Below are 57671 nucleotides of genomic sequence, written 5' to 3'. Positions count from 1 at the left end.
AACCGCAACCTGCCAAGGAGCAAGTTGAGGCCGGTGTTATTGGTTTGAAATTGCATGAGGACTGGGGAACAACGCCAGCCGCTATTGATACTTGCTTGTCGGTTGCCGATGAGATGGATATTCAAGTTGCGATTCACTCAGATACGTTGAACGAATCCGGCTTTGTCGAAACAACACTGGCCGCCTTCAAGGGGCGGACAATTCACACCTTTCACACCGAAGGTGCTGGCGGCGGCCATGCCCCGGATATTATTAAAGCGATAAGTTCGCCGAACGTATTGCCTTCTTCAACCAACCCGACTCGACCCTTTACCGTCAATACGCTAGATGAGCATCTGGATATGCTGATGGTTTGCCATCATCTGGATCCGGCTATTGCGGAGGATGTGGCTTTTGCTGAATCACGGATTCGTCGAGAAACCATTGCTGCGGAAGATATTTTGCACGATACGGGGGCTTTTTCGATGATGTCTTCGGACTCGCAAGCGATGGGGCGGGTTGGTGAGGTGATTATTCGAACTTGGCAGACGGCACATAAAATGAAATTACAGCGTGGCGCGCTGGCGCAAGATGCGCAACGTGGTGAAGGCGACGCCGATAATTTTCGTATCAAACGGTACATTGCCAAATATACGATTAACCCCGCAATAACCCATGGTATCGCACATAAAGTTGGTTCAATTGAGCCCGGTAAATTTGCTGACTTAGTCTTGTGGCGACCGGCTTTTTTTGGCGTCAAGCCCAGTCTGATTTTGAAGGGCGGTATGATTGCTGCGGCGGCAATGGGGGACCCGAATGCTTCGATTCCAACGCCACAGCCAGTTCATTATCGCCCTATGTTTGGCAGTTTTGGCAAAGCTGTTCAATCATCATTGACCTTTATTTCTGAAGCCGCGCTGCACAATCCGGCTGTACAGGGGTTACAGTTGCAAAAACCATTAATTGCCGTCAAAAACTGTCGTAATATCAGCAAAAAAGACATGGTATTAAATGATGCAACACCGCATGTTTCCGTTGATCCGGAGACTTATCAGGTACTTGCCGATGGTGATTTACTGATCTGCGAACCCGCGACAGAGCTGCCGATGGCGCAGCGTTATTTTTTGTTTTAGTAAGGAAAGCCATGTTATCGGTAACAACCAAGCTGGTGGCCGCACAACCTGAGATGACGGTTGATGATGTCGCAACGTTATCCTACGATTTACGTCAAAAAAGCCGAATCAGAGTGACCTTGGAATCAGGCTCAGAAGCCGCTTTTTACCTGAAACGCGGCACCATATTGCGGGGTGGGGATTTTTTGCAGGCAGAGTCGGGTGAGGTGATCGCGGTTGTTGCTGCGGATCAGGCTGTGATGCGCGTCACGGCAAAAACCCCACAAGCACTCGCTCAGGCTGCGTATCACTTGGGTAACCGACATGTGCCACTGGAAATTGGTTCGGGCTGGCTGAAGCTGGAGCAAGATAGCGTTTTGCAGGATATGCTGATTGGTTTGGGTGTTCAGGTCGAATTGATGCAGGCGCCGTTTGAACCCGAGTCCGGTGCCTATTCTGGTGGTGTTCATCACCATCATGATGATGGGCATCACCATTCTCATGGCCACCATTCCCATTCGTAATGTCTGCTTCGCTTTCACGACTGTTACAGCTTGCCAGTCCCATGCTGCCGGTTGGTGCATATAGCTATTCTCAAGGACTGGAGTGGGCGATTGAAACGGCGGTGGTGAAAGATGTCCGTTCTGCTTCAACATGGATAGAAGATGTCTTATCAGTTTATTACGCCAACTTTGAGTTACCGGTGTTACTCAGGTTATATCAAGCATGGCAACATCAAAACCTTGAAGCTATTCAATATTGGGATGCTTTTTATCAGGCGGGTCGAGACAGTCGTGAAGCCTTAGCGGAAACTCAGCAAATGGCCTATTCTTTATTAAGATTACAAGATGAACTGGCAACCTGGCCGGCGCCCATTTGCGCATTAACAAAACAGCTCAAACAACCAGCATTTCCAACGATTTTCAGCCTGACCGCATATGATTGGGCTATTTCGCAGCAACACACACTGCACGCTTATGCCTGGTCTTTTTTAGAAAACCAGGTCAGCGCCATCATGAAGGCTGTGCCACTTGGACAAGTTGCCGGCCAGCGCATTTTGTCTGAGCTTGGCCAGATCATCCCGACCTTGATAACCGAAGCCATGCAATTACCGGAGGATGAGATTCACAATTTTTGTCCGGCGTTAAGTATCGCTGGTTGTCGGCATGAAACGCAGTATTCAAGATTATTCCGTTCCTGATAAGAGAGATGACACCACAATGAAAGAACCATTGCGAGTGGGTATCGGTGGCCCGGTTGGGTCTGGTAAAACCGCATTAACATTAGCGCTCTGTAAGCATTTGCGCGACAAATACAATATTGCTGTGGTAACCAATGATATTTATACCAAGGAAGATGCCGAGTTTTTAACACGTAACGAAGCTTTAACAGCAGATCGTATTATTGGTGTGGAAACAGGCGGCTGCCCGCATACCGCGATTCGAGAAGATGCCTCGATGAATCTTGAGGCGGTGGCTCAGTTGAGTCAGCGGTTTGATCCCTTGGATATTGTTTTTGTCGAAAGCGGTGGCGACAATCTGGCGGCGACGTTTAGTCCAGAACTCTCTGATCTGACTATTTATGTGATTGATGTGTCTGCGGGTGAAAAGATTCCCCGTAAGGGAGGCCCAGGTATTACTAAATCAGACTTATTGATTATTAATAAAACAGATTTAGCGCCATTAGTCGGTGCCTCACTGGAGGTGATGGACCGTGATGCAAAACGAATGCGAGGCGAGCGTCCTTTTGTGTTTAGTAACCTGAAAAAAGAACAGGGTCTGGATAACATTATTGCCTTTATTGAAAAGCAAGGTTTAATGTTGGGTTAGAGAGAGCAGACTTGTCCGCGCACAAAGCGATGCGATTGCTAGCAAAACAGAGCAATGATGTTCAATACGTTATATTGCGTAGATAATGGTATAGCGACATGCGTTACTATGAGTCGATACCTAAAAATGATAACGATATATTGGCATTATCCGCTTAGTTTGTCAGGCAACACCAGTCAGGAAATACGTTGAGCAGTAATGATGCGTTGATGGATTCATCAGACCAAAATGCGCCCCAGCGTATTGTCAAAATCCGCCGTGATTACAATACGTGGGTCGCCAATGAAACGCTGGAAGACTACGCCCTGCGTTTTACTCCCCACGCTTTCAGAAAATGGTCTATTTTTCGTGTCTCGAATACGGCTTTAGGCGCTATTTCTTTTTTGGTGCTGGAAGTCATCGGCGGTACGCTGGCGGTTAACTTCGGTTTTCTTAATGCTTTTTGGGCGATTCTGACGATTAGCCTGATCATTTTCCTGACCAGCCTGCCCATCAGTTATTACGCAGCCAAATATGGCTTAGATATGGACTTACTGACGCGTGGTGCCGGGTTTGGTTATATCGGATCAACCATTTCGTCCTTCGTGTACGCCACTTTCACGTTTATTCTCTTTGCGCTTGAAGCCGTGATCATGGCCTATGCATTAAGCATGTATTTCGAGCTGCCGATCTATGTCTGGTATCTGATTTCGGCCATTGTGATTATTCCCCTTGTCACGCATGGGGTGACGCTCATCAGTCGAATTCAAATGATTACGCAGCCTGTTTGGTTGTTTTTAATGATGCTGCCATTCGTGTTCATTTTTGCTAAAGAGCCTGAAACGGTACGCGGACTGATGCATTTTGCCGGCAGTTCAGGCTACGACGCCGGCTTCAATATTTATATGTTTGGAACGGCCATTGCGATAGGCATGGCGCTGATTCCGCAAGTTGGGGAACAAGTGGATTTCTTGCGGTTTATGCCTGAAAAAAATAGCCAAAACCGGTTCCGGTGGCATTTAGGGGTGATCTTGGCGGGACCCGGCTGGATTTTTATCGGCATGATAAAAATGTTTGCTGGTGCCTTGCTTGCCTATCTTGCGATCACCGCAACAAGGTCGGTAGAAGAAGCCGTTAATCCAACGCATATGTATCACATTGCTTTTGCTTATGTCTTTGATAATGCGGATGTGCTGTTGGCTGTAACAGTCTTTTTTGTGGTGCTGTCGCAGGTCAAAATCAATATTACCAATGCCTATGCCGGCTCGCTGGCTTGGTCTAACTTTTTTGCCCGGCTGACGCACAGCCATCCGGGGCGGGTGGTGTGGCTGCTGTTCAATGTGGTCATTGCTACCATGCTGATGTTATTCGATGTGTTTCAGGCTTTGGAACAGATCCTCGGTTTATATTCAAATATTGCCATTTCCTGGATAACGGCGGTGGTTGCAGATTTAGTCATCAATAAGCCACTTGGGTTGAGTCCTAAAGGGGTTGAATTTAGACGTGCTTACTTATTCGACATCAATCCGGTTGGCGTTGGCGCGATGGCCATTGCATCGGTGCTTTCTGTGTTGGCATTTATCGGCGTATTTGGCCTGGAAGTGCAATCTTTTTCTTCATTTATCGCCATGTTTGCCGCCTTAATTTGTTCTCCATTAATTGCGTGGTGGACCAAGGGGAAATATTACCTGGCTCGTGAGCCTCATCAGTTTCGTACAGGGATAACCAGAGCTGTTTGCAGTATTTGTGAGCGTGAATTTGAAATTGATGACATTGCCCATTGCCCAGCTTATCAAGGCCCTATTTGTTCGTTGTGCTGTTGTCTGGATGCACGCTGTAATGATGCCTGTAAACCGCATGCCAAACTGGACTCGCAATGGTATGCCTGGATGACGCGACTATTGCCCAAATCACTTTGGGGCTATATTCAACACGGCGTTGGTCATTACATTCTGTTAATGGGGATGACGGTGCTGTTGCTGGGGGCAATATTTGGTCTGATTTATCTGCATATTTCGCTGACGACCACAGCCAATGCTGCCCATATTTTGCCAGAAATTAGAGTGGGCTTTTTTAAAGCTTTTGCTGCATTAGTGCTGGTTAGTGGCATCATTGTCTGGTGGTTAATTTTGACATCACAAAGCCGTAATGTGGCGCAGCAAGAATCCAATCATCAAACGCGATTATTGCAGCGTGAAATTCGCTTGCATGAACAAACCGATGCGGAGTTACAACAGGCGCGTATTTCTGCGGAGCAGGCAAATGAAGCGAAAAGTCGTTATATCACCGGTATCAGTCATGAACTACGAACGCCGTTAAACAGTATTCTGGGCTATGCCCAGTTGATGGATAACAAGAGCAGTGTGCCAGCGGATCAAAAGAATGCCATTAAAGTCATTTTACGCAGTGGCGAGCACCTTTTGTCTTTGATCGAAGGCACATTGGATATCGCTAGGATTGAAAGCGGGAAATTGCAATTTGACGTCAAATCACTGCGTTTTCCGGAATATATTCAGCAAATTGTCAGCATGTTTGAACTACAAGCGATTAATAAAGGCTTACAGTTTGATTATGATATCAGCCCGGGTTTGCCGGCCGTGGTGCGTGCTGACCACAAACGACTCAGTCAAATATTAATTAACATCATTGGCAATGCGGTCAAGTACACCAGTGAGGGGGGCATTTCGTTAAGGTTTAATCATGCTCGTGAGTTTTTAACGATTGAAATACAAGATACTGGCCCGGGCATTAAGGCGAATGAACTTGAGCATATCTTCGAACCATTTGCTCGTGGAAGCAGTGCCCAAGGGATTGGTGGCACAGGCTTGGGCCTGACAATTAGTAAATTACTGACAGAGCTTATGGGTGGGGTATTACACGTTAAGAGTGTCGTTGGCGAAGGTACGATGTTTTCTATCCGTTTGTTCTTGCCTTCTGTCCGTGTTGAAGAGTCATTGCCATTGCTGGCCACGCATATGCCAATGGGGTATCAGGGGCCGCGCCGAAAAATTCTGGTTGTTGATAATGAGCCGATTGATCGGGAGCTATTATTGAATGTGCTGATTCCGCTGGGATTTGAGGTGAAAGAGGCGGCATCAGGTGCAGAATGTTTGCAACTTTATCCCGAGTTTCAACCTGAGATCATTTTTATGGACTTAGCAATGCCGGAGATGGATGGCTGGGAGACCTGTCATTTAATCCGCAATGTGCATAAATCGTCAGTGACTATTGGGATTATCTCGGCAAATGCTTTTGATAAAAATCTGGAAAATAGTTCGGGTATTACCGCCAAGGATTTTATTCTTAAACCCGTTAATTTAATTGAGTTAATCAACTGGATTGGTGAACGCTTAAACATAGAATGGATTACGCCGGATAGCAAGGCAGAATCTGAAATTCAGCGTTCATCATCGCTTTTACCACCTCGTGAGATCATGGAAAAACTGATATCGTTACTCAATCTCGGTTATTTGGCTGGTGTTCGTCAGTTAATCGACGAAATCGAAGCTGACAAGCTGGCTGATGCGGTGTTTATTGCCGAAATACGTGAGATGGCTTCGCGCATGCAGCTGAGTAAACTCAAAACCTTTATTGAAACCAAATTAGCTAATGGCTGAATCTGTGTTGAATACGGTCGTGCTTGTCGTTGACGATACGCCCGATACCTTAGCATTTTTACACGACGCGCTGGATGAGTCCGGTTATACCGTGCTGGTTGCGGATAATGGTGAATCCGCATTGGAAATCAGCCGCAATGCGTCACCCGATATTGTCTTGCTTGATGCCCTTATGCCGGGGATGGATGGGTTTGAGGTGTGTCGCGCACTGAAACAAGATTTAAGTACCCGACATATTCCAGTGATTTTTATGACCGGGCTGACCGAGTCGGAACATGTGGTTTCCGGATTTTCTGCTGGCGGCATTGATTATGTGACTAAGCCGCTGAGTCCGGTTGAGGTGATTGCAAGAATCAACACCCACCTAAAAAACTCCCGGTTGATTAACCAAACCCAAGGCGCTTTGGATGCTTTCGGTCAGGCGGCGATAGCCGTTTACCCCAAAACAGGAAAAGTCATCTGGCAGACGCCGCTCGCCAGACAGCTCATTAACACCTATTGTCCGTCGGATGATGCGCTAAACAACCAAGAGACGCCAGCACAGCTTCAAACGTGGCTGGATAGTCTAAAACAGGGCGGCGAGCAGCGGTTAAGATCATTTATCATCAATAACCCGAATGGGCGGTTAATCTTTAATCCGGCAGATCTTCAAAGTGAAGATCAGTGGCTGATTTTACTTCGTGAAGAGTCTGAAACAGCGCAGATTGAAGCGTTACGGGCATTGTTCAGCTTGACTAAGCGGGAGTCTGAAGTCCTGCATTGGGTGATTCTGGGCAAAACAGACAAAAGTATTGGTGAAATTCTAGGTACCAGTCCCCGCACGATTAATAAGCATATGGAGCATGTTTTTACCAAGCTGGGGGTGGAAACGCGGACGGCGGCTGCATCGCTGGCAGTCAATAAACTTCGCACGGTGAGTGGAAACAATCAACGCCCGTCATAAACAATAAATTTGGAGGCACTTGTGTTTGAGCAAGTCAGCGAATCTGGTGCCAACAGTCAAACCTATCGGATAAAAATATGCTCGATGCCCTCAAGAAAATTTTGGATTTTTCAGACAATGCGCTGACCACGCCAGTATCAAAAGGGGATAGTCAGCTTGCCGTCGCTGCACTGTTGGTGGAAGTGATGGCAGCCGATGACGAACAGCAGCCGGAGGAGGTGGCGACCCTGCAAAAGCTACTGAAAACACAGTTTGATCTCACTGATGTCGAAGCCAAACAACTCCAGCAGGATGCCATTACAGCGCATGCGCAAGCGACGGATTACTTTGCTTTTACCCGACACATCAATGAACAATACACGATGCCAGAAAAAATTCAGTTAATTGAGCAGCTTTGGACGATGGCTGCGTCAGATGATGTCGTGGAAGCGGTAGAGCAACATGTCATTCGCAGAATAGCAGGCTTATTGCATGTTGCCCATCAGGATTTTATTGCCGCCAAATTACGGGTTTTGCCAGAATAAAAATTTCTCGGGAACTTTTTGCTAATAAGAATAAATCCTATTTGCATTCAAGTTTTCTTTGCTCTAGTATGCCTGCTCTTCTAACCGTTTCGTGGAGTTATGCATGCGTTCTAACCCGACTTTTCTGGCCGCATCAATCAGTTTACTTATTGCTCAGTCTGCTTTTGCCGAGGTCGACACACAAAATAATCAACAGAATCCGTCAACTACCTCTGAGACAGTTTCTTTGCCAACGATGGGCGTATCTGGCACAGGGTTTATCAGTAGCGAAGCGACAGGTGAGTACACTACCGCCCGAACCAATACAGCGACTCGTTTGGGTTTGTCACTTCGAGAAACGCCGCAGTCTGTCACCATTATTTCACGTCAGGTGATAGATGACTTCCAGCTGGAAACTATTACTGATGTCGTTAAAACGGCAACGGGCGTGTCTTCAAAAATGTTAGACAGTTCACGTCAAAGCTTCTCTGCACGGGGTTTTGCAATCACAAATTTGATGATTGATGGTGTTCCAACCACCTGGGAAGGCGGTTATTCTGCTGGCGAAACACAAACGGATACGGCCATCTTCGATCGGGTTGAAATCGTGCGGGGGGCAACGGGTCTGATGACGGGGGCCGGCAACCCTTCGGCGGCGATTAATCTGGTGCGTAAACGGGCAGATAGTCGTGAGTTCCAGGGGCATGCGATCGTGTCAGCGGGTTCGTGGGATAAATATCAGGGAACGGTTGATATCTCGACGCCATTAAACGAAGCAGGCACGATTCGGGGTCGTCTCGTTGGTAGCTATCGCCAAGGCCATTCTTTTGAAGATTTACTCGAAGATGAGCGTCAAGTTTTCTTTGGCACAATGGGGTTTGATCTGACGGATCGAACCTTATTGAATATTGGTGTCAGTCATCAAAAACATGATCCGACCAGCTCAATGTGGGGTGGTTTGCCAACATGGTTTAGTGATGGCAGCCGTACAAACTGGAATCGTTCTAAAACGACTGCGGCGGATTGGAGCAAGTGGGGCTCTGATGTGACAAATTATTATGCGAATCTCGAGCATGTATTTGAATCAGGCGCCTCGATCTACGCCGCCTACAGTAAAAGTATCAATGAAGGTGACTTGCGGCTGTTGTATTTGAGTGGTTCACCAGATCGCGTTACCGGTGAAGGGTTGCGAGCCAGTAATAGCTGGTATGACACTGAACGTGAACAGGATAACGTTGATATTTATGGCAATGTGCCTTTTTCGTTATTTGGTCGTGAGCATGAAGTCACTATCGGGATGATGCATAGTGATCAGGACTTTGTTGCTGATCGCCGTCCGGCAACGAATCCAGCACCGGTTGGCAACTTTTACCAATGGGATGGCAGCTATCCGGAACCTGTATGGGGTCCCAAAGCAACCTATGTTAGCCAGGATACGGAGCAAACGGGTTTTTATGCCGTATCGCGCTTATCTTTAGCGGATCCGCTGACCTTGATTTTGGGTAGCCGTATTACCGATTGGGAAATATCTGGCATGCAATGGAATGGCAGTCTGTACGAGTTTGAGCATAGTGATGAAGTCACGCCTTATGCGGGTCTGATTTATGACTTCAACGATGTTTACTCAGCATATGTCAGCTATACCGATATTTTTAATCCGCAAAACTTGCAAGATAAAAATGGCGATTACCTGGATCCTATCGAGGGCAAAAATTACGAAGCAGGGTTGAAAGCGGCTTATCTAGATGGCCGTTTGAATGCGAGCTTCTCGGTTTTCCGGATCGAACAAGACAACCTGGGACAAGTTGATCCGAATAATCTGGTGCCCGGTTCAATTAATCAACAAGCCTATACTCCAGCCGAGGGTGCAACCAGTAAAGGCTTTGAGATCGAACTGGCGGGGGCACTAACTGAAAACTGGAATGTCTTATTGGGGTGGTCACAATTTCGCGCTGAAGATGCTAACGGTGACACAGTCAATACGTCTTATCCACGTCGTACAGCAACCCTTTATACCACCTACCAGATTCAGAATTTGACTTTTGGTGCGGGTGTGAACTGGGAAAGCAGCAATTACACAATTGCCAATAACCCCTTGGGTAACCCAGACAAACTCAAGCAAGAAAGTTACGCTCTGGCAAATTTAATGGCCCGCTATCAGATTACGCCAGATCTGCAGGCCCAGTTGAATGTAAATAATCTGTTTGATGAAAAATATTACAGTCAGATCGGTTTTTACAGTCAGTATGCGTATGGTGCACCGAGAAATGTGACCGCGAGTTTGCGCTATGACTTTTAATAGACGGTGTTGAAGCAAGCTGACAGTTCATCATGTTGGAGTTATTCAAAGACTACAGACGCATCGTGAAAATGTGAATTTGACATTAAACATTAGTAACCTGTTTGATAAGGAGTATGCGACGTGTAGCTATGCTTGTTTTTATGGCGTAGAACGTTCGGCGTACCTGACGGCAACCTATAACTGGTAAACGTATAACCCCGCCTGCCGACGAATCCGGCAGGCGGGAGCTTTACTATTTAATGCGCCTGCTTTGCTGGCAACACTTTATCGAACAGGGCTTTTGCGATGACCATCGCCAATACTAACGCGGCCACCCATTCCCACCACGTGGTCATGGCATGATCATGGGTTTGCAGTGCGGACATAAAATCCCAGCCAAAATAGGCAGTTAAATAATTTAGTAAAAACCCGAACGTAAAGGCGCTGAGGGTAATACCGATCAAATAGGCGGTTACCGCTCTGGCGCCCAATTCATTTTTAACAATCATCAAGGTGCCAATGTTTGAAGCGGGACCAAGTAACATAAAGACCAGCACGGCGCCGGGTGATAAGCCAGACAGTAAAAAACCGGCGGCGATGGGGGTGGAGCCGGTGGCGCAGACATACATGGGAATACCAATCACGGCCATCAATAACATAGACAGAAAGCCATCACCTAAAGCCGTGAAAAAGTCTTCAGGCAAGTAACTTTGTACCAACGCCGCCACCAGTAAGCCCAGCATTAGCCAAACAACGACATCACGCAGCATTTTGCCAAAGGCAAAGCGCAACCCCTCCTGCAATTTTTGTCGATAGTTTGGCGGTTGCGGGACGGTTTTTTGGGAAGAGCAGCAACTGCCACCCGCTTTTTTATGATCAGTGCGCTCAACTTGCGCTGCATGCTGTTCCGCTTTCCCCACCAAAAGTCCCGAGACAATGGCGCTGAATATGGCAGCAATCGGCCGCACTATCGCCATGATTGGTCCCATTAATGCGTAGGTAAAGCTCACCGAATCCACGCCGGTTTCCGGTGTGGCGACCAAAAAAGAAACGGTGGCATTTTTGGACGCCCCCGAAGCACGCAACCCCAAAGCGGCAGGAACCACGCCACAGGAACACAACGGCAACGGCGCACCGATTAAAGCCGCTTTCACGCTCACCCCGAACCCAGTTCCGCCCAAATACCGATACAGGGTTTCAGTTTTGACAAACGCTTTAATACAGGCGGCCATAAAAAAGCCCAGCAATAACCAAGGGGCAGAAATGACAAACAGTTCCAGCAGTTGCGAGCCGACCAAACTTAAATGTGCCATCATGGTATTAAACATTGCCAGCCTCCAGCGCCTGTAAAATGGAACAATAGCTGGCATTTTCCTTGCCGCCACAGCAGGCACCATGCAACCGTTGCATGGCCTGTTTGATTTTTTGTAATTCAGCTAAACGCTGATTTACCAACTCAAGCTGATCTGCAACGAATTGTTTGACATCCTCACAGGAGGCATCCTGTTTGTTCACTTGAATTTGCAGCAGCTTTTGAATGGTTTCCAGCGTAAACCCCAGACTTTTGGCACTTAAAATGAAACGAACGGTTTCCAGACTGGCATCGCCATAATCCCGATAACCACTATTGCTCCGTGTTTCGGCTTTTAATAAACCAATTTTTTCGTAATAGCGTAGCGTATCAACCGGCACACCGCTCAGGGTCGAAAATTCACTGATTTTCATTCGCTCTCTCCATCAAGAGATAGATAACTATGATGAAGACTATAAGTCTGGAGCAGACTCCAGAGTCAAGCACTTATTTGCTGGCGGGTTGTTTTATCTGAATCAGAACTGGTAAGTCGCGGAGACCCAGATGCGCGGTTCATCGTCTTTATCATCAGACTGCGGGTCGCCGCCAGTTAATGGCCAAGCCAGACTGGCATCAATATTGACGGATTGATAGCCATACCGGGCACCGAAACCGGCCCCGGAAATGCTGCGTGCATGACCGTCTTCATCCCCCCGGATGCTGCGCCCGACATCATAAAACAGATACGGCTGAAGACCGAGTTGCGTGGCATAACGTAATTCGATTTGTGCCAGCAGGCCTTTGCTATCCGAGCCTTCGCCGACAGGATAGGCTCGAACACCCTGCGTGCCGCCGAGCAGGAAACTTTCGGAACCATCCAGAAAATCCCGGTCAGCCCATTGCCCGCGAAACTGGGTAAACAGGGTTAGAGCAGGACTGAGGCTTGCCAGACTTTGCTGCCGCGCCAGTTGCAGATTCAGTTTATTGAAGCGGTAATCATCATCACCTTCCTGTGCCGCATCGACATTAATGCGGCCCGTAGTCCAGCTCAATTCACCGAATGTGACGCCGCCACCGGCAAAGCTATCACGCTGGTCAAATTGCAGAGTAACGGGCAAGGAATGACTATCGGTGCCGCGGTCAACATCGGCGAAACGGATTTCATCATCCAGTTCCTTGTAGCGGTATGCCGCTTTAACAACCAAGTTACGTTGCTGGCTACGAATAAGGGGATAACTGAGCCCAGCCGTGGTGACTTTGGCGCGGCCTTCATAACCTTCAAAGCCTTTGCCCAGCGTGTAATCAGTATGGGCATAGTCAATAAAGCCGCGCACACCGGTGATACCCAGTGGCAAACTGTAGCCAATGCCACCCAGCCAGGTATCCTCACTGGTATAAAGTGCCGTGACTGACAAGGTGTCGCCAAGTGTGAGTAAACGATTTATCTGCACATTGCCGAGCATGCGGTATTCACCAGCATAACGGTTGCCGTGATTATCCACTCCAACATAACCAGCGAGACGTGGTGCGGGTTGTGCGGTCACCAGCAAATCCCCCTCACCAACATTGTTGCCGGGCCGCATAACGGGCAATATGTCAACGCCGGGCAGATCGCCCACTATCAGCATTTGTCGTTCAAGCTGCTCGGTGTTAATCAGTTCACCAGATTCGAATATTCCGAGATACGGTCGGACAGCGCCGCTCAATGCGCTATCGCCAGTGGTGTCTACCTCGCCATAACGCCCTTCAATCACCTGAATGGTTAGTTCGCCATCGCTGAGTTCCTGTGCTGGCAGGATAGCCCGGGCAAAGGCATAGCCTTGCTGGCGATAATAGGTGCTGATTTGATTGGCCAGTTGCCAGAGTCCAGCGATATCCTTGGGTGCCAGTGCGGTATCGCCAAGTTCATTCAGCAAGGTTTGTGATGAAAAAACCGTATTACCGGTTATCACAATGCGCTTTAAAGCGATCTCAATGCCGCCCTGTGCCGGGGTGGTCAAGGGCGTGCCATTTAGCTCAATATCAACAGATGGCGCCAGGGGTTGCAGTTGATCTTGCTGGTTTTGCTGCAAGATCTGCCCGGCATCGGGAGGTGTTTGGGCATAACTCTGGGCGCTGACCAGCAATGCGGCGCTGGTAAAGATAACGGAAAAGTACGATTTCACAACAAATTGACTCCGAGTAAAGCGGATTTATTCAGGTAACCGGATTCCGGTGCCTTCAACGATGATGACGGTCTGGCCATGACCTTGTTGGCTCGCCTCGGCGTCATCTTGATCAGACTGACTCAACTCACTGGTATCGGGCTGGTCGGTTTGATTCGACCCGACGTCAGCTTGATCGAGCGGGTTCCAATTGGCGTCGGCACCAGCCGGTTCAGTCTGACTCGGGTCGAACAGTTGCTGAGCCGAGGCAATGGCTGAATTGATTTGGCGGTTTACCAACGGTGTGATGACCCCAGAAGTGTTGTCAACGTAACTGACGCTGTAGTTCTGGCGCATGTCGGCATTATCGCCATCGATAAGGCTGTAGCCGGTTTCGACAACACTTAAGGTTTTATCGGTGCCGATCGCGTTGTTGTCATACACCTGCATCATGCCGGCTGCGCTGTCACCGGCCACTAGTCCATCAACCTGAACGACGCCACCAGATACGGTGCTACCGTCGTAAGTTTTGCTGTCAGGTACGGCAGTCAGGATGAGGGCTTTGGGCGTAATCACGCCGCTGCTGTCAGCAACATAGGTCACCGCATAGTTATTCAGCATATCGGCACTATCAGCATCGGTGACGGTATAGCCAGTTTCGACAACGTTTAAGGTTTTACCGGTGCCGGCATTTTTGTTGTCATACACCTGCGTTAGTCCTGCCACGCTATCACCAGCGACCAATCCATCTGCCTGCACTTCGCCAGAGGAGAGGGTCGTGCCATCATAGGTTTTGCTGTCAGTGACGGCAGTCAAGGTCAGGGCTTTGGGCGTAATCACGCCGCTGCTGTCAGCAACATAGGTCACTGCATAGTTATTCAGCATATCGGCACTATCAGTATCGGTGACGGTATAACCGGTTTCGACAACGCTTAGGGTTTTACCTGTACCGGCATTTTTGTTGTCATACACCTGCGTTAGTCCTGCCACGCTATCACCAGCGACCAATCCATCTGCCTGCACTTCGCCAGAGGAGAGGGTCGTGCCATCATAGATTTTGCTATCGTTAATGGCGGTCAGGATCAGCGCTTTGGGTGTGATATTCGCAGTGATACCAGTGGACTGGGCAAGCCGGTAGTTAGCGGCATCTACGCCCGCCAGGCCATAGCCGGTGACGTTGACCGCCTTGCCGGTACCGACATTTTTATCGGCAAAGCTGCCACTGATGGTGCTGCTGTTCAATGCTACATTGTCACCGGCAATCAGCCCACCTAGACTGGCGTTACCGCTGATCACTGCGCTGGTGGTACCATCATAGACTTTGTTATTGGCCTGAATGCCGTTTAAGGTCAGGGCTTTAGGCGTAATATCCGCAGTGATGTCAGAGGACTGGGCAAGCCGGTAGTTACCCGCATCCGCACCGGACAGGCCATAGCCGGTCACCGTGATCGCCTTATCCATGCCGACGTTTTTATCAGCAAAGCTGCCGCTGATGGTGCCATTGCTCAAAGCAACACTGTCACCGGAAATCAGCCCGCCAAGGCTGGCGTTACCACTGATCACGGCGCTGGTGGTGCCATCATAGACTTTGTTATTGGCCTGAATGCCGCTTAAGGTCAGGGCTTTGGGCGTGATCTCGACACTGACATTAGCATCGATATTTACGGTGAGGTCGTAGCCTTGCTGTGTTGAGTAAATAGCGTTAGTAAAGGTCAAGTCGCTACCGGTATAGCTGCCAACATCTTTACTGGCTGTTTGAAAACGCCCATCAGCGCCTATGGCTACTTGGGCGCTGTCGTAATCAGTCGGGGTAAAGCCGATATCTGCAAGACTGACCGCAAACTGATTCGTGCCGTTATATTCAACCATGTTCGTGCCGCTAATATTGGCCGTTAATGGACTCAGAAAACTACGCAGGAGTGGCGCGGTGTGGCCTTCATAGATGCGCCAGATTTTGCCGGTACCGCCGGCATCATCAATATCCCAGCCCGCATCGGTAAAGGTGGCAAGTTGCTGCATCTCAGCGGTGGTTTTGCCGGTGACGCCTGTGGTAGATCCAACGCCAACGCCATTGGCTTGCCCTGAAGTTTGGGTATTCCAGAAGCTGTTTTCGATGGTGCCCTCGTCAATCCCTACCACTCCGCCAACCTGGTCTGAGCCTGATACCTCGCCTGTGGCATAGCTGTTGCTGATGGAGCTGCCATCGTTATACCCCGCTAGTCCACCGACAGTGTTTGCCCCTGAAACGGTGCCTGTGGCATAGCTGTTGTTGATGGTGCCGTCGAAGGTGTTCTCTCCCACCAGTCCGCCGATATAGCCTGTTCCGGACACGGTGCCGGTGGCATAGCTATTGCTAATGGTGCTGGAAATGCCATCGTTATACCCCACCAGTCCGCCGACAGTGTTTGCTCCTGAAACGGTGCCTGTGGCATAGCTATTGCTGATGGTGCTGTAGTTTTCCCCCACCAGTCCGCCGACACGGTCTTGTGTGCCTGTCACGGTACCTGTAGCATAACTATTGCTAATGGTGCTGTAGTTTTGCCCCGCCAGTGTACCGACATATCTGTAGCCTTTGATATTGGCATTGGTGACACCAATATTTTTGATGGTACTACCTGAGCCTGCACGACCAAATAGACCGACATAATTCATTGTGCCACGGTTAATGGTGAGACTGCTTATTTCATTGCCAAGCCCATCAAAACTGCCCGTGAAGTTGGTGGATGTATCACCAACTGGGACAAATCCCGCACCGTTGTGCCAGTTCACAGTGCCGCTGGCATCAATGTTGTTGGCCAAAGCAAAGTCTGTATCGAGCAGCGTTGCCATGCCTTGCACACCGTAAATATCGGTGAGTTGATAAGGGGTTGCAGAGCCATCACCACTGAGCGCACGGATGAAAGTACCACCCGTAATACGGAAGTCATTCACCGCAAAGTCGGGCAGGGTGGCGTTGATTTGTGTCCAGTCGCCATTTTCTAGCGTAAAGATACTATCTGTACCGCCTTGAATAGCGGCGGCATCAGTAACATTGCCTTGAATAATTAAATGACCGTCTGTCCATTCAACACCGTTATCGATTTGAATATTGCCTGCGGTTGTGCCGGTGGTTTCAATATCACGGCTATAAGTAATGTCATAGCCATCCTGGGTAGAGTACAAACCTGAAGCATTGGCGGTGGCGGTGTACTGCCCATCTGTAGCGCTAGTCAGGGTTAAGCTGTCGCCTTGGGTTAATGTGCCGTTTACTTTTGTGCTATCCACGCCAGTGGTTGGCACCGTTACCTTGGCAAGACTGGGTAAGGCAGTGCCTGTGCCATCGTAGTCTGGCGCTATATTCAGCGGTGTCAGGAAGCTGCGTAGCAAGGGGGTGGTGTGGCCTTCATAGATGCGCCAGATTTTGCCGGTACCGCCGGCATCATCAATATCCCAGCCCGCATCGGTAAAGGTGGCAAGTTGCTGCATCTCAGCGGTGGTTTTGCCAAAAATAGTGGTGATCAAGCCAGTGTTCTCACCAATACCTGTTGTTGTGCCTGTTGTATCGGTATCCCAGAAGCTGTTTTCGATGTCGACTAGGTTTTGTCCCACTAGTCCGCCGACAGCGAATTGGCCTGAAACAGCGCCTGTAGCATAGCTGTTGCTGATGGTGTGGGAGTTAACTCCTGCCAGTCCGCCGACATAGTCTGTGCCCGATGCGGCGCCGGTGGCATAGCTGTTGCTGATGCTGCTGCCGAAGCCGTTAAACCCTACCAGTCCGCCGACTTGATCTGTACCTGTCGCTGTGCCAGTGGCATAGCTGTTGCTGATGCTGCTGATGCCGTTGCTGTTGCTGCCCCCGTTAGCTCCCACCAGTCCGCCGACATTGATGTCTGTACCTGACACCGCACCGGTGGCATAGCTGTTGCTGATGATGCTGGCGTAGTTATACCCCACTAGTCCGCCAACTCGGTCTATGCCTGATACCTCACCGGTGGCATAGCTATCGCTGATGGTGATAAGGTCGTTACCCCCCACCAGTCCGCCGACTTGAGTTGTACCTGACACCGTGCCGGTGGCGTGGCTGTTTTCGATGTTGCCTTCACTATATCCTGCCAATCCACCGACATAGCCTGAGCCAGACACGCCGCCTGTGGCATAGCTGTTGCTGATAGTGGCATTGATGCCGTTAATCCCCACCAGTCCGCCGACATCACTTACACTTGTCACTGTGCCGGTGGCATAGCTGTTGCTTATGCTGCTGTTGGTGCTGTTAACTCCCACCAGGCCACCAACAGCGCCTAAGCCTGAAACAGTGCCTGTGGCATAGCTGTTACTGATGGTGCCATTGCTCCGTCCCGCCAGTGCGCCGACAGCAGTGCTTGTACCTGAAACGGTGCCTGAGGCATAGCTGTTGTTGATGGTGCCGCCGTTAACCCCCACCAGTGCGCCGACAGAGCTAGCCCCTGTGATATCCGCATTGGTAAGGCCAATGTTGCTGATGTTGGTACCTGGGCTTGTGTAACCAAATAGACCGACATAATTCATTGTGCTGCGGTTAATGGTGAGACCGCTTATTTCATTGCCAAGCCCATCAAAACTGCCCGTGAACCTATTAGTGAAGGTTTCACCAACTGGGTCAAATCCCACACCGTTGTGCCAGTTCACAGTGCCGCTGGCATCAATGTCATTACCCAACGCATAACGTCCTGCCAAGTTGTTTTGCATGGCTTGTAGTTGGTCGACGTTTTGAATCACGGTGTAGTGTTTATTTGCCGCGCTTGCCGCATCGGTTGGCGCATCTGTTTTGATAAATACTTGATTACCACTTAAACCACGTAAATACGGCGTAGTTTGGTTATCCGCATTTGCCCAGATGGTAGTCAAGTCAAAGCCTGTGAAGCTGTCTTTGTCAAACATCTCAGCAGTGGTTAGGCCTACGGTGGTTTGATAATTGAGATTTAGACCTATGCCATTGGCTTGCCCTGAAGTTTGGGTATTCCAGAAGCTGTTTTCGATGGTGCCCTCGTCAATCCCTACCACTCCGCCAACCTGGTCTGAGCCTGATACCTCGCCTGTGGCATAGCTATTGCTGATGGAGCTGCCATCGTTATACCCCACCAGTCCACCGACAGCGTTTGCCCCTGAAACGGTGCCTGTGGCATAGCTGTTGCTGATGCTGCTGCTGCCGAAGCCGTTAATCCCCACCAGTCCGCCGATAGCGTTACCTGTGCCTGTTACTGTGCCTGTGGCATAGCTGTTGCTGATAGTGCCATTGGTGCCGTTATACCCCACCAGTCCGCCGACAGTGTTTGCTCCTGAAACGGTGCCTGTGGCATAGCTATTGCTGATGGTGCTGTAGTTTTCCCCCACCAGTCCGCCGACACGGTTTTGTGTGCCTGTCACGGTACCTGTAGCATAACTATTGCTAATGGTGCTGTTGTTTTGCCCCGCCAGTGTACCGACATATCTGTTGCCGTTGATATTGGCATTGGTGACACCAATATTTTTGATGGTACTTCCTGAGCCCGCATGACCAAATAGACCGACATAATTCATTGTGCTGCGGTTAATGGTGAGATTGCTTATTTCATTGCCAAGCCCATCAAAACTGCCAGTGAAGCTGTTAGTGAAGGTATCACCAACTGGGACAAATCCCGCACCGTTGTGCCAGTTCACAGTGCTGCTGGCATCAATATTGTTGGCCAAAGCAAAGTCTGTATCGAGCAGCGTCGCCATGCCTTGCACACCGTAAATATCGGTGAGTTGATAAGGGGTTGCAGAGCCATCACCACTGAGCGCACGGATGAAAGTACCACCCGTAATACGGAAGTCATTCACCGCAAAGTCGGGCAGGGTGGCGTTGATTTGTGTCCAGTCGCCATTTTCAAGGGTAAAGGTGTCAACATTAATCGTACCGCTGCCAGAGGTGGTAATGTCACCGGCGGCATTCAGGGTTAAACCGCCATCGGTTGCGGTAATGGTATTGTTGATGGCGATATCATTATCGGCAGTGAGCGTTAAGGTGGTGTTGGCATCCCATGACACATCGGCAGCAACGGTGATGTCGCCTTGTTCTGAGCCTGTGTCTACGGTTTCGATTTCGACGTTGTTATTGGCGAGTTGGTCTTGCAGTTCGCTCGCCCCGATGCTGTTGTCTGTTTGTGTGCCAGCGCCTGCTTCAATGGTAAAGTTTGTTGGGTCAATCAGCCAGTTACCGGTGTTGCCGTTGTTGGCTTTGGTGGTGATTTCGGTTGCCGGGTTTAGGTTAACGTTCGCGGCACTGGTTTCGATAAAGCCGCCATCGCCTTGTTTGGCGCTGGCGTCGAGTGTGCCGGCCACCTTGACGGTGCCGTGCTGCATATCGCCCATTAAAAAGATTTGGCCGTTTTCACCAGTGGCGAGGGTGGTGGCCTCGGTGATACCGGTATGGTTAATGACACTACTGGCAATATCACTGGCGGCTTTGGCGGTTAAGTAGATCAGACCACCGTCAGCGCGAATAGCGCCGCCTTGTTCAATGTAGGTATCCAAGGTGGCCTGTTTGACTTCGATTTTCACCGGGCCGCCCAGATCCAACACGACGGTGCTGCCAGCACCCATCAGCGTATGACCTTGCGGCGTGCTGATATTGCCAGTGTTGATGATTTCTGCGGCAATCATGGCAACGGTGCCGCCATTTATCGTGGTGATGTTGCCATGGTTGACTACAGCATTACTGCTGTTGCCGGCAAAGGTATAGTTACCGGCCAGAAAGTCTTCGGTGCTGATAGGTAAGGTTGAGGCGACCAGACTGCCAACATCGACCCGCGCGGTCTCGCTGAAGTTGATGCCGTTGGCGTTGATCAGAAATACCCGGCCATTGGCATTCAATGCGCCGCGGATATCAGAAATGTCATGGCCGGTGACACGGTTTAAGGCGGCGGCATTGCTATCGGGCTGATGAAAATTAACGGCGTTGTTTTTGCCAATCGAAAAATTGTCCCAGTCGATGGCTAGCTTGTCGCTGTGTTGGTTGATATTTAGTGTGGTGCCATTGCCATGAATATCGCCGTTACCAGCCACAATATTGCCACCGCTGGGCAGGGTATCGGCATAGCTGATAGGAGCAAGCAGGGTCAAACCGAGCGTGGCGAGCAGTTTGAGTCTGTGTCCACGGTGAGCACTATTGCTGCGCTTGCCGTTGGTGTGCTGTAGTTCACTGGTGACTTGCCATAAGCCTAAAGCAGCGTTCCAAATCAACGTGTAAATATGGTTCATGGCGACTTCCTTTTTGCCTGGCCGAGATGGGTAGCAGTTTTTACAGGCTATCCTGATGGGCCGGTTTTTTTAAGGCTGCTTGTGCAGAAAAAGCAAGAATAGGTCAGGTTTTTTCGAGTTTCGTCATAACCGACCAGATAAAAATGATAACTAGTTCACATTTTTATGCAAGTCTTGTGTTTCAGGTAGTGCCAAAAAATAACAAAAGGGGGGAGAGCATTTTGGTTATTGCGGCACAGGGAAGGGGGGATTTAGCCAAAGCCAGTGCCGGGCTGAGTCACTCAGCCCGGCTTTTGATCTAGCGCCTGTTTATCTTTCATCGCCACCACTCCTAGCGGCTATGAGAGATAAGCGGGCCCTAATAATTTAACGCTTCGATTTCGATACGTGCTGCGGCGCCGTATAGCCGTGAGGCATCTCCGTCAACGTCGCCTTCGGGAGCAATGCCCGGCCACATGTCTGATACGCCGTTCAGGTACCCATTGACCTTGTCGAAGCTGTCAGCAGATTGTTGACGCAGTCCTTCTGGTAATTCGTCAAGGCGGCGTTTGGCCAGTTCGACAAAGCCATAAGCATCCTGATATTCATGTACATTGACCAATTTGCCCTCCTCAACGCCTATCGCGTATTCATCGGCTGCGGTGCGAACCAATTCTTTAATGCTTTGCAGACTGGTTTTGAGATCGATATCCACCACAGATTCAGCGGCTTTGATGCCTTTTTCCAGATCTTGATAAGCTGCGGTGACCGCTTCTTGTGAAGCTTTATTTGTGATACTGTCAGCCAGCTTTGTCAGGGCAGCATCAAAGCGTTCGCCGCCGCGATGCTCAATAGCTGGCACCAACCCAGTGTAGAGTTCATCCCGCGGATGTTTCATGTGGGTAATCGCCATTTCGGTCTTGCCTTCGCTATAAAGCTGATAGCCAACTAACAAGTGACCTCGAATCAGGCCAAGTCGGGTGAGGTAAGCAACATCATTCACTTTAAGGTCAATGACGGTGACACCCGCGCCTTCACCCTCACCTTCTCCTTCGCCCTCACCGGCTGCGGCAAGAACGATATTGCTGTGCGTATGGTTGTGATCAACAAAATCAGCTGCCAAGGCGCTGGTGCTGACGCCGCTGGCCAGTGCCACGCCCAAGCTGATCCATTTTTTTCGGTTTTCTTGCATCGTGTTGCCCTTTAGTTGTGATTTATAATGATCTCACATTGCCATAAATGAGAAACGTTCTCAATATGATTTTACAGTTGTCATCGTGTTTTAGTCCGACGGATTTAGACGTCATTCAAGAGGTCGCTAGGGAAACTGACTTTTACCACGGTGAGCATACCGCTGGCCGTGCTGCCAAACAGGTTAAACAGAACCAGCAAGCAGATAGTGTGGCGACAAAAGGGATGCTCTCGATGGTAGAGCAGCGGCTTCTGAAAAATGATTTATTTCTGCAAGCGACTCGACCAGCAAAGTTTGTTCGTCTTATGCTCAGTCGTTATCAAAGCGGCATGTATTATGGCAATCACGTTGATGAAGCGGTGATAGATAATCAACGTACCGATATTTCCTTTACCTTGTTTTTGTCCGACAGTACCGATTATCAAGGTGGTGAGCTGGTGTTGGCTGATCACAGTGGCGATCGCGCCTGGAAATTGCCAGCAGGAGAGTTAGTACTGTATCCATCCACTTACCTGCATCGTGTCAATCCGGTGACTGACGGCGAGCGTCTGGTTATTGTTGGCTGGTTGACCAGTCGGATACGGGACCCGATACAGCGTGAAATGTTGTTTGATCTTGAGTTAAGTCTGCGAGGCGAATTTGATGCCAATGGCAAAACCGAGCAGTACGACCGCTTATCGAAGGTTCGAAATAATCTTTTGCGTTACTGGTTAGATAGCTAAATATCAGGCACAGACGGTGTACTTGAGGTATTGGCTTGGCCGAGTTTGCTGTCTTGTGCCTCAGCGTAGCGTTAATCGAGAAGTATGGCTTTTGATCAAGACACGCTTTGACTTGCGTGGCGAAACCGGTTTTCTGAATATTGTATGTTGTTTTTATACAACAGCCGTCTCTTTTTATCGTAAATAGTAATCATTATTATTTATTTTTAAGTTGTGCACGTTTAAACTGTCTCCATACTTTTCTTTCAGGAATCTTTAAATGTCCCGGAAAACCGCGATTTCATTATTCGTTAATCTCGCCTTGGCAGGCGTTACCAGTATCAGTTTTGCCGCCGAATCAACCCCGTCAGATTCGGGTAAAACATTGGAAACCATGACGGTGACAGCCAGTGCCGATGCTTCAGCTGAAGGGTTGGCAGAAGCCTATCCGGGTGGTCAGGTAGCGACGGCCGGTCGAGCCGGTATTTTGGGTAATCTGGATTACATGGATTCGCCTTTTAGCATTACCAGTTATACCAATGAGTTGATTCAGGATCGCCAGGCACGTGGCGTTGGGGATGTTTTACAAAATGATCCGGGCGTCCGGGTGGCGCGCGGTTTTGGGAATTTTCAGGAATCCTTCTTTATTCGCGGTTTTATTTTGGGATCAGACGATATTGCCTATAACGGCCTGTATTCGTTATTACCGCGCCAATATATTGCGACTGAACTGTTTGAACGGGTCGAGGTGCTGCGCGGCGCATCAGCCTTTTTGATGGGGGCGTCACCGAGTGGTGGTGGGATTGGCGGTAGCATTAATCTTGTGCCAAAACGGGCGCCAAATGAAGACTTGAACCGCATTACCGTTGGCACCGATCACTTTGAACAAGGTTATGCGTCGGCCGATATTGCCCGCCGTTTTGGTGAACAAAAACAGTTTGGGGTACGCGTAAACGCAGCCTATCGCGATGGCAGTACGGCGGTTGATGATGAAAAAACAGAGCTAGGCCTGTTTTCAGTCGGGCTGGATTGGCGTGGTGATCGGGCACGGTTGTCGGCGGATATTGGCTGGCAGGATAACCAGCTTGATGAAACCCGCACTAATGTCACCTTGTCCGGTCCGGGGGTAACAGCGATTCCATCTGCGCCAGACTCAGACAGTAACTGGGCGCAACCCTGGACTTACTCTGATGAGGATGATGTTTTTGGTACCTTGCGTGGCGAGTATGATTTCACTGACAGCATTACCGGTTGGGCGGCCTATGGTATGCGCCGTACTGATGAGGCAAACTCGCTGGCCAATATCACGGTCACAAACTCCAATACGGGTGCAGCACGGGCACAACGTTTTGATAATACCCGCGAAGATGATATCGATACCGGTGAGCTTGGCTTGCGCGGTTCATTTGAAACCGGTGCAATCGGCCATGACTGGGTGATTTCGGCGTCTTTCTTTGAGCGGGAAACCAAAAATGCCTTTGCCGGATTTGATGGCAATAATGTGTTACTGACGAACCTCTACAACCCGCAATATTATGCTCGGCCGGATTTCAGTAGCGCCAGTTTCATCGGTAATGATCTGCGTTCGCCGGCATTGAACCAGCGGACAGAATTAGAAAGTTATGCGATCGGTGACACCTTGTCACTATTTGATGACAACTTGAAAATTACCGTAGGCATCCGCCGGCAAACGATTGAAAGCACCAATTTTGCCTACAATACGTTCACCGAAACCCGCTATAAAGAAACTGAGAATACGCCGGTTGCCGGGGTGGTGTTGAATCTGACGCCAAGCTGGTCTGTGTATGGTAATTACATTGAAAACCTGCGCCAAGGTGATACGGCGCCACAAACAACGACAATTAATGGCAGTGCCGTCAGCCTTACCAATGGCGGGCAGCAACAAAGCCCTTATGTGGCGGTACAAAAAGAAGTCGGTATCCGTTTTGATGGCGGCGAGTTGGGCGGCAATCTGAGCTTTTTCACGACAGATAAACCCCGCTCTTATACCGATGTCAGCAATCCTGCAGCGCCGGTCTTTACTACTTCGGGGGAAGATCGTCATCAAGGGGTTGAGCTCACCAGTTTTGGTATGTTGACCGATACCATTAAATTACTGGGCGGGGTGACCTGGTTGGATGCAGAACAACGTGACACTGGTAATCCGCAGCTGGATGGCAACGATGTTATTGGTGTTCCTGAGTGGCAAGCCAATATCGGCGCGGAGTGGGAAGTACCGTTCCTGCAAGGGTTGGCATTGGATGGCCGGGTTGTTTATACCGGATCGCGTTATGCGGATGCGGCAAACCAACTGGAACTGTCGAGTTGGACCCGTTTGGATGTCGGTGCACGCTATTTAGCTGAGGTCAATGGCAAAGTGCTGACCTTACGTGCTCGTGTACACAATCTGTTTGATCGCGATTACTGGGCTTCGGCCGGTGGTTTTGAAAACAATGGCTATCTGGTGTTGGGCACGCCTCGAACCCTCACCCTATCAGCAACATTGGATTTCTAAACGGATAGCTTCCGTAAAGACGGTTTACATTATAAGAAGCGAGCCAGTCAGTTGATTGGCTCGCTTTTTTGTTGATTGAACCGTGAACAAATCGGCGATCAGATGCTTAATGTTGGCATTAATCTTTGGATAGATTTGCAAGTTCCTGGCGCGCCTGACCGATTGCCTGCCGAACCCGCTGTGGTGCAGTGCCGCCAATATGATCTCTGGCGGCAACAGAGCCTTCGAGCGTCAGCACATCAAACACATCGTTATCAATGTGCGGGCTGAATTGTTGTAGCTCTGCCAGGCTGAGCTCAGACAAATCTTTTTTCTGCTTGATACCATAGGCCACGGATAAACCGACCACTTCATGGGCATCCCGAAAGGGCACGCCACGTCGAACCAGATAATCTGCCAGGTCGGTTGCGGTAGCATAGCCTTTGAGGGCGGCATTTCGCATATTGTCTGCATTGACGGTGATGCCGGCCATCATGTCGGCATAGACACGCAGTGAACCAAGCAAGGTATCAATGGTATCAAACAAGGGTTCTTTGTCTTCCTGATTATCCTTGTTATAAGCCAGCGGCTGATTTTTCATCAAGGTTAGCAAGTTAAACAGGTTGCCATAGACGCGACTGGTTTTACCGCGAATCAGCTCAGGCACATCCGGATTTTTCTTTTGCGGCATGATCGATGAGCCGGTACAAAATGCATCGCCCAAATCAACAAAGTCGAACTGCGCGGATGACCAGATAATCAGCTCTTCGGAGAATCGCGATAAATGCATCATCAGCATGGCGGCGACGCTATTAAACTCAATGGCAAAATCGCGGTCGCTGACGGCATCCAGTGAGTTCCGGCAAATGCGATCAAAGCCGAGCAATGACGCGGTTAGTTCACGGTCAATCGGAAAGGTTGTGCCGGCCAAAGCGGCCGCCCCTAATGGCAAACTGTTTAGACGTTTTTTGCAATCATCCAGCCGTTCAGCGTCTCGTGCCAGCATTTCGTACCATGCCAATAGATGGTGACCAAAGGTCACCGGCTGGGCAGTTTGTAAGTGAGTAAACCCAGGTAAAATGGTTTCTGCTTCACGTTCCGCAACATCCAGTAAAGCGGATTGCAGTCTGAGTAATTCACGCCGGATAGGCTGAATCATATCTCGCAGATATAAACGCACATCGGTGGCAACCTGATCATTTCGGGAGCGACCAGTGTGGAGTTTTTTACCGGTTTCGCCGATAAGCTGAATGAGACGCGCTTCGATGTTCATGTGCACATCTTCTTGCGCTATCGACCAATTAAACTCACCGGCGTCAATTTCGGTTTCGATTTGTGTTAAGCCCTTAATAATCGCCTGACGTTCCGCGTCGGTCAGCACGCCAACTTGTGACAGCATGGTGGCGTGGGCAATCGAGCCTTGGATATCTTGTCGGAAGAGCCGCTGGTCAAACTGAACCGATGCAGTAAATTCTTCAACAAACGCGTTGGTTGGTTGACTGAGACGGGCAGAAGAGAGTTTTTTTTCAGATGCAGACATAAACAGGCCTGTGCGTCGGGCAAAAAGTGCGCACATTATAACGCGGCTATCGTGGCAGGGCAGCCGTAAATGCTAGAATAATGCTTTTGTTTGTTCAATTAAGACAGGATGCATTTCTATGAAAGACGCCTTGGTGCGTATCGCGACGCGTCGTAGTCCGCTAGCCGTCTGGCAGGCGGAGTTTGTCCGTGATGCGCTGTTAGCCATGCACCCGCATCTGACTATTGAGTTAGTTAAAATCAAAACAAAAGGCGACAAAATTCTGGATACGCCATTGGCAAAAGTGGGCGGCAAAGGCTTATTTGTCAAGGAGCTTGAAGTGGCCATGCAAGAAGGCGAGGCAGATATTGCGGTCCATTCCATGAAAGATGTGCCAGTCGCTTTTCCGGATGGGCTGCATTTACCTGTGATTTGTGCTCGGCATGACCCTTTTGATGCGTTTGTTTCGAATCATTATGCCAATGTCGATGATCTGCCTGAAGGCGCGGTCGTGGGAACATCAAGCCTGCGCCGTGAATGTCAGTTGCGACATTATCGGCCAGATCTGCAGATTAAACCGTTGCGCGGCAATGTTAATACCCGTTTGGCAAAACTGGATGCCGGTGAGTTTGATGCCATCGTTTTAGCCAAAGCCGGTCTGGAACGACTCGAGTTTCATGATCGTATTCGCTGTGCCTTAACGGCAGAACAAAGTTTGCCGGCAATTGGTCAGGGTGCATTGGGTATTGAGACCCGCATCGATGATGCCGAACTAAACGCATTAATTGCGCCTTTGGCCTGCCCAGATACGACCATTACGGTCAAAGCAGAGCGAGCCTTGAATCGTCGTTTGCAAGGGGGGTGTCAAGTGCCCATCGGCGGATATGCCGTATTGGAGGATGGACAAATCTGGTTGCGAGGTCTGGTTGGCCGACCTGATGGTTCAGAAATGTTGTTTGATGATATTCAAGGTGCCGCGGACCAAGCTGAAGCGTTGGGCTTAACGTTGGCGGATAGTTTGCTTGCGCAAGGTGCTGACGCCATTTTGTCGGATGTTTATGACCGCTGAAATGCCGTTATCAGGGCTCCGTATTCTGGTAACGCGACCCATTTCACAAGCAGTGGAATTGGCGAGGTCAGTGCGTGATGCCGGTGGCGAGCCAGTCTTATTACCACTGATTGATATTGAGCCGATTGCCGCGAATAAATGGCCGGAGATTGATTGGCGAAAAATAGACTGGCTGATTTTTGTCAGTCGCAATGCCGTGAATCTCTTTTTTACTGGTCTGCAGAAAAAACTGCCTGCCCGGATCAAGTACGCCGCCGTGGGTAATGGCACGGCACAGGCATTGGCAACACAAGGCGTTGACACCGTATTATGCCCTGAACAGCCTGGTGGAAGTGAAGGCTTACTTTCTGTTTCAGCACTGCAGGATGTGGCAGGACAAAAAATAGTTATTATTCGAGGTCAGGGAGGGCGGCCATTACTGGCCGATACGCTTCACGCGCGAGGTGCCACAGTACGGTATATTGAAGTTTACAAACGTCAATTGCCGCGTATTCTGGAGCAAGACATTGCCGATGCGGGTCAATGTGACATGTTGCTGGCAACCAGTGTGCAAAGTGTCGACCATCTGGTGCAATTATTTACCAATAAGGCGTTATTCAACAAACCGCTAATTGTGCTTAGCGAGCGCATTAAGCATGTGGCACTGGCCAAGGGATTTAGCCAGGTGTTGGTTACCCATAATGCCAGTGACACCGCTATCATGCAGAAACTGATTGAGACAGGAGCCAAGCATGGACAACAACACCTCGTCCACTGAGCCAACTGAAAACCCAGAAATCGACAAATCAGCGAAAAATACGCGTTGGCAGCAAACGCTGCGCAACCCGTTATGGTGGCTGGTTTTCGTGCTTACTGTGCCGGGATTGGTGGCAATTTGGCTGATTTGGCAACAACAGCAATTGCTGATCACGCAAAATGACCAACTGTCGCCGTTAGTGCCGCTGCCAAATCAGGTTGCGGCGGCGACCAGCGCCCACAAAAAACTGCAGCAGCAGGTGAATGAACAACAGCAAATGCTGGATAAACAGGCGGCGACAATCCGTGATTTGGAACAGCGAGAGCGATTAAGCGATCGGGAAATTCGTCTGCGCTGGACACTTAGCGAAATTGATTATCTTCTGCAGCTTGCCAATCAGCGCAGCATGCTGGCCAAGGATGTTGCTGGTGCCAGACAGGCATTAACACTGGCTGATGACAAGTTACAAACGTTGGATGACTATCGGTTGCAGCCTTTGCGAGAGCAGATTGCCGAAGAAAAACTGGCGTTGGATGCCGTTAGTAAGGCGGACATTGCCGGGATGTCGGCGGATATCCAAAGTGTCATCCAGGGTATTGATCGATTGCAGGTTGTGAAAGGGCCGAAACCTGGTTGGGATCCGGTGGCAGAAACAGCGGCAAATAGTCAGGTGGCTTCAAGTTGGCGTCAAGCTGCTAGTGAGATTTGGCAACAGCTTCGGTCACTCGTTGTGATTCGGCAGCAAGATGATGCGCCTGCTGCCGTATTGATGCCGGAGCAGCGCTATTTTTTGTATCAGAATCTGCGTCTACAACTGGAAACAGCTCGTTTTGCCCTGTTATCGGGGAAGCAAAATGTATTTGAAAGTAGTTTGCAGTCCAGTATAGATTGGTTAGCGCAGTATTTTACCGGTGATCAACGCGATGCCGTTTTAGCTTCGCTGCAAACCATGAAATCAAAATCGATTGCGGTGCAGATTCCGGATATCAGTGGTTCGCTGCGTTGGTTGGAGGAATTTCAGCCATGAAGTTGGTATTGATTCTGGTTGCTGCCCTTGTCTTGGGTGGTGTGCTGGTCTGGTTAGCTGATTTTCAGCCTGGGTTTGTCCTGTTGCAATACGGGAGCTGGACCTTGGAAACTTCGTTGATCGTGTTTGTGCTCATGGTATTGATTCTGTTTAGCGTCATTTACCTGATAATGCGCACTACCGTGTTCATCAAGCAAGCGCCTGCCCGACTGTCGGACTGGCAAACGCAACTACAGCATAAACGCGCTTCCAAAGCGTTAACGCAAGGCCTGATCACGTTGGAAGAAGGGCGATGGGCGGAAGCCGAAGCAATGTTGTTACGCCATGCTGGTAATAGTGATACCCCGTTATTACATTATCTTGCGGCAGCCCGCGCCGCACAGAAACAAAATGCACCTGAGCGGCGTGATGACTATCTAAAGCTGGCACATGACACGACCAACGGTGCTGATATTGCGATTGGCGTTGTGCAGGCGGAGTTGCAATTATCAGCCGGTCAAAAAGAACAGGCATTAGCCACATTGCAGCATTTGCGCCAAGTGGCCCCTAAACACCCTTATGTGTTGCAACTGTTGCAGCAGTTGTACCAAGAAACTGATCAATGGCAGGCAATGCAACATGTCTTACCAGATCTGCGAAAAAGGCATGTACTGGATAATAAAGCTATCAATGCGCTTAGCGCCGAAGCGGCAGTGGGGCAGTTACATCACGCGCTGATTCGTGAAGATTGGAGCCGGATGGAACAAATCTGGGCACAAACCAGTGGCAAGATCAAGCAGACAGAAGCCTTGCTGATCCCGTACGTCAGGGGGCAAATGGCGCAGGGTAATTACAGTGTCAGCGTTATGCTGATTGAGTCTTACCTGCGTAAAAACTGGAGTGATGAGCTGGTTTATCAATATGGTCTGATACCGGGTAGTAACTTGCTGAAACGATTATCTACTGCAGAAAAGTGGTTGAAACAGCATGATGAAAATCCGATTTTATTACTGACCTTGGGGCGTTTGGCCGCTGCCGGCAAACTGTGGGCAAAAGCAGAGGCCTATCTGCGTACCAGTCTGGAACAGGGGCCGCGTGGTGAAACCTATCAGGCGTTGGCCGATGTGTTAAGCGCTCAGGATAAACTTGATGTGGCAGCCGGAATTTATCGTAACGGGTTGGAGTGGACCTTAAAAAACACTTAATGATGTAAAGCAGAGATAACGATTTGGATACCAGCGGTGCTGACTATTTGATAGATGTGCTGATGCTGTTACTGGCAACAGTCGTTATTTTGCCGATCTTTCACAAGATTCGGCTGGGGGCCATTTTAGGCTATCTTGCTGCAGGAATGATTCTCGGCCCGTGGGGGCTGAGCGTGATTACCGAAGTTGAAGATGTCCGACATCTTGCCGAGTTCGGGGTGATTTTTCTGCTGTTTGTATTGGGTATTGAGTTACGACCCGACAAATTGTGGGAAATGCGTAAGCTGGTCTTCGGGTTGGGTCTGGCGCAATTATTGATTACCGCTGCCAGCCTCTACGCCATTGCGTATTTTGGTTTTGGCTTGTCGCATAAAACGGCCGTTATTATTGGATTTGGCCTGGCCTTATCATCGACCGCCTTCTGTTTGCAATTGCTCTCCGAGCGAGGTGGCATTTCGACGTTGATGGGGCGTATGTCTATTTCGGTATTACTGCTTCAGGATATTGCCGTTGTGCCATTGCTGGCACTGGTTTCCTATTATGCGGGTGGCGGTGCCGAGATGACGGAGCCGGGCTGGCACCTACTGTATCCGGTTCTGTTCATTATTGGTCTCTTACTGGCCGGACATTATTTGCTCAATCCATTACTGAGCCGGATTGTTGCCAGTGGCGATCCGGAAGTTTTTATGGCAGTGGCCTTGCTGCTGGTTCTCGGCGCTGCCTGGTTAATGCATTGGGCTGGCCTGTCCATGGCGATGGGAGCATTTTTGGCCGGCATTATGCTTGCCGAGTCGCATTATCGACATCAGATTGAAGCTGATATTCTGCCCTTCCGTGGCATTTTGTTGGGCTTGTTTTTCATGACCGTTGGCATGGACATCAATTTTGATCTGCTTTGGGACAAATTGGGATTGGTCGTTGGCCTGACGATTGCCTTGATGCTGTTGAAAGCCAGTATCGTGTATGTGCTCGCCAGACTGGTTGGGGCAAAGCATGCGGTGTCACTACAAACGGCAACATTGTTGTCTCAGAGTGGTGAGTTTGGCTTTGTTCTATTTGGTGTTGCGGCCAGTTCGGGCGTTTTGGCAACGGATATCAGCCATATGCTCACTTTAGTGATCGCGCTGACCATGCTGCTGACGCCATTTGCGGTTCGTGGTGTCAATAAGCTGATATTGATGTTAAGCAGCCACCAGCAAGTGAATGGCGAAAAATATGAGCAGCCCGAGTTTATCGACGATGCGCAGCAGCATGTTATTTTGGCCGGTTTTGGTCGGGTTGGAGCGCGTATAGCTGCTTTAATGCACGCCGCTGGTGTTAATTATATTGGTCTGGATATGCGTGAATCACGGGTCAAGGATGCCCGGGCGCAAGGTTTTCCAGTTTACTTTGGTGACGCCAGTAAAATGAAAGTGTTGCGGGCGGCAGGTGCGGACAGAGCCAGTATGATTGTCGTGGCACTTGATAATCCACAGCAGGTAGATCGCTTGGTGGCCCAGGTTCGAAATTTTTATCCAAATATGCCGATTCACACTCGCGCCAGAGATCGAAAACATTGCGCAGACTTGGTCATCAATGGCGCGACTACGGTGGTGTCAGAAACCCTGGAAACCAGTTTGCGACTGACCGAACAAGTGTTGATTGGTAATGGCGTGAGTGAGGCGGAAGTAAGATCCGTGCTCAATGCTTTCCGAGAGGATTACTACTCGAATGTGGTGAAAAAAGTGGCAGAAGACCAGGTTGTGCTTGGCGAGTTGAAGCATTAATAATTTCAAGAAGTTGAAATAGAAGATAAAAAAACGGATATTCCTGTTATTCCCTGCTCAAAAAAGGATTGAGATCGAGCAAAAAATATGTCTTTATATCATGTTAATGATAACTATTATCATTAATTAGTCACATAAAATTATAAGGATGGATATATGCACGTTCTCAAAAAACAGTTGATCGCAGCATCTTTGCCGTTAATGGTGATGTTTGCCATGCCAGCTCACGCGTCACAGTGTGATTTCACGCCGGACAAAGAGGGTTTCGACTTTAGTTTCACCGCTTTCGGTGCTCCTGACAAATCTTATGTTGTAAGCGGTAACCGCTTTACAAAATATGAAGTCGCTTCTGAGTCAGGCAAATTGTTGAACGCGACCATTGATATCGATGCCAGTTCACTTGATACGTCACATGACTTGAGTAATGGTATGGGCGGTGAATGGCCGGATAGTATTCCACCGGTTCGAAATGAAAACGTGGTTAAAAACCTGTTTATGAACTTTGTCGATCCAGGCACTATTCAGGCCAAAATCGTCGAAATTAAAGACGGTGAGCTGTCTTTGGATGTGACCATGAATGGGGAAACCCGTACCGTGCCAATGAGCTACGAAGTGGTTGATGGTAAGCTGCAGGCCAAAGGGTCGTTGGATATTCTGGACTTTAATGCGTCAGAAGCCTTCAAGAAGTTTGAAGCCGTTTGTACTACTATCTGGCACAAAGGCAAGACCTGGTCGACCGTTGATCTTACCTTTACCGTTCCTGTTGAAGAAGCAGGCTGTTAAGCTAACGGTGCGTTTCTCGAAAAACCCTGTCCTGAATGGACAGGGTTTTTTTATTTATAGTCGCATTGGCATGACCACATATTGCCGATGAATTTGTTCATCGGCAGGCGTAATCAATGCACTGCTGTTTTCATCGCTAAAAATCATTTTGACCTTGCTGTCCGGCATAGCCGCCAACAGATCCAACAAGTAGGCATTGTTGAAAGCAATTTCCAGCGAATTGCCTGTATATTCAACGGGCAGCTCTTCTTCCGCCGTTTCTTGTTCCTGATTGGTGACGGTTGCTTTGATTAGATTCGTCTCTAAATTCAAACGTACACTACGATGTTTGTCACTGGCGAGAATGGCGGCACGAGACAGCGCCTGTTTTAACTCGTCCCGATCTGCCAATACGATTTTATCGCCGCCAAGCGGCAAAACCCGTTCGTAGTTTGGAAATTGACCATCAATCAGCTTGGAAGTGAAATGCAGGTCGGGCAGTTCTACCTTGATTTGCTGCGAGCTGAACGCCAGTTTCACCTCAGCATCGGTATCACCCAGTAGACGGCCCAGTTCCAGAATGGCTTTGCGGGGAACGATCACACTGGTTTTTTGATCGGCTGCCTCAACGGTTGTTAATTCGCCCAGAGCCAGCCGGTGGCCATCCGTTGCCACGGCCCGTAATTGATTGGCATCACGTTCCAGCAACAAGCCATTAAGGTAATAACGCACATCCTGACTGGCCATGGCAAAACTGGTCTCATCAAGCAAATCTTTGAGCGCTGACTGCGGCATGCTAATTTGTTCGCTGTAGTTGGCGCCTTCGCTATGTGGAAAATCATCGGCGGACAACGTTGCCAGTGAAAACCGGCTTTTACCGGCTTGAACCAGTGCTTTATTGTCTTTTGCTTTGAAACTGATCGTTGCACTGCCAGGTAAAGCGCGCACGATATCCAGTAGCTTTCGGGCGGAAACCGTTGTTTCTCCTGCTTCATCGGCCGCTACCGGCAAGGTCGCTATCATTTCCAGTTCCATATCGGTGCTGGTCATGGTGAGTTTATCAGCCTGCGCTTTAAGAAGAATATTCGATAAAATTGGCAGCGTAGAACGCCGCTCGACAATGCTGCACACCAATTGTAGAGGGCGAACAAGGTTTTCTTGGCTAACGGTAAATTGCATGGTATTTCTCGCTAACTAGCTGGATAAGGTACGTAATAAGTTACGATAATCTTCGGCGACTCGATTGTCGGTCTCGCGCAATTCGGCGACTTTTCGGCAGGCATGTAATACCGTGGTATGGTCACGGCCACCAAAGCCATCCCCAATTTCAGGCAAACTGTGACTAGTGAGTTCTTTGGCTAAGGCCATTGCGATTTGCCGTGGTCGTGCGATGGAGCGGGTGCGTTTTTTCCCCAATAGATCTGAAACCCGAACTTTAAAATAATCCGCCGTGGTTTTTTGAATACTTTCCAGGGTAACCAGCTTTTGATGCAGCGCCAACAGATCCTTAAGTGCATCCTGGGTCATCTCAATCGTTAGCGGCTGGTTGGTAAAACGAGCGAAGGCCATGACCCGCTGGAGCGCGCCTTCCAAATCACGGACATTGGATTTGATCCGCTTCGCAACAAAAAACGCGACGTCATCTGGCAATGTCACACCACTTTGGTGCGCTTTTTTGATCAAGATAGCGACGCGTGTTTCCAGTTCTGGCGGTTCTACGGCTACAGTCAGTCCCCAGCCCAAACGAGACTGCAGTCGTTCATCCAGGTTTTCGACTTCTTTGGGAAACCGGTCGCAAGTCAGGATAATTTGCCGTTGCCCCTCAAGCAGACTATTAAACGTGTAGAAAAACTCTTCTTGAGAGCGTTCTTTCTTGGCAAAAAACTGTATATCGTCGATTAATAATGCATCCGCGCTTCGATAATGGGTTTTGAATTGATCAATGACATTATTTCGGATTGCGGTGATCATGTCCTGAACAAACCTTTCCGAAGAAAGATAAATGACTCTGGCTTTGGGATTATCTCGTTTGATCCGGTTGCCCACGGCCAGCATCAGGTGGGTTTTACCAAGACCGGTACCACCGTACAAAAACAGCGGATTGTAACCACTGGTACCCGGTGCTTCAGCAACATGCAGGGAGGCAGCCCGGGCAATCTGGTTAGACTTGCCTTCAACAAAGCTGTCAAAAGTAAACAGCGGATTCATCGGACTGCCAATAGCGGGTAATGGGTCTGCTTCGGCTGTGGGTGCAGTCGGCGCTGGAGGAACTGCTTTTGATTTTACCGCCGCCAGTGTTTCGCGGGTGCCGACTTCAATGGCAACCCGGTTTATTTCGCCTTGCGTTAAGCCAGTAAGTAATTGGTTTATTTGTGTTTCCAGTTGTTCCTGAACCCACTGCTGAACATAGGGGTTTGGTGCTAAAAGGCGTAAACTGTCAGCCGTTTCGATTGCTTGTAGGGGGCGTAACCAGGTGTTCAGCTGTTGTGCCGACAAATCACCTTCTAAATGGGACAGGCATTTTTCCCAAAGGGGTGAGGACACAGCAACTCCTTGATTTAAAAAGACTTGTTTGGCGGTTTTGGCGTGAAGTTATGCCAAGTGCAGACCAGTATAACGCGTCCGGCACAGGTCATAAAAGTTATCTTTATAGTGGGCATTTGGCAAGTAAAATAATTCATTGTGGTGTGTGTCAAAGTGGTTTGACGCAGGATGGCGTGACCCTTTATAATCCCATGTCTTTTGTCTCTGGCTTGTCTGCTTAATTAAGCTGCTGACCACCGCAAAACACGTGATATATCTGGAGTTAATGCAATGAAAAGAACTTTTCAGCCAAGTAATTTGAAGCGTAAACGGACGCATGGTTTTCGCGCACGTATGAAAACAGTCGGTGGTCGTCGCGTTATTAGCGCTCGCCGTGCAAAAGGACGCGCTAGACTGTCTGCGTAAAGCTCAACCTTAAAGAATGAGTAACATGGTCTTGGCCCGTTTTAGCCGAGCCATGAGAATGAATCGCCCGGGCGATTTTACCCGGGTTTTTCGTCAGGGAAAGCGGTGTGGCGGTACCGGCCTGACTCTAATTGCACTGCCAAGTAACGTTGGCCATCCAAGATTAGGGTTGGCCATTGCCAAGAAACATATCAAGCTCGCCTGTCAACGTAATCGGATAAAACGCCTGATTCGGGATTCATTCCGGCAACATCAACATCAATTAGGCAGCTTGGATATTGTGGTATTGTCGCGCGCAGATATTTTGCAACGTGATATCACTCAGGTTCGGACAGCATTGGGGCGGCATTGGATGACCGTGAAAACACAATGGCAACAATCCTGATCTGGCTCGTCCGGGGCTATCGTTTCTTTTTAAGCCCGCTTCTGGGCATGAACTGCCGTTTTCAGCCGACCTGTTCGCAATATATGATTGAAGCCTTATCTCGTCATGGGGCGATACGTGGTTTATGGCTAGGTTTACGACGGTTAATGCGTTGTCATCCTTGGCATGCTGGTGGCGAGGATCCTGTTCCTGAATTAAAGTCGAAATCTCATCATGGATAATCTTCGAACATTTTTTATTTTTGGTTTGCTCATCGTGTCATTGTTGCTTTGGGAAGCGTGGCAAAAGGATTATGTCCGTCCTGCGCAGCAAACGGCGCAAACTGAGGCGGTCCAGTCAGTATCGCCGGCGATGACAGAACAAGAAGCAGCTGACCTGCCGGATATGCCGAGTGCGGGAGAGCCGGGCGCCACGATTCCGGATGCCGGTGTAGCCAACGAAACCACGGCGGGTCAGGTTCGTGTCCAAACGGATGTTTTTGATATTTACATCGATCTCAATGGTGCTGATATTCGCAAATTAGCTTTGTTGCAATATGCGGTTGATGCCGACCAGCCGGATGTGCCGGTTCAGTTTCTAAATAATACCAACAACCCTTTTTTCATCACCCAGTCTGGGTTGCGATCTGAAACCGCTGCGCCAACACATTATGACGTGTATCAAGCGGAATCCAATGAATACCAACTTGTTGACGGTCAAGACACGCTAACGGTGCCGCTTCGCTGGCAATCAGAGTCCGGTGTCACGGTGGTCAAAACCTATACCTTCACACGAGATAGTTATTTGGTGACGGTTAATTACAGTGTCGAAAACAATAGCAATGATGCGTTTAGTGCTTATCCTTATGCCCAGTTTAATCGTACTCGACCCATTGATGATTCGATGCTGCTTTATACCTACACCGGCGCTGTATTCTCCAGTAATGAAAATGAATATAAAAAGGTCGACTTTGATGATTTAGAAGAATCTGCCTATCGCAGCGATGTATCAGGCGGTTGGGCGGCCATGATCCAGCATTATTTTGTGGCGGCCTTATTGCCCGAAACAGATGCCGGCCAGATGAGCTTCTATGGCAAAGCCATTAATAACACGAACTACACCGCAGGCATTCGACTTCCTGTGCTGTCTGCAGCACCAGGAGCGCGTGCCGACAGTGAATATCGGATGTTCCTTGGTCCGAAAGAAACACACCGTTTGGAAGATGCCGAAGAAAACCTGGATTTAACGGTCGATTATGGCGTACTGACAATCATCTCCAAGCCATTGTTTATTGTTATGGAGTGGTTCTACAAGCTAACCGGTAATTGGGGCTGGTCGATTGTGTTGTTGACCATCTTGATTAAATTGGTGTTCTTCAAATTGTCAGCGACGAGCTACCGTTCCATGGCATCAATGCGCAAGCTGACGCCAAAATTAACGGCGCTCAAAGAACGTTATGGTGATGATAAGCAGAAGTTCAATCAAGCCATGATGGATCTGTATCGCACCGAAAAGATCAATCCGCTCGGCGGCTGTCTGCCAATATTAGTGCAAATGCCGGTTTTCCTGGCTTTTTATTGGGTCTTGGTAGAAAGTGTTGAGCTGCGGCAGGCTGATTTTATTTTATGGATTAATGACCTGACGGCAATTGATCCGTATTTTGTCTTGCCGGTATTATTTGGTTTGACCATGTGGTTCCAGCAGAAATTAAATCCAATGCCGCAAGATCCGGCCCAAGCCATGATGATGAAGATTTTCCCATTAGTATTTACGGTATTCTTTGCCTTCTTCCCGGCCGGTCTCGTGCTGTACTGGCTGGTCAATAATATTTTGTCCATTGCGCAGCAGTGGTACATCACCCGTCAAATGGATGCGTTGTAGACGGCAAAGCGTATGGCATTAATCCAAACCGACACCATCGTCGCCATTGCCACGGCGCCAGGTCGAGGTGGTGTCGGTATTGTGCGATTATCTGGCAATCAGGCTGTCGTCATCGCTGAAAAAATCGCTGGTCGATTAGGCCCAGCCAGATATGCAAAATTTGCCTCATTTACCGGAACAGATGATGTAGTTCTGGATAGCGGGGTAGTCATACATTTTAAGGCGCCCGCCTCATTTACCGGTGAAGATGTCGTTGAATTACAAGGACATGGTAGCCCAGTCGTACTCGACAAGTTATGTCAGACGGCAATTCATCATGGCGCAAGAATGGCCCGGCCTGGTGAGTTTTCTGAACGTGCCTTTCTCAATGGCAAAATGGACCTCGCTCAGGCAGAAGCGGTTGCCGATCTGATTGAGAGCGCTACCGAACAAGCCGCGCGTAGCGCAATGCGCTCACTTCAAGGCGCGTTTTCCAAGCGAATTAATGATTTTTTAACCGAGCTTACCCATCTTCGGATGTTTGTTGAGGCATCGATTGATTTTGCGGATGAGGAAATCGACTTTCTCGGGGAAGCCCAAGTAGACAAACAACTACAAGCGTTACTGACAACCTTGAATGGTATTCAAGATAGTGCCCGTCAAGGCCGCTTGCTGCGTGAAGGCATCAGTGTCGTGTTGGCTGGGCAACCAAATGCCGGTAAATCCAGTTTGCACAATCAGCTGGCCGGACATGATGCCGCAATCGTCACGGATATTGCCGGTACAACACGAGATGTTCTTCGCGAACAAATTCACCTTGGCGGTCTGCCATTACGTATCTCTGATACGGCAGGTCTGCATGATGCAACAGACAATGCCGTTGAATTGGAAGGTATCCGTCGAACACGGCACGAACTCGCCCAAGCAGACCATATTTTGCTGATGGTGAATGATGCTGAGGGCATGACGGCTAAAGACGAGGCCATACTGGCTGATTTGCCCGCCGATAAGCCGTTGACGATTATCCGTAATAAAATCGATCAAAGTGGTCATGCGCCTGAACGAATTCAGGATAAAGATAAGACCATAATCTATCTATCTGCCAAGACAGGAGCCGGAATTGAGTTATTGACGCAGCATCTGCAAACGGCGGTTGGCTTTCACCCAGATGAACAAGGCATTTTCATTGCTCGTCGTCGCCACCTGGATGCGCTTCACCGTGCCCAGCAGGCAATCGAGGCAGGTTATGCCTGTCTGACGGGGATGGGTGCGGGCGAGTTGTTGGCCGAGGAGTTACGTCAGGCACAACAAGCACTTGGCGAAATCACAGGCACATTCACCAATGAAGATCTACTAGATCGAATCTTTGCCAGTTTCTGTATCGGTAAATAAAGTCACTTCCTGAGAATTCCTCAAAACTCATCTAACCCCATTCAACGGCTAGCTATTACGAGCATTTTTGTCTGTTATTGCTTACCACGTTTCGAGTGAAACTGGTGAAATGTGGGCCCTGTTTCTGAAGGCACTTGAGAAAAATCTAACCGTATCAAAGCTTGCAGCCATTTTTACAATTCCCGTATCGTCACTGGGAGTTTTCTCCGGACTATCCGGCAGTTCAGTTGCATCTTTTGCTTTATTCCGTGTTTTGAACCCGTGCTGATCGCGGTACGACATTTATGCCGTAACGAGTTGTTCAGGTACTCGCAAAGGCAAGGCAATCGTCATCAATCTGACATATTCGGTTGGTAGTGTGATTCAGCGCATTGAAACGTCGCTTGAGTAACGAACCTGAACGTTTCTTTCGTTAACGACATAAACTCTAACGGGGGGAATTCATGGTTACTGTTGCATCCCATGAACACGGCCAGGTGGGATCATCCAACTGGTATCAGTGGTTCTTTATCGCATTTTTAATTTATTTATTGCTGGTTGCGGTTGGCATGATTGGGGGTGGGTTTAAAGCCGCGACCGGTGATCAGGCCAAAGAGTTATTCGCTTTCGCCAGTAATCCTGTTACTGCATTAGTGATCGGAATGGTCGCAACAGCGCTAATCCAGTCATCCAGCACGGTAACATCTATTATTGTCGGTCTGGTTGCCGGCGGGTTACCTGTTGGCATTGCCATTCCGATGGTCATGGGCGCCAATATCGGCACTACCATTACCAATACTATTGTCAGCCTTGGTCATGTTAGACGAGGTGAAGAATTTAAACGGGCATTTGCGGCAGCAACCATACATGATTTTTTCAATCTCTTCAGCGTACTGATATTTTTGCCGCTGGAAATCATGTTCGGCTTTCTGCAGAAAACCGGCGCCTGGTTATCGAGTTTTCTGATCGGCGGTGATTCGATGTCGATGAAGGGGTTTGACTTTATCAAGCCGCTGGTTAAACCCCCTATCACATTCATGCAGGATACTTTTGGTGGCATAGGTTTATCCGAACAAGTTGCAGGGACCTTACTGATTATTTTTGGTATTGCCTTGATTTTTTTCGTGATCACATTTATTGGAAAACTGCTTAAAGTTCTGATGGTTGGCCGTGCCAAAGAAATTCTGCACAGCGCCGTTGGCCGTGGTCCGGTATCGGGTATCACCTCGGGGACCTTGATTACAGTTCTGGTGCAATCATCTTCAACAACGACAAGCTTGGTCGTACCACTGGCAGGGAGTGGCGTGTTTTCTCTGCGCCAGGTTTACCCTTTCACACTGGGCGCCAATATTGGTACCTGTATCACCGCACTGCTCGCGGCAACGGCCGTGACCGGTGCGAATGCGATTTTTGCCTTGCAGATTGCCTTAATTCACCTTGTTTATAATGTTTTAGGTGTGGTTATCATTTATGGCATTCCATTTCTGCGTGAAATCCCGATTCGCTCTGCACAGTGGTTATCAACATTGGCGGTCAAGAAAAAACTTTACGTAGCCTTGTATATCGGTTGCGTATTCTTTTTAATACCGCTGCTTGCGATAGCTCTTAGCAAGGCACTTGGTTTATAAATAATTCAGGATGTGACTTATGAGCAATATCACGACACGTAAACAAGATCTTGAGGCAAAGGTCGCTGAGCTGGAAGAGGCCCTAGCACAGGTAAAAGCACAACTTCGTGATGAGCGGGAAAAAGATGAACACGAAGAAATTGATCGGCTCGATGAATATTTGGATCAAATCGACAATAAATACGCCAATCTTAAGGATTTCTGGTCTATTGTTCGCGAAGAACTCGCTGAGTTATTTTCTTCTAACAATGATAAAAACCAGAGGTAATCGGACGATGATGAGAAGATCTGAGTCGACTCCTTTATGGTGTCAATTTTTACTAACAGGTGTCGTCAGCCTTTCGCTACTTCCGCTTCCCCTTCAGGCAGGTGAAGAAAAACAAATCATCTTAAATGACGTCCCAACGGTGATTCTTGATGCGATCCAGAAACAGTTTCCAGAATCTGACGTGATCAGTGCCAATATTGAAATAGAAGATAATGGTGATGAGATCTATGAAATCCAGGGAACGCTAAAAGATAAACGCAAGTTTGAATACGATACCTTCGCCAATGGTGAGGTCCAGGAAATCGAAGTAGAATTTCCCGAATACATGGTGCCAGAAGCCGTTATGAAGGCGATTGAAAAAAAATTACCTGGATTTACGCCCACCTATATTGAAGCCAGTCATTCAAAAAGTATGAAAGTCATCAGCTATGAATTTGAAGGCATGATGGGCGATAAAAAACTGGATATTGATGTTTCGGCAGACGGTAGCAAGATCGAAATCGCAGATAGTTAAAGGTTAATTTACGGCATTGGGGTACGGTTAAGCATGACTATCTTGCATAGCCTGTTGCGGCGTTTTTATGTGGCTACTTTTATCTAGTATGTCGTTGTGTTTTTCCCTTTTCCACGGCAGGATGCCGGGCGAGATATGCAAAAAGTGAAGCTATTTTCCAAACGGATTTAATAAGTCGTCAATCGCTTCTTGTACATTGTAGCCAAACAAAGCGATGCCAACCCATTACCTGCAAAAGTATACAAGTGCTGAACGCGCTGGCAGAGACATTAATCCAATGGGGCCACACTATGAGCAAATCCCCACGGTTATTTAAAACCCCCATCAGGCCTGATAGGGAACGTTGAAGCAAACACGGTAAACTGGCTAGATGGACTCATGAAACAACACCGGCATTACAAACCGGGCTGGTTTCTTCAGGCAGATCAGAGAGAGCGACACAGCCAGATGTGAGTCTGATGAGATTCAACGTAACTATAAAAAAGGGTTAGCAATCCCCCCTTGGACGATGGCTATCAGCTGCTTACAAGATCACATTTAACCCGGATAAAAAGCCGAGATACGACCCGTGCACATGCTGTCTGTAAATGATCAAACTGAAAAACGGTAATCAGGCATTGCCAAAATAGCGTTCCACACAATGCAGGGCGATATTAAGCATTAATTTGTGGATCATACACCTATCAGTGTCTTACGGTTTAACGCTTCACGTCGCCGACCCTGTTAGCTTTTGCCAATAAGTCACGACCGCCCGGCAAGATAGCAATATGTTTGAAATGTGTGCCCTGTTTGGGAAGAAACTTGAGAAAAATCTAATCCTATCAAAGGTCTCGGTCATTTTTATAATGGCTGCATTGAAGCGCCGTTCATGCTGCGAAAGATCGTGTAGCCTCAACTTCTATTGATCCGGAAGAAAGAGAGCCTTGATTGAAGCCGGCTAGTGACTTGCGTATGCTGAATTGACGCAATTATCTGGTAATTTCATGGAGTGCTAATGGTTTACCCGACAGCAAAGTCCACGGTGACCGGTCTGTTAATTGGCCTAACCGGCCTGTATTTTCTGCCACCCTCAGTTATGGCTGAAGAAGATGAGCCTTGGTCGCTGGAATGGTATGCCTCTTTGAGAATGCAGGCTGAGTCTGTACGACCTGATCAAACGGATGCGCTCGCCGATTACCGTGGCTTTCGAGATGCATTCTCGCGGGTTGGGGTCAGAACAGAGTATGCTTTCAACCCCCGTCATCAGCTATTTGGGCAAATCGAAATACCCTTTGATTCTGTCAATATGCGGTTTAGAGATAGTTATGATCAAGGTGGTGTGGGTCGGGATGAGCGTGAGAGTTTGCGTGTCGCCAGATTAGGTTATCGTTCACCGGTTGGGACCTTGGTCGCCGGGCAGCAATGGATGCCTTATTACAATGCTATTTTGTTGCCGGTGGATCAATTCAGTACTTTTTATAGTGGCTTTGCCAGTTATACGACTTTTCGCGTCAAAGAAACGCTGGCCTATGAAAGTCCGGTCTGGGGTGGCTTTAGTTTTGGTGCTTCCTATTCGAGCCAAGCCGGTAATGCGCGCTCTTCATCACGAATTGACGACCGGCGAATTCAGGCGGTTGCCAGTTATGCAATAGAGAATCACCGCCTGTCAGTGGGGATGGATGATCGGGGCAATGCACAGGGGTTTTCAGACCGACTTTATGGCGCTACCTGGTCATTTAACCCGGGTCCGTGGGGGCTGGCGGTGAAATATGAAGTCACTGATACCGATAACCCCAACAGTTTCTTCGGTGACGACGCGCAAGCCATCAATGTGTTTGGTAGTTATCAGTATCAAAATAATGTCTTTAAACTGATGCTAGCCAATGTCGAAGGCTACGGTGAGGCTATCATCCACGCCGGCGTTGATCACAAATACAGCGACAACCTGACCTTATTTGCAGAGTTCTATCAAGAACAGGAAACAGCGGCATTAACCTGCAAGCGCTGCGGCTTGGCCGGCTTTGATGCCGCTGCCTCCGGTGGCAAAGTATTCGCAGTCGGTTTTCGATATAACCTCAGTTATTGACCTGCTTTACTTTGCTCGGCGTCTTCTGGCGTTTTTACGTGGCCATTTTCATCCAGCATGTCGTCATGTTCTTCCATTTTCCACGGCAGGATACCAGGCGAGATATGCAAAAAGTGAAGATATTTCTCAAACTGATTTAATAAGTCGTCAATCGCTTCTTGTTCATTGCAGCCAAACAAATCATACGATGCCCCACCGCGACGCATGAATACCTCAGCCCGATAATAAAGTTTGTCGCCATCGGTGCTTCGATCCATTTGTGGATAGGCAAATGTAGGCATGGCATAACCGCGCATTCTGACTTCATAAATGAAATCCAGCTCATTGTCGCGAATCACTTCCAGGTATGCCCGGTGTTGGGTATCGTCAAAGAAAAGTTTCACCGGCCAGCCTTGGCGCAACAATTCGGCTTCAACATGTTGCATTGCCGGATAAATCGTATCTCGAACAAATAAGGCAACTTGTTGATAGTCAGGATAACTAATCAGGCCGGTTAGCCGTTTTTTCCAATGTTTCGGGTTGTGGTTCCAGCTGTGCATTGCTGTGCTCAGACTGGTTTCCCGGTGTCCTTCAATGGCCAGTGCGCGCCACATGCCAAAGGCCGCCAGAACCATGATGATCGCAAATGGCAGGGCACTGGTAATACTCATGGTTTGTAGTGCTTTAAGTCCACCCGCCATTAATAATGCGGCGGCAACAATGCCTTCAAGAGTCGCCCAGAAGACCCGTTGCCAGACTGGGGTTTTGCTGACGCCACCCGATGCCAACGAGTCAATAACCAATGACCCGGAATCAGAAGACGTCACAAAAAACGTCATGATTAAAATGACCGTGATCAAGGACACCAAACTGGTCCAGGGCAGTTGTTCAAATAATTTGAATAAGGCAATCGCCGTATCATTTTGTACTTCGGTGATCAGCGTGGTGTAGCCTTCATGCATGATAAGGTGAAGTGCGGTATCGCCAAAAATAGAGAACCACAGGAAAGTAAAGATAGTCGGAACAAACAAGACACCGAAGACAAATTGGCGAATGGTTCGTCCTCGGCTGATTTTGGCAATGAAAAGACCGACAAATGGTGCCCAGGCGATGGTCCAGCCGAAAATAAATAAAGTCCAGTTACCAATCCAGTCGCTGCGTGTATATGCCTGTAAGTTAAAAGTACGCTCAACAATATTGTTCAGATAACTACCGGTATTTTGTAAGAAGGTCTCCAGAATCACGATGGTCGGACCAACGCTGAAAACAAATAACATCAACAACACGGCAAGAACCATATTTAGAATAGACAGGTTTTTAACCCCCTTATCTAACCCGGCGACCACAGAAGCAATGGCAAAAACTGTAATCACACCGATGGTGATGATCTGCACGGTAATACTGACGGGAATGTCATCCCAAAGATAATTCATGCCAGCGTTAATCTGAGCGACGGATAAACCAAGCGTGGTAGCAATACCGAATAGTGTGCCCAATATGGCAATCACATCTACCGTATGCCCAATCGGGCCATGAATCCGCTCACCGATTAAGGGATATAACGCTGAACGCATCGACAACGGTAAGCCATGCCGAAAAGCAAAATAAGCTAAGACCAGCCCCGTCAGCCCGTAAATTGCCCAGATATGGAATCCCCAATGGAAAAAAGCAATTTGCATGGCCTGTTTTGCTGCATCAATGGTTTCCGGCGCCCCCGCTGGTGGTGACGCATAGTGTAAAACCGGCTCAGCGACACCAAAAAAGAGCAGGGCGATGCCATAGCCAGCTGAAAACAACATGGCAAACCAAGCAGGAAAACTATATTGAGGCTCCGCATGATCTGGGCCTAACCGTGTTTTCCCCCAGCTGGATAAGCCAACAACCACAACGAAAACAAGAAAGAAAGCGACGGCCAGCATGTAAAACCAGCCGAAATTTTGCGTCAGAAATGTCAGTACTTTCGAAAAGGCTTCCCCGGCCAGGCTCGGGTTGCTGATTGTGCCGACTACCAATAGTAAGGTCACCACCACAGCCGGGATAAAAACGGGGATCAATATCGTGCTGTTGCCTCGCGCGGCAGTGGGACTTTCAGACATGTTTCACTCCTGACGGATTAACAAAGACGGGGTTTAGCGTATGCGACGGATGATGTGCATACGGCCAAACGCGCCTTTCATTCTGGTTTACCGTTCCGCTGGATGTCAAACCGCAGGCAATAAAAAAGCCGTTGCCAAGGTCAACTGGCAACGGCTTTATTTCTGAGCTTAACGGTTTTTAATCGCCTTTGGGGCCGAGTAAAAACCAGATAATCAAGCCAAGCAGCGGGAATACCAGCAGGATCAAAATCCAAAGGATTTTTGCCAGTGTTCCGGCAGAACTTTTGGCAACTTTGATAATTGCCCAGATAACAATAATTAACCAAATCAGACCTAACAGACCGCCCACTTCTAATCCCATTTTCTTGCTCCTTTGCCAGTTTTGTTAAAAACGCTTTCAAGCATAGCCAGTATTGTCTGCAGATGCCAGTCAGGGGCTGATGGTTTCTGCCAATAAACCGCCACCCAGGGCTTTGTAGAGTGTCAGCTGGTTTCGCAGGCGGGCCAGATTGGTTGCTATTTCGGCCAGTTCGGCATCAATCAGACTACGTTGTGCGTCCAACACTTCAAGATAACTGTCGACACCGGCATCAAAACGTTTTTCAGCGAGTTCCAGACTACGTGCTGTAGCTTCGGTCAGATCTTGCTGTGCAGTCAGCTGATCTTCAAGGGTTTCCCGCGCCTGTAATTCATCATAGACCTCTTTAAATGCTACCTGAATCACTTCTTGATAACGCACGACAGACAGTTCTTTTTGTAATTCGGCAATTTCCAGATTGGCTTCATTCACGCCCCAATCCAGTAACGGAATATTAAATTGTGGTGCAATTTGCCAGGTGCGATTACTGCCCTCTAATAATCCTCCGGGCGTATCAGCAGCCAGACCTAAGCTGCTAGTTAGGCTGATACGTGGGAAAAAGGCTGCCCGAGCAGCACCAATTGAGGCATTGTTAGCTTGAATGCTGAGTTCCGCTGCCTGTACATCCGGTCTTTGCAGCAAACTGTCTGAGGCAAGATTATCGGGTAATGAGCGCAGGAGGCCGGTGGTTTGCCAATTAACAGGATAGTCATCTTGATCCAAGGGTTGACCGACCAGTAATTCCAATAAGGTGAAGTTCTGATTGGCTTGTTGCTGGTATTGCGCCACGGCTATCCGTGCTTCATGTAATGCTGTTTCTGCTTGACGTAATGCCAGTTCTGAGGAAAGGCCGCCTTCATAACGGCGAGTAATCAAGGCATAGCTTTCTTCTCGTGCTTCGCGTGTGGATTCGGAAAGTTTTAACTGGGCCAAAGAGGCTTGCCAACTGAGGTAGGCATCGGCTACTTCGGCAACCAGTGTTAACTGCGTGCTCTTTAAAGTTGCTTCTTGAGCCAGATAATCGCTCAACGCAGCTTGTTTTAGGCTTTCCAATCGGCCAAAGAAATCGATTTCCCACGCAGCGATACCGACGCCGACGCTATATTGTTCAAAAATACCGCTCTGGCCAAATTCGTTCGCGCCTGGTGAAAATCGCTGGCGAGTGTAGCCACCTTCACCATCCAGCATCGGCAACTGTTCTGCACGGCGGATCCGGTATTGTTCACGGAGTTGTTGCACCATTAAGGCTGTTGCTTGCAGATTACGATTGTTGGACAGGGACTGGTCAATCAGATTTTGCAGGGTGGCATCCTGATAAAAATCGCGCCAGCCAATATCGGTTGCATTCAAATCTGTGCTGGCATCTTGCCGGGCAGGTAACGGACTTGGGTTTTCCGGTTGCTGATATTCAGGTATCAGCGAGCAGGCACTGACACTGAAAGCGAATAAAGTGGTTGTAAACCATGTTCGTAGGGTGATCATGCAGTTTCTCCAGGGTCAGCAATTTGTTTGGTTGGCGCACTTCCCGTCATGTTTTCCGCAAGTCGGAAAACAACAACAAAGAATACCGGTATAAAGAAAATAGCGAGGGTTGTAGCGGCAAACATACCACCAAAAACCCCAGTGCCAATGGCATTTTGGGCGCCACTACCGGCACCGGTTGCCAACATCAGTGGTGTCACACCGAGCATAAAGGTCAGCGCGGTCATCGCGATAGGACGAAGCCGCATTCGAATGGCTTCCAAGGTGGCGTCAGTCAGTGTCATCCCTTGTTCGTAAAGAGACTTTGCAAATTCGACAATCAAGATGGCGTTTCGGGCTGATAAACCAATCGTGGTTAGCAATCCAACTTGGAAATAGATGTCATTTGATAATTCTCGTCCCAAAGCAAAGGCAACCGCGCCCAATACACCCAGTGGGACAACCATCATGACAGAAAATGGCACTGACCAGCTTTCATATAACGCGGCCAGAAATAAAAACACGACTAATACCGACATCGCATACAGTAAAGGCGCCAGAGCACCGGATTGACGCTCTTGCAACGACAGCTCAGTCCACTCGTAGCCAAAGCCTTCAGGTAGTTCAGCAACGAGAGATTCCATTGCCTGCATGGCATCGCCGGAACTAAAGCCGGGTGCGGCTTCGCCTTGGATATTCATCGCCGGCACACCATTGTATCGCTCTAGTCGCGGCGAACCGTAGATCCAGCGGGAATCGCTGATGGCGGATAATGGCACCATGTCATTTTCTGCGTTACGAACATACCATTTGCCAATATCCGTCGGCATCATACGAAATGGGGCATCGCCTTGAACATAAACACGCTTAACACGACCCTCATCAATAAAATCGTTGACGTAAGTCGAACCCCAGGCCGTGCTAAAAGTATGATTGATGTCGGCCAGTGAGATACCAAATGACATGGCTTTTTGATGATCGATATCCACCTTAAGCTGGGAGCGATCTTGTAAGCCATTATGGCGAACACGCACTAGCCTTGGATCTTGGTTGGCTTTTTGTAACAAGCTATCACGTGCATTCACCAATTCTGCGTGACCTAAGCCACCCAAATCTTTGAGCATCATATTGAATCCGCTGGCATTACCTAACTCACGCACGGGTGGTGGCGAAATAGCAAAAGCAAACGCATCTTTAAACTGGCTGAAATAACCCGATGCCCGGTTGGCGATAGCCTGTGCATTTTGTTCTGGTGCGGTGCGTTCTGACCAAGGTTTCAAGTTGACGAAAATGAGACCGCTGTTTTGCCCTCGACCACTGAAACTGTAGCCAATGACAGAAAAGACCGAATCCACATTGTCCGCTTCTTGTTCCAGATAATAATCTTCAATCCGGTCCATGACAGCCATGGACCGTTGTTTTGAGGCATTGGCTGGCAACTGCATTTCAGTAAATAAAATGCCCTGGTCTTCATCCGGAAAAAACGAGGTCGGCAGCTGGATAAACAGATAGGCCAACCCGCCAACAATAAGCAGGTAAACCAGCATGGTTTTGATGCGATGTTTAAGCAGATAGCCAACGGTACTTTGGGTACCACGACTGGTTTGTTCGAAACGCCGGTTAAACCAGCCAAAAAAGCCTTTTTTCTGTTGCGGATCCTGTTTGGCATCTTTCAGCAGACTGGCACACAAGGCTGGCGTCAAGGTCAATGCGACCAGCAAGGAAATAGCCATTGCCGAGACAACCGTGATAGAAAACTGTCGGTATATGACTCCCGTAGATCCGGGGAAGAAGGCCATGGGAATAAACACTGCCGAGACGGTCAGCACGATGCCAACCAAGGCACCGGTGATCTGATCCATGGATTTTCGGGTTGCGTCTCGCGGAGACAGGTTATCTTCATGGATAACACGCTCGACATTTTCCACGACAACAATCGCGTCATCCACCAATAGGCCGATAGCCAGTACCATGGCGAACATGGTCAACATATTGATTGAGTAGCCAAAGACAAACAGCACCGCGAAAGTGCCTAAAATAACGACTGGAACAGCAATTGCTGGAATCAAGGTTGCGCGAAAATTTTGTAGAAACAAATACATGATCAAAAATACCAAGATCATGGCTTCGACCAACGTTTGAACTACCCCTTCAATTGAGATCTTAACAAAGGGAGTTGTGTCGTAGGGATAAGTGACGACAAGGCCATCTGGAAAAAAGGGCGCCATTTCAGCAATGCGATCCCGCACTGACTGAGCCGTTTCCAATGCATTTGCTCCGGATGCCAAGCTAATCCCGAGGCCAGCGGCTGCTTGTTTATTGTATTCGGTTTCAAACTGATAATTTTCACCGCCCAAAGAAACGCGGGCGACATCTTTAAGCCGAACCTGAGAACCATCTGGTTCAACGCGCAATAAGATATTTGCAAATTCTTCCGGTGTTTCCAGTCGTGTCTCGACAATAATGCTGGCAGCGATTTGCTGGTTATTGATTGCGGGCGTGCCGCCAACTTCCCCTGAGGCGATTTGAACATTTTGCTGTTGAATGGCCTGCACAACATCCAATGTTGTAAGTCGGTAATTTGCTAACTTATCCGCATCAAGCCAGATACGCATGGCATATTGTGAGCCAAACAAATTAATCTGGCCGACGCCAGTGACTCGGCTAAGCGGCTCCTGGATATTGGCAGCGACATAGTCAGCAATATCGTAGCGGTCCATTTTGCCATCATCGGACACAAACCCAAGTACCATCAAAAAACCGCTGCTGGATTTGGTGACACGAATACCTTGTTCCTGAACCTCTTGCGGCAACAAAGTCATTGCCGCCTGTAACTTGTTTTGAACCTGAACCTGAGCAATATCTGGATCGGTTGTGGCCTGAAAAGTAATCGTGATTTCGCCGGTACCGCTCGAGTCACTGGTTGATTTGATATAGGTTAGATCATCGAGGCCAGTCAGGTTTTGTTCGATTACCTGAATAACCGAGTCTTCAACGACTTTGGCCGAGGCGCCGGGATAACTGGCTCGGATTTGTACCGAGGTCGGTGCAATTTCAGGATATTGCGAGATAGGCAATTGAAAAATTGTCAGCACACCCGCCAGCATAATGAGCAGCGCGATAACCCAAGCAAAAATCGGGTGATCAATAAAAAAGCGTGCCATCGCTACCGGCCTTCCTGCTCGGTTTTATTGGCGATCTCCACTTCAAGACCAACGCCGATTTTCTGTAAGCCTTCTACAATCACGGCATCGCCAACGTTCAATCCGGTTTCGATTAGCCAGTTTTGACCAAGATCGCGGCGAATCTGAACATTGTGAAGTTCCACTATATTGTCAGCATTCACCACGAAAACAGAGGCTTGACCTTCCCGGCCAAAAGTCACGGCTTTTTGGGGCACTAAAATGGCATCATCAACCCGACCTTCATCGACTTCAGCGCGCACGTACATGCCTGGCAATAACAGCCCATCAGGGTTGGGGAATTGAGCCCGCATGACGATGCTACCGGTCATTTCATTGACATTGACTTCCGAAAAGGCCAGCGTACCTTTATGCGAATAAGCCGTGTCATCTTCAAGCGTTAACGAGACGGTTACCTCACCATTTTTCTCTAAATCACCGGTCATCAACTCGCGGCGAAGTCGTAATAATTCGCGTGAAGCCTGCGTAATATCAACGTAGATAGGATCGAGTTGGTGAATCGTAGCCAAACTATCACTTTGACCGGCCGTCACCAGTGCCCCTTCGGTCACGTGAGAAATACCGATCTGTCCTTCAATCGGCGCATTAACACTGGTATAACGCAGATTAATCAATGCGGTATCAAGTGCCGCGTTGCTGACGGCTACTTCTGCTTGTGCCTGTTCAAACGCAGCTAGCGCTTCGTCATATTCCTGCTGACTAATGGCATTATCATCGAGCAGTTTTTTATACCGTGCCTGACGGCGCTCCGTCACTCTGACATTGGCTTTGGCGCGCTGCAAAATCGCTTTGGCATTATTGACTTCAGCTTGATAGGGGGCGGCTTCAATTTGGTAAAGCTGCTCACCGGCTTTGACGTGAGCACCTTCAGTAAATAAACGTTTCTCAATGATGCCATCGACCTGTGGCCGGACCTCAGCCCGCCGAATTGCGGTGGTTCTGGCGGGTAATTGGGTTGTCAGCTGGACAGTCGTGTTTTCCACCATCACGACATTGACGGCCATTTTTTGTTGCGCTGCGCCAGTATTTTGCTGTTGATCTTGTTCAGACAAACAGGCACTCAACAAGCCAAAGGCGAATAACAGGGGTATGAACCGGTAAAGCAAGTTTGACTGGCTGGTCATAAAATCTCCTCTGCAACAGACTGTCGTTTGGCAATGGCATCCCAAGAGGCATGAACCAGTTCATGTAAATTATCAGGTTCAATTTCAATCACACCTATGGCATGTTGACGAGCAAGATAGACAAGTGGTTCAAAGCTCAGTCCCGCTAACACATCATCTGGCAAGTTTTTAATCGTGCCTTGAACGCGTCCTACTTCAAAAAGGGCGGTTAACGGCTGTAACAAACTCCACGCTTCATCACGATGACTGCGGAGGACATCGGGTGGGAGATGATCGAACTGCACCTTGCTTAACAGGATAGTCGGGTTCTCAATCAAAAAATGCCAGAGGTTACAACAAAGTCGATGATGTTGACTGGCCAAGTTTTGATGGGGGTCGTGATCAGTAAAAATCGCCTTGGCAAAGCGTTGCATGATCGTGCGATGCAATTCTCTTATCAGCGTATCCCGGTCTTCGAAATAAAGATACACCGTCCCCGTCGCGACATTCGCTTTGGCAGCAAGTTGCTTGATAGAAAAACCATGAAACCCGCAACAGGAGAGTAACTCCAATGTCGCGTTCAGAATCGCTTCGCGTTTGTCTATGTTAAGCAGGGACATTGCCATGGTTTATTGGGAGTGAATGAACGTTCATTCACTATAATCAAAAAAAGCAGGGCTGTAAATTCATATTGCACATTTTGTGGCAAGGAGCTTGGTGAAAGGCTAAATGACAAAGCCAACCGTGACCTGACCTTTGTCACAATGGGCTTATTCCAGGCAGTCATAGAAAACCTTGGCTAAATCAGCAGCACGATTGCCGATGATTGTCTTCTCTTTGCCATGAGGTTGGTAAAGATGATTACAAACGTAACCAAAGCCAATTTGATGATCAGGGTCTGCAAAAGCGGTAACGCCGCCCATGCCGACATGACCAAAACTATTGGGGTTAGGCCCCAAATCGGCCATGGGGGCCAGGTTGAAATACAGTCCCATGCCAACCCGGACATCCTGCTGAATCCCTTCATCTTTCACTGGTTGAGGTTTCTCATTAGCAATACGCTCAACTATCGCCTCAGATAAAACCTGTACACCATTCAAGCGGCCGCCTTGTGACAACATAGCGTAAATGCGGGCCAAGCCTCTGGCACTACCGAAACTGGTAATCGCCGGCGCTTCAGTATTTTGCCAACGAGCACTGTTTGGATGGTAATCCTTGCTGCAAGGTCGAAAATAGTTCGACTGCCAACCACCAGACCGAGACAAGAGGTGAGAGAAAAGCGCCAATCGCAACTTCACTTTCCAGTTGTAGCCATCGCAAGAGGCTAAAACAGGTCGCTGTTCTTCAAGCAATCGCAGTGACAGGTCAATCTGCAAAGTCCGGGCGAAATGCTCAGCAAAGTAATCCGCTGGCATTTGCCCAGAAATACGCCGTATTACTTCACCAACTAGATGGCCAAAGGTCACCGCATGGTAAGCGGTCACTTTGCCTGCAGGCCATAACAAAGGCGCTTTCTCCATAGCCGATACCATCCGCTGCCAATCGTAGACATCACCGGGCCGGTTTGTGCTGGCTGTGGGCAGGCCAGCACGGTGATGTAATAAATGATTGAGTGTGACTTGAGATTTGGCTGCAGTATCTGTCAGTGCGAACCCCGGCCAGTATTTAACGACAGGGTCATCCAGGTTGGCGAGGCCGCGATCAATAATGTGTAGCAGGCAAAGTGCCGTTAATGCCTTACCTGCCGAAAAGAGACTCACCACCGTATTCTGTTGCCATGCCTGTTTCCGGCCAGGTGAGGTATGACCTGCCCACAAATCAACAACGACTTGCCCCTGATGGTAGATACAAAGTGCACTGCCGAGTTCATCAGGATGTGCCTGCATCTGTTGAAAGGCTTCCTGAACGGGCTCAAAGCCGCTGGCCACTGAATTTGGTTGATGTCTTTTATTCAAGGTGATGCTGGTTTCTGACATGAGCTGATTCTCGACAAGGCGTTGATAAAAAACCGACATGACCGGTATCAAGCGCTTTACGCTTGAGTTTCATGGGGCGTGATAGTCGGGACGAAACGGGTGAAGCAGACGCTGATGCCAGCAGCCAGCGTTAGAAATGCCGTCAAGACAAACAACGTCGCATAACTGCTGAGCTCAGCCAACATGCCAGCGGCAAGGGCCGCAGTGAAGCGAATAACGGCATCCAACGAGGTTAAGGCCGCATAGGATGAAACGGGTGCTTCAGGTAAAGCCCGTTGCATGTATAACTGCCAAGTCAAAACGGTAAATACGCCTGCCAAAATAAAGTCGCTAATTGACAGCAGACTGACTTCAAGCTGAGCCATCATTGGCATCAGCGCCAAGGTCAGCAGCACCAGGCCTTTCAGAATAGCGCAAACCAGGAAACAGCGTTTCAGGCCAAATCGGGCAATCAACCAGCCTGAGGCCAGCGAGGCGGGCACTATCAGTGCCATTGCCAAGCTGCCGAGTAATAGGCCTGACTGAACGGGTGACATGCCGGTATCGACCAGTCGGGCTGGCAATAAGACATCTGCGCCACTGGCAGCGGCAATCAGTAACAAACTGATAATCAATGACCGATCGCCCAGTACCCGAGCGCCATGCAGAAAAGTAACTTGTTGCGCTACGCGTATCTGAGGCCCATCACGTAGTAATTTACCGCTAAGGCCGCTTATAGCCATAGCAATACTGGTTAACAAGATGACAGGCCACCAGTCAAGCAAGGTGGCGGACCATGGCAATATACCGCCACCGAAGATGCCGCCTAAAACCATCCCGGCCGCTGCATAGCCATTGACCCGGGCACGATTTTTTTCATCCAAGGTGCGTATTGCCCAGCCTGCGTACAGCAATTGCAGCATTAATGCCAGCAAGGCACACCACGCGGCCAGAGCAACGATTGGTCCCGCTGCTGCCTGCTCGGTTAGCATGGCAACCGGGAGAAAGCTCAAGGCCAACAGTAATGCCAGAATAGTGATTGCTTTGGTTCGTATGGCGGCGGGCACGGCCATTTTCTCAAACCAGGGGGCCCACAACCATTTAAATGCTGATGGTAGCCAGACGATCCAGATTAAGCCAATTTCAATCAGTGACGCGCCGCCATCACGGAGTTGTGCCGGTACGGCAATCGTGAAGAAGGCACCCTGCAGACCGATAATGGTTGCCAATAACAGGATGCCAAGCGTGCTGCTTGCTAACATCTTAGAAAGCGATACTCAATCCTAGCCCGACAATTTTGCCGGTGCCAACTGAGGCGGTGTGAATATCTGGCGTGTATTCTGAGGCAAAATGCACGGGGCGCTCATCCAGTAGGTTATGTCCAAAGACGTACAGTGAGCTATTGCCTTTACGCCAAGCAATCCGGGCATTAACAATATCGTGTTCTGGCAGTTTGAAGTTATTACCAATATCGCCTTCTCGCTTACCGACATACGACCAGTCAGCGGATAGCACGATGGCATCGAACAGATTCACATTGATGATTGGCATTTGGTAATCAAAGCCAAAAGTGGCTGACACCGCCGGCGTTAACGGTACCTCATTGCCATTGCGCGCACCGGTATTGGTGGTCGTCGAAACGGAGCGCATTTCACTATCAAGCAGGGTCAGCGAGCCACGGAGTTGCAGGTCATCGGTTGCCTGATAGACGCCATCGAGTTCCAGACCATAAGAACGGTAATCTTGATTGGTGAAGGTGTAGTAAACCAGCCCTTCTCTGAATTCAAAGTCAAACATCTGGCCATTTTTGACGTCATTATGGAATAGCGCAGCGTTGAGTTTCAGTCGCTCATCAGCAGAAACAAACTTCAGTCCAGTTTCCCACGTATTATTGGTTGCGGCTTTAAAAGGATCAGTTTTAATGCCCGTAGCAGAGCCGACCAGCAGTTTCTCATAGCCGCCTGCTGTGTAACCTCTTGACCAGGAAAGGTAAGCGGTTGTGGTCTCAGTCAGATCAAACGATAACCCTAAACGGCCCGTCGTGTAATGATCTTCAATGTCATCGGATTGGGTAAAGGTCGGTACGGTGCCGGCAAAGCCATTGGAGAGGTACCGGCCATCCACTTCCTGTGATTCCCAACCATAACGAATGCCGGCAGACAGCCTGAGGCGGTCAGTCATTGACCAGGTAGCATCAGCAAACAGTGACCAGGATTGGGTATCAATATCAACATCCGTTACCCCATTAGAGGCGGGTTGCGTGGCACTTTTGGCATCACGCTCACCACGGTAATCAGATTGAAAATAATTCGCCCCGACAACCCAGGAAAAATCTGCGTTGTCATCGGATGCCAGCCGGAATTCCTGACTAAAGATGGTTTCGCGTTCTTCAGTTAAAAAGTAATCTGTTGTCTGATCAGTGAAAAGATTTTCCGGCAGCCCCGTTAATGCAGAATACAAATACGCATCGGATGCGCCGACATCACCGTCGATATCTTGTTGTTGTAACCCGGTCAGCGAGGTAAAGCGAACCGCATTAAACTGTTTTTCTGCTTTGAAGATGGCTTGATGATTTTCGCGTCTGTGTTCTGGTATCCGATCATCGCCGCTTTCCGGAAAATTCGGGTGTTCGTAATACAGCAAATAGGAGTTATGACTCTTACGTCTATCCGCCTGCAGCATTGTTGATATATCCCAGCCGGAATCCGTGAAGGCGGTCAAAGAAAGCCTGGCGGCAGATAACGAAGCCCCGCCTTCAGTGCCGTTGGCAATCGTATTCGACACATCGCCATCAAAATCCTGATAACGAAGCGCAACCCGGGCAGCAAGCCGATCTGGCAACAACCAGTCACCAGCAACAAAGTCAGCCGTCCGGTGACCATCGGTACCTGCTTCGACAGTCAGCCGTTTCTCAGCGTCACCATCAGCGGCGTGTGGCACAAAGTTAATGCCGCCTGCCAGTGCATTTCGTCCAAACAGTGTTCCCTGTGGTCCACGAAATACTTCGACTTGTTCCATGTCGAAAATACTGGCAGGAAAGCCGAAGCCAGAGGTGGGTACTTCGTTAACTGAGTAAGCAACAATATGGTCGGTTGCACTTAATGGGTAACCCAATGGCCCAACACCGCGAATATTGAGAAAGTCGGTGCCGGGT

At 49.0% G+C, this 57671-nt stretch carries 42 protein-coding genes (2 of these 42 cut by a window edge); 25 read left to right on the top strand and 17 right to left on the bottom strand.

The features are described 5' to 3' along the window. The 8 genes from ureC to Q7C_RS09000 form a co-directional block, all read left to right on the top strand. A protein-coding gene (ureC, locus tag Q7C_RS09035; RefSeq protein ID WP_014704438.1) for an urease subunit alpha crosses the window boundary here: on the top strand, positions 1-1112 show its 3' portion. 607 nt of this gene lie to the left of the window's left edge; the window shows 1112 of its 1719 coding nt (coding positions 608-1719); its start codon lies off the left edge, out of view; its stop codon occupies positions 1110-1112. Between the two features lie 11 nt (positions 1113-1123). Then, a complete protein-coding gene (gene ureE, locus Q7C_RS09030) occupies positions 1124-1615 on the top strand; it encodes an urease accessory protein UreE (protein WP_014704437.1) in 492 nt (163 codons plus the stop codon). After that, positions 1615-2292 (top strand): urease accessory protein UreF, encoded by a 678-nt coding sequence (locus Q7C_RS09025; protein WP_041366686.1) that lies wholly within the window; start codon positions 1615-1617, stop codon positions 2290-2292. Before ureE ends, Q7C_RS09025 begins: the two co-directional genes overlap by 1 nt. Before the next feature lie 19 nt (positions 2293-2311). Next, complete coding sequence (gene ureG, locus Q7C_RS09020) at positions 2312-2920, top strand: urease accessory protein UreG (protein ID WP_151194820.1); 609 nt, start codon at positions 2312-2314, stop codon at positions 2918-2920. A 188-nt stretch (positions 2921-3108) separates the two neighbouring features. Continuing rightward, positions 3109-6516, top strand: coding sequence for a hybrid sensor histidine kinase/response regulator (locus tag Q7C_RS09015; protein ID WP_014704434.1), 3408 nt, complete (start codon positions 3109-3111; stop codon positions 6514-6516). Next, positions 6509-7459, top strand: coding sequence for a response regulator transcription factor (locus Q7C_RS09010; RefSeq protein ID WP_014704433.1), 951 nt, complete (start codon positions 6509-6511; stop codon positions 7457-7459). The genes Q7C_RS09015 and Q7C_RS09010 overlap by 8 nt, the downstream gene beginning before the upstream one ends. 77 nt (positions 7460-7536) lie before the next feature. Continuing rightward, a complete protein-coding gene (locus tag Q7C_RS09005) occupies positions 7537-7983 on the top strand; it encodes a tellurite resistance TerB family protein (RefSeq protein ID WP_014704432.1) in 447 nt (148 codons plus the stop codon). 103 nt (positions 7984-8086) lie between these two features. After that, the gene (locus Q7C_RS09000) at positions 8087-10261 is read left to right on the top strand and encodes a TonB-dependent siderophore receptor (protein ID WP_014704431.1); all 2175 of its coding nucleotides are present in this window, start codon (positions 8087-8089) and stop codon (positions 10259-10261) included. Between the two features lie 239 nt (positions 10262-10500). Here Q7C_RS09000 and Q7C_RS08995 read toward each other — a convergent pair whose 3' ends face one another. The 5 genes from Q7C_RS08995 to Q7C_RS08975 form a co-directional block, all read right to left on the bottom strand. Then, the gene (locus Q7C_RS08995; protein WP_014704430.1) at positions 10501-11571 is read right to left on the bottom strand and encodes an SO_0444 family Cu/Zn efflux transporter; all 1071 of its coding nucleotides are present in this window, start codon (positions 11569-11571) and stop codon (positions 10501-10503) included. Continuing rightward, positions 11564-11968 carry a Zn(2+)-responsive transcriptional regulator gene (zntR, locus tag Q7C_RS08990; RefSeq protein WP_014704429.1) on the bottom strand — a complete coding sequence of 135 codons (405 nt, stop codon included), beginning with the start codon at positions 11966-11968 and terminating at the stop codon, positions 11564-11566. The genes Q7C_RS08995 and zntR overlap by 8 nt, the downstream gene beginning before the upstream one ends. A gap of 102 nt (positions 11969-12070) precedes the next feature. Then, complete coding sequence (locus Q7C_RS08985) at positions 12071-13699, bottom strand: ShlB/FhaC/HecB family hemolysin secretion/activation protein (protein ID WP_014704428.1); 1629 nt, start codon at positions 13697-13699, stop codon at positions 12071-12073. Between the two features lie 27 nt (positions 13700-13726). Beyond that, entirely contained in the window at positions 13727-20914 is a 7188-nt protein-coding gene (locus Q7C_RS08980) for a GLUG motif-containing protein (RefSeq protein ID WP_014704427.1), read from the bottom strand. 358 nt (positions 20915-21272) lie between these two features. After that, positions 21273-22085, bottom strand: a complete 813-nt coding sequence (locus Q7C_RS08975) for a hypothetical protein (protein ID WP_014704425.1) — start codon at positions 22083-22085, stop codon at positions 21273-21275. A 65-nt stretch (positions 22086-22150) separates the two neighbouring features. Here Q7C_RS08975 and Q7C_RS08970 point away from each other — a divergent pair, with 65 nt between their 5' ends. After that, on the top strand, positions 22151-22807 hold the full coding sequence (locus Q7C_RS08970; protein WP_014704424.1) for a Fe2+-dependent dioxygenase: 657 nt from the start codon (positions 22151-22153) through the stop codon (positions 22805-22807). A 259-nt stretch (positions 22808-23066) separates the two neighbouring features. Then, positions 23067-25301, top strand: coding sequence for a TonB-dependent receptor (locus Q7C_RS08965; protein ID WP_014704423.1), 2235 nt, complete (start codon positions 23067-23069; stop codon positions 25299-25301). Positions 25302-25419: 118 nt separating this feature from the next. Here the strand turns inward: Q7C_RS08965 and argH are convergent, their stop codons facing one another. After that, complete coding sequence (gene argH / locus Q7C_RS08960; RefSeq protein WP_041367071.1) at positions 25420-26820, bottom strand: argininosuccinate lyase; 1401 nt, start codon at positions 26818-26820, stop codon at positions 25420-25422. 118 nt (positions 26821-26938) lie between these two features. Between argH and hemC the strand changes: the two genes are divergently transcribed. The 6 genes from hemC (at position 26939) to Q7C_RS08930 (ending at position 33364) form a co-directional block, all read left to right on the top strand. Then, complete coding sequence (hemC, locus tag Q7C_RS08955) at positions 26939-27868, top strand: hydroxymethylbilane synthase (RefSeq protein ID WP_014704421.1); 930 nt, start codon at positions 26939-26941, stop codon at positions 27866-27868. Further along, positions 27858-28625, top strand: a complete 768-nt coding sequence (locus Q7C_RS08950) for a uroporphyrinogen-III synthase (protein WP_014704420.1) — start codon at positions 27858-27860, stop codon at positions 28623-28625. The genes hemC and Q7C_RS08950 overlap by 11 nt, the downstream gene beginning before the upstream one ends. Continuing rightward, on the top strand, positions 28600-29631 hold the full coding sequence (locus tag Q7C_RS08945; RefSeq protein ID WP_014704419.1) for a uroporphyrinogen-III C-methyltransferase: 1032 nt from the start codon (positions 28600-28602) through the stop codon (positions 29629-29631). Before Q7C_RS08950 ends, Q7C_RS08945 begins: the two co-directional genes overlap by 26 nt. Beyond that, positions 29628-30815 (top strand): heme biosynthesis HemY N-terminal domain-containing protein, encoded by a 1188-nt coding sequence (locus tag Q7C_RS08940; protein WP_014704418.1) that lies wholly within the window; start codon positions 29628-29630, stop codon positions 30813-30815. Before Q7C_RS08945 ends, Q7C_RS08940 begins: the two co-directional genes overlap by 4 nt. A 23-nt stretch (positions 30816-30838) precedes the next feature. Further along, a complete protein-coding gene (locus Q7C_RS08935; RefSeq protein WP_014704417.1) occupies positions 30839-32581 on the top strand; it encodes a monovalent cation:proton antiporter-2 (CPA2) family protein in 1743 nt (580 codons plus the stop codon). A 156-nt stretch (positions 32582-32737) separates the two neighbouring features. Continuing rightward, on the top strand, positions 32738-33364 hold the full coding sequence (locus Q7C_RS08930; RefSeq protein ID WP_014704416.1) for a YceI family protein: 627 nt from the start codon (positions 32738-32740) through the stop codon (positions 33362-33364). A 54-nt stretch (positions 33365-33418) separates the two neighbouring features. On the opposite strand, the gene dnaN is transcribed toward Q7C_RS08930, so the two are convergent. Together dnaN and dnaA are read right to left on the bottom strand one after the other, a co-directional pair. Continuing rightward, positions 33419-34522, bottom strand: coding sequence for a DNA polymerase III subunit beta (gene dnaN, locus Q7C_RS08925; protein ID WP_014704415.1), 1104 nt, complete (start codon positions 34520-34522; stop codon positions 33419-33421). Positions 34523-34537: 15 nt separating this feature from the next. After that, positions 34538-35887, bottom strand: a complete 1350-nt coding sequence (dnaA, locus tag Q7C_RS08920) for a chromosomal replication initiator protein DnaA (protein ID WP_014704414.1) — start codon at positions 35885-35887, stop codon at positions 34538-34540. Positions 35888-36157: 270 nt separating this feature from the next. Between dnaA and rpmH the strand changes: the two genes are divergently transcribed. The 9 genes from rpmH to Q7C_RS08880 all read left to right on the top strand — a co-directional run bounded on the left by rpmH (position 36158) and on the right by Q7C_RS08880 (position 44362). After that, positions 36158-36292: a 50S ribosomal protein L34 gene (gene rpmH / locus Q7C_RS13525; RefSeq protein WP_014704412.1), complete on the top strand. Its 135-nt coding sequence runs from the start codon at positions 36158-36160 to the stop codon at positions 36290-36292. Between the two features lie 52 nt (positions 36293-36344). After that, positions 36345-36677, top strand: a complete 333-nt coding sequence (gene rnpA, locus Q7C_RS08915; protein WP_151194749.1) for a ribonuclease P protein component — start codon at positions 36345-36347, stop codon at positions 36675-36677. After that, positions 36662-36898: a membrane protein insertion efficiency factor YidD gene (yidD, locus tag Q7C_RS08910; RefSeq protein ID WP_041366685.1), complete on the top strand. Its 237-nt coding sequence runs from the start codon at positions 36662-36664 to the stop codon at positions 36896-36898. Before rnpA ends, yidD begins: the two co-directional genes overlap by 16 nt. Further along, positions 36891-38537: a membrane protein insertase YidC gene (gene yidC, locus Q7C_RS08905; RefSeq protein WP_014704409.1), complete on the top strand. Its 1647-nt coding sequence runs from the start codon at positions 36891-36893 to the stop codon at positions 38535-38537. The genes yidD and yidC overlap by 8 nt, the downstream gene beginning before the upstream one ends. 12 nt (positions 38538-38549) lie before the next feature. After that, entirely contained in the window at positions 38550-39908 is a 1359-nt protein-coding gene (mnmE, locus tag Q7C_RS08900) for a tRNA uridine-5-carboxymethylaminomethyl(34) synthesis GTPase MnmE (protein ID WP_014704408.1), read from the top strand. Positions 39909-40351: 443 nt separating this feature from the next. Continuing rightward, positions 40352-41515: a Na/Pi symporter gene (locus tag Q7C_RS08895; RefSeq protein ID WP_014704407.1), complete on the top strand. Its 1164-nt coding sequence runs from the start codon at positions 40352-40354 to the stop codon at positions 41513-41515. Between the two features lie 19 nt (positions 41516-41534). After that, positions 41535-41783: a hypothetical protein gene (locus tag Q7C_RS08890; protein WP_014704406.1), complete on the top strand. Its 249-nt coding sequence runs from the start codon at positions 41535-41537 to the stop codon at positions 41781-41783. Positions 41784-41790: 7 nt separating this feature from the next. Further along, entirely contained in the window at positions 41791-42297 is a 507-nt protein-coding gene (locus tag Q7C_RS08885) for a hypothetical protein (protein WP_041366684.1), read from the top strand. 994 nt (positions 42298-43291) lie between these two features. Then, positions 43292-44362, top strand: a complete 1071-nt coding sequence (locus Q7C_RS08880) for a porin (protein ID WP_014704404.1) — start codon at positions 43292-43294, stop codon at positions 44360-44362. Here Q7C_RS08880 and Q7C_RS08875 read toward each other — a convergent pair. The 9 genes from Q7C_RS08875 to Q7C_RS08835 form a co-directional block, all read right to left on the bottom strand. Continuing rightward, complete coding sequence (locus Q7C_RS08875) at positions 44356-46437, bottom strand: BCCT family transporter (RefSeq protein ID WP_014704403.1); 2082 nt, start codon at positions 46435-46437, stop codon at positions 44356-44358. The genes Q7C_RS08880 and Q7C_RS08875 overlap by 7 nt on opposite strands. 178 nt (positions 46438-46615) lie before the next feature. Beyond that, positions 46616-46798 carry a PLDc N-terminal domain-containing protein gene (locus Q7C_RS08870; protein WP_014704401.1) on the bottom strand — a complete coding sequence of 61 codons (183 nt, stop codon included), beginning with the start codon at positions 46796-46798 and terminating at the stop codon, positions 46616-46618. A gap of 69 nt (positions 46799-46867) precedes the next feature. Beyond that, complete coding sequence (locus Q7C_RS08865) at positions 46868-48277, bottom strand: efflux transporter outer membrane subunit (RefSeq protein ID WP_014704400.1); 1410 nt, start codon at positions 48275-48277, stop codon at positions 46868-46870. Next, complete coding sequence (locus Q7C_RS08860) at positions 48274-51420, bottom strand: efflux RND transporter permease subunit (protein WP_014704399.1); 3147 nt, start codon at positions 51418-51420, stop codon at positions 48274-48276. Before Q7C_RS08860 ends, Q7C_RS08865 begins: the two co-directional genes overlap by 4 nt. Before the next feature lie 2 nt (positions 51421-51422). Next, the gene (locus Q7C_RS08855) at positions 51423-52583 is read right to left on the bottom strand and encodes an efflux RND transporter periplasmic adaptor subunit (protein ID WP_014704398.1); all 1161 of its coding nucleotides are present in this window, start codon (positions 52581-52583) and stop codon (positions 51423-51425) included. Then, entirely contained in the window at positions 52580-53188 is a 609-nt protein-coding gene (locus tag Q7C_RS08850) for a TetR/AcrR family transcriptional regulator (protein ID WP_014704397.1), read from the bottom strand. The genes Q7C_RS08855 and Q7C_RS08850 overlap by 4 nt, the downstream gene beginning before the upstream one ends. Before the next feature lie 144 nt (positions 53189-53332). Then, positions 53333-54577, bottom strand: a complete 1245-nt coding sequence (locus Q7C_RS08845; RefSeq protein WP_014704396.1) for an EstA family serine hydrolase — start codon at positions 54575-54577, stop codon at positions 53333-53335. A gap of 17 nt (positions 54578-54594) precedes the next feature. Further along, a complete protein-coding gene (locus Q7C_RS08840) occupies positions 54595-55779 on the bottom strand; it encodes an MFS transporter (RefSeq protein WP_014704395.1) in 1185 nt (394 codons plus the stop codon). Position 55780: 1 nt separating this feature from the next. Continuing rightward, on the bottom strand, positions 55781-57671 hold the 3' portion of the coding sequence (locus tag Q7C_RS08835; protein WP_014704394.1) for a TonB-dependent receptor. The gene runs 251 nt beyond the window's last position; the window shows 1891 of its 2142 coding nt (coding positions 252-2142); the start codon falls outside the window, past its right edge — the gene reads right to left on this strand; it ends in the stop codon at positions 55781-55783.

It is taken from the genome of Methylophaga frappieri, assembly GCF_000260965.1.
In the GTDB taxonomy this organism is placed as follows: domain Bacteria; phylum Pseudomonadota; class Gammaproteobacteria; order Nitrosococcales; family Methylophagaceae; genus Methylophaga; species Methylophaga frappieri.
Note: the sequence above shows the minus strand (reverse complement) of the source record. Positions and strands in the feature narration are given on the sequence as shown.

Coding starts and splice junctions, on each gene's coding strand:
- ureE (WP_014704437.1), top strand. CDS start 1,124: ATGTTATCGGTAACAACCAAGCTGGTGGCCGCACAACCTGAGATGACG.
- Q7C_RS09025 (WP_041366686.1), top strand. CDS start 1,615: ATGTCTGCTTCGCTTTCACGACTGTTACAGCTTGCCAGTCCCATGCTG.
- ureG (WP_151194820.1), top strand. CDS start 2,312: ATGAAAGAACCATTGCGAGTGGGTATCGGTGGCCCGGTTGGGTCTGGT.
- Q7C_RS09010 (WP_014704433.1), top strand. CDS start 6,509: ATGGCTGAATCTGTGTTGAATACGGTCGTGCTTGTCGTTGACGATACG.
- Q7C_RS09005 (WP_014704432.1), top strand. CDS start 7,537: ATGCTCGATGCCCTCAAGAAAATTTTGGATTTTTCAGACAATGCGCTG.
- Q7C_RS09000 (WP_014704431.1), top strand. CDS start 8,087: ATGCGTTCTAACCCGACTTTTCTGGCCGCATCAATCAGTTTACTTATT.
- Q7C_RS08995 (WP_014704430.1), bottom strand. CDS start 11,571: ATGTTTAATACCATGATGGCACATTTAAGTTTGGTCGGCTCGCAACTG.
- zntR (WP_014704429.1), bottom strand. CDS start 11,968: ATGAAAATCAGTGAATTTTCGACCCTGAGCGGTGTGCCGGTTGATACG.
- Q7C_RS08980 (WP_014704427.1), bottom strand. CDS start 20,914: ATGAACCATATTTACACGTTGATTTGGAACGCTGCTTTAGGCTTATGG.
- Q7C_RS08975 (WP_014704425.1), bottom strand. CDS start 22,085: ATGCAAGAAAACCGAAAAAAATGGATCAGCTTGGGCGTGGCACTGGCC.
- Q7C_RS08970 (WP_014704424.1), top strand. CDS start 22,151: ATGATTTTACAGTTGTCATCGTGTTTTAGTCCGACGGATTTAGACGTC.
- Q7C_RS08965 (WP_014704423.1), top strand. CDS start 23,067: ATGTCCCGGAAAACCGCGATTTCATTATTCGTTAATCTCGCCTTGGCA.
- argH (WP_041367071.1), bottom strand. CDS start 26,820: ATGTCTGCATCTGAAAAAAAACTCTCTTCTGCCCGTCTCAGTCAACCA.
- hemC (WP_014704421.1), top strand. CDS start 26,939: ATGAAAGACGCCTTGGTGCGTATCGCGACGCGTCGTAGTCCGCTAGCC.
- Q7C_RS08950 (WP_014704420.1), top strand. CDS start 27,858: ATGACCGCTGAAATGCCGTTATCAGGGCTCCGTATTCTGGTAACGCGA.
- Q7C_RS08945 (WP_014704419.1), top strand. CDS start 28,600: ATGGACAACAACACCTCGTCCACTGAGCCAACTGAAAACCCAGAAATC.
- Q7C_RS08940 (WP_014704418.1), top strand. CDS start 29,628: ATGAAGTTGGTATTGATTCTGGTTGCTGCCCTTGTCTTGGGTGGTGTG.
- Q7C_RS08930 (WP_014704416.1), top strand. CDS start 32,738: ATGCACGTTCTCAAAAAACAGTTGATCGCAGCATCTTTGCCGTTAATG.
- dnaN (WP_014704415.1), bottom strand. CDS start 34,522: ATGCAATTTACCGTTAGCCAAGAAAACCTTGTTCGCCCTCTACAATTG.
- rpmH (WP_014704412.1), top strand. CDS start 36,158: ATGAAAAGAACTTTTCAGCCAAGTAATTTGAAGCGTAAACGGACGCAT.
- rnpA (WP_151194749.1), top strand. CDS start 36,345: ATGAGAATGAATCGCCCGGGCGATTTTACCCGGGTTTTTCGTCAGGGA.
- yidD (WP_041366685.1), top strand. CDS start 36,662: ATGGCAACAATCCTGATCTGGCTCGTCCGGGGCTATCGTTTCTTTTTA.
- yidC (WP_014704409.1), top strand. CDS start 36,891: ATGGATAATCTTCGAACATTTTTTATTTTTGGTTTGCTCATCGTGTCA.
- mnmE (WP_014704408.1), top strand. CDS start 38,550: ATGGCATTAATCCAAACCGACACCATCGTCGCCATTGCCACGGCGCCA.
- Q7C_RS08895 (WP_014704407.1), top strand. CDS start 40,352: ATGGTTACTGTTGCATCCCATGAACACGGCCAGGTGGGATCATCCAAC.
- Q7C_RS08890 (WP_014704406.1), top strand. CDS start 41,535: ATGAGCAATATCACGACACGTAAACAAGATCTTGAGGCAAAGGTCGCT.
- Q7C_RS08885 (WP_041366684.1), top strand. CDS start 41,791: ATGATGAGAAGATCTGAGTCGACTCCTTTATGGTGTCAATTTTTACTA.
- Q7C_RS08880 (WP_014704404.1), top strand. CDS start 43,292: ATGGTTTACCCGACAGCAAAGTCCACGGTGACCGGTCTGTTAATTGGC.
- Q7C_RS08875 (WP_014704403.1), bottom strand. CDS start 46,437: ATGTCTGAAAGTCCCACTGCCGCGCGAGGCAACAGCACGATATTGATC.
- Q7C_RS08870 (WP_014704401.1), bottom strand. CDS start 46,798: ATGGGATTAGAAGTGGGCGGTCTGTTAGGTCTGATTTGGTTAATTATT.
- Q7C_RS08865 (WP_014704400.1), bottom strand. CDS start 48,277: ATGATCACCCTACGAACATGGTTTACAACCACTTTATTCGCTTTCAGT.
- Q7C_RS08860 (WP_014704399.1), bottom strand. CDS start 51,420: ATGGCACGCTTTTTTATTGATCACCCGATTTTTGCTTGGGTTATCGCG.
- Q7C_RS08855 (WP_014704398.1), bottom strand. CDS start 52,583: ATGACCAGCCAGTCAAACTTGCTTTACCGGTTCATACCCCTGTTATTC.
- Q7C_RS08850 (WP_014704397.1), bottom strand. CDS start 53,188: ATGGCAATGTCCCTGCTTAACATAGACAAACGCGAAGCGATTCTGAAC.
- Q7C_RS08845 (WP_014704396.1), bottom strand. CDS start 54,577: ATGTCGGTTTTTTATCAACGCCTTGTCGAGAATCAGCTCATGTCAGAA.
- Q7C_RS08840 (WP_014704395.1), bottom strand. CDS start 55,779: ATGTTAGCAAGCAGCACGCTTGGCATCCTGTTATTGGCAACCATTATC.